Source organism: Acetobacter senegalensis (assembly GCF_001580995.1).
Taxonomy (GTDB): domain Bacteria; phylum Pseudomonadota; class Alphaproteobacteria; order Acetobacterales; family Acetobacteraceae; genus Acetobacter; species Acetobacter senegalensis.
In genome coordinates this window covers 1-54,652 of the sequence record NZ_LHZU01000125.1, presented here as the reverse complement: position 1 = coordinate 54,652, position 54,652 = coordinate 1, and the positions used below count along the sequence as shown (strand labels likewise).

Below are 54,652 nucleotides of genomic sequence, written 5' to 3'. Positions count from 1 at the left end.
GGCACACTCAACGTACGCGCATTGGCTCCCCTTTTGTGGTGGCGGAAATGATGAAAGCTGCTGCCGCAGGGATAGTTCCTGCTGTTGGCTATGAAGCAAATGGTGGCTTCCTGCTCGGAACTGATGTGACATTTGAAGAGCGCACTCTTTCGGCATTACCCACACGTGATTCCGTTCTTCCAATGATATGTGCACTGGTTGCCGCTCGGCGGGAAGAGCACGGTCTTGCTGGATTGGTTAAAAATCTACCGCCGCGCTTTACACAAAGTGACCGTCTGGCCGATATGCCGACAGAAAGAAGTCTTTCGTATCTTACGCTGCTACTGGAAAATCCTGATGAAAGTCTGGAAAACCTTGGCTTTTCCAAGATATGTGGACCACTGGCACATATTGATAAGACAGATGGCATACGAATGACTTTTCGTAATAGCGATATTGTACATCTGCGCCCATCAGGAAATGCACCGGAACTCCGTATATACGTTGAGGCCAGAAGCCCGGAGCGAACTGAAGAACTTCTTCGAATTGGTATGAAGATCCTAGAAAAATGGAGAAACCCAAGCGCTGAAAAACAGTTCCTGACCTCATAATAAATAATGCTCATTAAATCGAAAAATTACAGATAAGCCTGATACACCCAGTGTATTTTATTTCTAGAGCATTTTTGTCAAAAGGCGTGGTTTTTCTTCCATGTCCGCAAGATGCTCTTGAAATTCTACAATAGAGTTCTGAACAACTGTTTCACGAGACTGCAAATCAACGCGAGCAATGGCCGCAATTAGCATGCCAATCAATAAGTAGAAATTCAGAAGCCCCAATGTTGGACTTGAAATGCAGGCCGCGACAATGCCTCCGGCCAAAGCAGAAAGCATTCCATCTATTACCAGGCGTTCTGGCCCTGGAGGAACAGTGCGTCGGGCGTGCATGGCTGCTCTCAAAAGCAGTCCATCAAAAATGAGAAGCCCGATCCCGCCTATTATCCCTATTGTCGATAACAGGCTTGGAATAAGGCTGGAGGCCCTGTTGCTTCCCCACCCTACCCCTAAGCCATAGGTCTCTCCAACCAAAGCCATTGAATCACTGTCTGCTTGTGAACGGTCCTGGTACGATTGGCTCTGCTGTTTTTCTGTAGTGGATTGATAGACATTTTGGGCGGCTGGCACAACTTGCGGAACGGCTGTTACCAACACAAGAATACCACAGCCCACGACAGCGGCCCCGCCGACAACCAACCGTAGAATGTTACCCATTAATCGTGTTGCTCCTGTCAGCATGATGGCGACAGGCAGGAGACAAAGACCAACCGCCACTGTCGCAAACCCTGTGGTTGATGTTGTACAGGCCAGTGCAAAAGCAGATGCTGGAATCAGCCACTTTGCTCCCGCTATGGAATAGCCTTGCAGGACAATCCAGACACAGGAGAACAAAATCTGGCACAGAAACATTGCGCAGGCAGCTGGTTCCGAAAAGGACGCATTGATACGCGGAACCGGACCTGCCATCTGGGTATTGAGAACAGCCCAACCCGGATTGGAATAGAAAAAGATGTCGGGATAAGGCACACCTGCAAGACGATGGGCTAATTGCCACATGCAAATTATGACAACTCCCCAGCCTGACAGAAGAAACGTGCGATAAAGTTTCTCGATAGAGACATCATTCCGCGTTAAAAATCGTGCAGAAATCACCATTAAAGATGTGTTGATAATCAGATAAATATCCTGAGAAATATTCCCAAAATTTGGAGAAAGTAAAACACGCCCCCCGACAGTATCGCCTTTCTGAGGCCAGACCATAACCTGATTCATGAACAACCGAGGCATGATCAATGATCCCACGACGGTCCACATGACGACAAGAATAAAAGGAAAACACAAAGTCATGACTGTTCTGTCACCGGGGTAGCGCACTCCCATGATCCACTGCAGCAGAACAAAACTTATAAAAGCCAAGGCCGGAACCATGGCGGGTTGTACCCCCAACCCGCCAACAATAAGAGCGGCCGCAGCTGGAAGAACGCCAGCAAACAACAAAATATGCAACATAGTTGTAGGACGGGCCCACAACAGCAAACACAAGGGAAAAAGGATCATCCCCACCATTGGCACGGTCATTTTCCCACCTTTTTATTTTTATATATCGCGGACAATCTTGTTTAGAGGCGTCCTATGGTTCATTCTGTAGTGCCATAGCACTTTCCACAACATGAAACATATTCTTGCGAAAAGCCTCTTCCGAAAACCGTTGGGCATTGGTGTGGCAAAGTTGTGCATCAATGGGCGGCACTGTCGCTTCAAATTGTTCAACAGCGGCAACAATTGCCTCTGCACTCTGTTCACTGAAAAATATACCTGTGGGGCCAGCTATATCATTGTCTTGCCGAACAATGTCGCGTGCGCCGCCGCGGTTGAAAACAATCAGCGGAGTACCACATGCCTGCGCTTCCACCATTGTGATGCCAAAATCCTCTTCGGCCGCAAACACAAAAGCTTTCGCGTGACACATGTAATTCTCGACATCTGCATCACTTAAACGGCCATGCAGGATAATATTAGGAGCATGAGTTGCCAGATGCGCTATTTTTTCACGCTCTGGTCCATCTCCTACAACATGCAGAACCCTATCTGGCATACGGGCAAAAGCCTCAACAACCAGATCAATACGTTTATAAGGCACCATTCTGGAGACGACGACGTAATCCTGCCTTACAGAGGGCAGATTTTTCAATGGCCGCACTTCTACCGGTGGATAAACTACTTGAGCCTGCCGACGATAAACTTTTCTAATCCGGCGGGCAATGTAATTGGAGTTGGCTACAAATACATCCACACCAGCTGCCGAGCGTACATCCCAGTTTCTCATATGATGCAGGAGCCAACGTGCATATAGGCTACGCACTCCACGCTCCATATTGCTTTGGCGCAGGTAGGCAGCCTGCATGTCCCACGCATACCGCATGGGTGAATGGACGTAACAAATATGAATCTGATCTGGTCCGGTGATCACGCCCTTGGCAACTGCATGGTTGCTGGAAATAATCAGGTCAAAGCCCGAAAGATCCAACTGTTCCACAGCAATTGGCATGAGGCCAAGATAATAACGGAAAAAACGCCGTGCGAAAGGAAGCCGTTGAATAAATGTAGTCTGAACGGGTTTCCCCTTCAGCATCACACGCTCGGCCTGCGGCATGAAATCGACAATCGCAAACATCTCTGCTTGTGGATACATAATCAGTAATTGTTCCACCACACGCTCTGAGCCAGCATAATGCTCTAGCCATTCATGCACGATAGCAACACGCAGATCAGAATATGCTGACTGTTTCAGAGTAGTATCCCCCATAGTTGGATCCTCCGTTCCGTTGCGCGCCAACGGCCGATCATAGACTCAGTCATGCTTTACAGATGAAAAGACGTAATGTTATCCTCAGCAAAGCTATCGGGATGCAAAGTATTTTTGTTATAGGATACGTAACTTGACGCTAAAAACACGTAAAGAAGCGCCTAAGGCGTCATCCAACGAACAAAAACGGTCTTTTCCTTCCCACCGTTTACGGCCAGCCCGTGGGTTCGTTATTGGTATTACAATAGGATTACTTTTCTGGAGCATTCTTATTATCGGATTTTTTCTTATCCGATAATTATTTCTCTCCTAGAAATGCCGCTCATAAATTTTAATAACATCACCTGGTTTTACGTAATCATAAGGTTTGAGAAAACCTACCGTTGTGTGATGCCCTTCCTGGCGCGCCACATACGCGCGGCTCTCCAAAGCCCGGTAGGTAAATCCTCCCCCGGCCGCAACGGCTGTCAGCAAAGTCATACCAGGCTGGTAGGGATACTGGCCCGGCTTTGCAACTTCACCCAGTACAGACACCAGCCTGTAAGCTGATACCTCGACCGCCACTTTAGGATCACGCAACATCTGCGCTGACTGTAAGGCTTTTCTTACTTCGTCCGAAAACTCTTCCGTTGTCAGCCCTTCCGCACGCAAACTTCCGGCAACAGGAAACGCAACCTTTCCCTGGCTATCAACGCGAAAGCTGGACGTAAACTGATCCTGCCCATACGTCATGACACGAATTTCGTCATCAACACCTAGCCGGTAATCACTGGGATCATAAGCCGTGACAGGCTTCAGGTTCCACCCAGGGGTGCATCCAGCCAGGAGGCTTCCAATCACTCCCCAACATACCGACCGCCCAATGGCAACACGGTAAAACTCTGAACAGGTCGTCGCCATACGTCATTTCCTCCAGTCAGTATGTTTTTCAGGAGTGTGGAATAATCCGCACCAAACAAGATCTTTCTTAAAGAGAGAACTGAACCTTGATCAGAAAGCGATGAACGGGAAAACGCCCACTTCCTATGGTACTCTGGCTACTGAAATCATAATTGGCTGCCAGACGAATATGTCTGTTGATCAGCCATTCTGCTCCCAGACCGCCCCCATAGAGAGACTGCTTGTTCCGACCTTGATAAAGCACTGTGTTTTCCAAGAAAGCCGGAGCCGCCGGATAGTTCGCTCTTTGAAGCTGTCCATAGGCAGAAAAAACTATATTTCTCTTGAAATTATGAGTAACCCCGATGCGGGCCCCAGTGAAAGTATAACCAACAATATTTTCAAATGCGCTATCATCAATACCATGGTGAACCGTCGCAGTAACTGTTGTCAGGCGCGTTGGTAACCACTTTAATTCTGCTTCAGCTATCGGGGAGTTAATGACCCCAAACGCCGTGGCCCGATAATGCCGCGTCTGATACCCGACAACACCTCGAAAGCGAATGGGGCCATGCAAGCCGAAATCATACCCCGCCATAATAGAAAATCCGTTGGAATCACGAGAAGGAGCATTTTCCAACTGATTCTGATAACGGATTTCCGTACCCTGCACCACCAAGAGGGCATGACTGTCTTGACGCAGTTCATACTGTGCTGTCACGCCTTGCGTAATGATGACACGATCTCGATAGGTTTGCGTCGGCTGAAATTCGGATGGCGTAAAAAAACCAAAATGATATCGTTGAATTCCGCCTTGCGGAATAAAACTGACTCTTCCATGCGTGGTCGCTGTGTAGCTTAGTCTTATGTCATCCACCTGATACGGTACAGGCCGACTTAAAACCAAAGCCCCCATGTCCGTTGGCATCTGCACAAGAGAAAGATGAGTATAGGAGGCCCCGATTGTGTCATGACCAAAATCATGAACACCGCCTATATTGGCAGTCCAGTTCGTTCTATTCTGAATGCTGCGTGACGGGTAACGAACATCATCCACACCAATATTTCCGTGCAGAACATCGCGCTTTCCCCACCGAGCCACCGCACTGAGATTAGCCTGCGTGTTGATGACTGCGCTGGCCTTTCCCCCGAGAATCTTATCAACATTGGTATCGTACCCGATCGCCTCGCCACCATCCGCATTGATTTGGAAAGGACCAAACCGCTTGCCAAGAGGAGCATATTCTCCCAGCGCGCGGATCTGTGCTGGCTCTTCAGCCAGATCTCCAGCCCCACTGCCTGCCGGAGGGAAGTATGTATCAATAACCTGAGCAAATGCGCTTCCTCCGCTCCACAAAGGAACAGAAGCTGTCAAACTCAGCCCAATGACCACTATTTTACGCACCAGACACTCTACCAATCATTCTTAACGAAATGGACGACGATATTTTTACTGATAACGATTTTTAGATACGCCGAGTCTGTACCGATCGAGAGAATTACACTTTAAACCTGAATACGGAAAACTTTCTTTTTATAAGCATGTTTTCCTTTTTTCCTTCTTGCCTGAGTTCTCGCAGAAAAAGACATCACATTCACGTTATCTTCTGTGGAATATTTTTTCTTCTCCATGCAACCAACAGGCCAATAGCCGCGTATAAAGCTTGTTGTGGTCAGGTAGGTTAGCGCATGTGCGGCTTCCTGCTGGGCCGTCATCCAATAAATCTCACACTATCAAAAAATTTTGGCTCGACATGTTCGAAATGATGCGGAGTGTGTCATGGATGTTTACGGTTCTAATGCAGCAGTCGCCCCATCCGTCATTTTAACGGACCATGAGGATTTTTTCTTCAAAGATGATAGGAATCCTCCGTCATCTTTACGAAAAAGCACGCAGGCACAGATCATATGTGGTCTTTCATTAATGATAACAGACTGCGTTTCTTTTGCTCTGTCTGTGGCCACGCCAAGCCTATTTTATGAACAAAATACATTTTATACAGAACAAGAATTTTCCTTCTATATTTTCTTGTTTTTTATTATGTCCACATACTTCATATACAAGAAACATTACACGGACAGGCAACCATTCTGGAATGAAACAGCCCAAATCATAGGGGCTTCTTTTATGGCAGCGGCAGCATTCATTGCACTCGCCTGGCCTACCGTCCCCCCCTTATACGCTTTTTTTCCCTTTCTGTTATTTCCTTTTATTGATATCTCGTCACGGCAATTAACCAAAAGGCTTCTCCATCGGGCAGGCCTGTGGCGTCTCCCGGTTCTGTTGATTGGGGAGCCTGAAACCTGCGCTCATGCTGTGGCAGTGTTTTCCAGCGAGCGTTTTCCGAGCCTGTACTCAGTAGGATGTGTCTCTGCATCTCGTCTGCTGGATATTTCCGTAGAAGAGCTGAGGCATAGATTACTTGAAAGCCACGGTGCAGCAAAACTCATGCTGGTTCTGAATAGTCATGATCCCTTTGGGCACGCCGTAATTGAACATATTACCCGCACGCGGTTGCCATTTTGCCTTATGTCTCCCGTGTCAGGGTTACCGCTAGATTACGCCTATCATTCCTATTTCAGCCATGACGGAATGCTGATGACATTCCGGAGCAATCTGGAAAAACCCATCCACTATTTCGCTAAAATTGCGTTTGATCTGTTCGTGGCATCTTTGATTTTGATAACCATTTTACCCGTTCTGACCATCATATACGTGTTGGTCCGACTGGATGGCGGGCCGGCTATTTTTGGGCACACCCGCATTGGGCGAGACGGTCGTCCGTTCCGGTGCCTCAAATTTCGCACCATGGTCATTAATGCAGATGCGGTGCTGGCTGATCTTCTGGCACACAATCCGGAAGCGGCGGCAGAATGGGCAGCTACCTACAAACTTACGTCCGATCCACGGATTACCCGCATCGGCCGTATACTCCGCAAGACCAGTCTGGATGAACTTCCGCAGATCCTGAATGTCCTGAAAATGGATATGAGCCTTGTCGGCCCACGTCCTATCATTACGGCAGAACAGGTCTATTACGGAAAAGACATCAGTTATTATACGGCCACCCGTCCAGGTATCACCGGGCTGTGGCAGATCAGTGGACGTAGCGATACTTCATATGTGCGCCGTGTCCAGCTAGATAACTGGTATGTCCGCAACTGGAGCTTGTGGCGCGATATTATCATCCTGATAAAGACCATCCCGGCTGTCCTGACACAAAAAGGGGCTCGCTAGAATAATGCTGGATAATACCGGCATATTTTCTAAACCCACATCAATCTTATCATTCACCGTGAGAGGACAAAAGCGATGAATACTCTGCAAATCCCCTCATCTTACAGCAAGCAATCCACATTGCCTGGGGCACCACAACAGGTCTCTCCCTTGCATGCCTTCAGTATTATGAACCGGCACCGGATTACGATTGCCGTTGTCACTCTGGCAATTGCGATCCCCTCTGCTGTCGCCATTTTTTCCATGAAACCTTATTATGATGCCTCTTCAATTCTGATTGTCGGGACAAGACAGGCTCCCTTCCGTGATCTTCAGGCCACGGTTTCCTCGCCCGAAGTCGATACCGTCGCCGTAAACAGTGAGGTCAGTATTCTGCGCAGCCCCACCATTTCTCGGGCTGTGGTTCAAAAGCTTGATCTGACCCACGACCCGGATGTGCTGGAAAGCCTCAGTTACGTGCCTTTAAGCAAACGTATCACCAATACCGTAACACGGTTTTTCGTAAGTCCTCCTGCGGTCCGTCCCCTAACGGAAAACGAACGTATTCAGGCGGTGAGTGAGCTTTTGAACAAGTGGGTGACCGTTCTGAATGATGGCCGCTCTTACATCATCACCATTACCGCCAGCACGGCTGATCCACAGACGAGTGCGCGGATTGCCAATGCTTATGCGGACGTCTATCTCGATTTCAAAAGACGTATGAAAGTGACAGCCACATGGCAGGCTAATGCGCTTCTGGATGAGCAGATTGTGCCGCTGCGTGACCGGTTACGCAAAGCCGAGCAGGCTGTACAGGCTTTCCGCGAAAAAAATGGTCTGATTGCTGCTGAACTGGAAAGAGCACCCGTCGCGGGAACTGACAATAATACAAACGGCGGCGCGACCGTTACAGATCAGCAATTGAGCCAAATGAATCGCGAACTTATTGTAGCGCGCGGTGATTTGGAAGCACACCGTGCACGATATGCAGAAATCAGCAGCGCAATCAAAAATGGTAGTCTGGATAGTATTCCGGAGGCTGTTTCCTCCCCCTTGATCCAGCAATTGCAGGCGCAGGAGGCGCAAGTCAGCAGTCAGGCGGCCAGCTTGAGCCAAGTTGTCATGGACGCTAATCCAGAACTTCAGTCCACGCGTGCCGCCGCATCACATATCCGCAGCCGTATAGGGGCCGAAGTCCACCGTATTGCCAACAGTGCCGCCAAAGAACTTGCCAGTGCTCAGGCACGCGTTGCCGCGCTCTCTAACGAGGTCAACAAACTTCAGAAGCAGGTTACGGCTGAGAACGAGGCTGATGTGACCCTGCGGCAACTTCAGAGTGAAGCAACTGCAGCACGCACCGTGTATCAGGACTATCTGGGCCGTTTTGCGCAGACCTCAACGCAAGCAGAACTTCAGGTTGCTGAAGCCGATCTGATTTCCCGTGCGGAACCACCTCTGGAACCTCAGGGCCCACCGCGCAAGCAATATATGGCGATTGCCTTTCTGTTTGCGTTGTTAGCGGGAGCCGGTTCAGCGCTCGTTATTGACCGTGTGCATAAAGGCATACGCAGCCTTGAGGAGCTTGACGCCATTCCGGGGCTTTTTGCTCTGGGTCTGGTGCCCGCCTTTACCGGCTCTCTGGTTCGGCAATACAGCTCCCCCCAACGTTCTGCTTATATCGAAACGGTCGATTCCATCAGAAGCGTTCTATCCTTTGGTCATAGCCGCTTTCGCGCCAAGGTCGTGCTGATTACCTCGGCAGAACAGGGCGAAGGCAAAACAACTTTTGCTCTTTCCCTTGCCGCCAATACGGGACGCTGCGGGCAACGTGCGCTTGTGATTGATTGCGATATCCGTAACCCTTCCACTATGCGCGTGCTCGGCGCTCTCAGGGTTGCACAGAATAACCACATGCCAGTTGATCCGCTTCTGGCTGGTCTTGAGCGGGATGTTTTGCCGGGTGTCGATATTCTGACACCGGATGCAATTCGTCATCATGGCAATGGGGCCATGCTTCTGCCGGAAGAACTGGGACAAATACTGGCGCATGTTGGGTCTCAATATGACATGATCCTGTTGGACACGCCTCCCGCGCTCGCATTTCCCGATGCCGCAATTCTTTCTCGCCAGACAGATGGCGTGGTGCTGGTGGTAAAGTGGGGCCACACATCAGCCTCCACCCTTACGCAGACATTGCGTACCCTGCACACATATGATGCGCGCACATTGGGCGCTGTTCTCACACAGGCTCCGCCTAACAGTTTGGGAAAAGCCGAGAAAAGTCCTTTCCACGTCTACAAACGGTACGGCCTTCTGCCCGCGAGTTGAGATGAGACCCTCTGACAAGGAGAGTGCGTTGGTAAGACCAGATATCTACATCAATGGACGCTTCATGACGCAGCCTTTAAGTGGAGTGCAACGTTTTGCGCTAGAAATCAGCGCAGCATTTGCCCGCGTCAGTATGGCGGATGGGTATCCGGCACCCGTCATGCTAACCCCAAATGCCGCGCTTCTAGAAGAAAGCGCATCTGAACGCCCGCTTCGCGCGGTAGGGCGTAGGCGCGGCCAGTTATGGGAACAACTGGATCTTCCCAAAGCTATCAGAAACGGTGTTCTGATAAGTCTTGGTAACACAGCGCCTCTTTTTGGAAAAAATCGTATCGTCATTATCCATGACGCTGGAGTCTTCAGTCAGCCCAACTCTTATTCATGGAAGTTCCGTACCTGGTACAGGTTTCTGTTGACCATGCTGCGTTACAGTGGCGCCCGTCTTGTAACGGTCTCCCGGTTTTCGCGTAATGAGCTATCCAGATACCTACATATCCCAGCCGAGCAGATCTCCATTATCAGCGAGGGTTCAGAGCATATAAAAAATCTTCCTGCTGACACCGGTATTCTGACAAAGCACTCTTTGCGCACCCAAGGGTTTGTGCTTGCAGTCGGCAATCTGGCTCCCCACAAGAACCTCGCACAATTGGGACCACTCGCCGAGGCTCTCGCTCTACGGGGTACCCCACTTGTCATCAGTGGGAGCGTCAATAAGGCTGTGTTCAACGCTCAGGGGCAACAAACACTGCCAGAAGCGGCAATCTATGTTGGACGCGTGAGTGATCAGGAATTGCGCGCTCTTTACGAGGCCGCAGCCTGTTTTATCTTTCCGTCTCTTTATGAAGGCTTCGGCCTGCCACCACTGGAAGCCATGTACTGTGGATGCCCTGTTGTAGCGGCGGATATCCCAGTTTTGCACGAAATTTGTGGAGACGCCGCCACCTACGTCAACCCCCATAACGCAGACGCCATTACGCGAGGGGTCATGCACATTCTTGATACACCGGCTAAAGCGCAGGAAATGCGTCAGGCAGGATTAGCCCGTGCGGCCACTTTTACATGGGAAAAAGCTGCGCGCTCCCTTTTGCAGATTACGGAGGCCGTCTGTCCATGAAGAGTGCTTTCTTGTTTTCCAAAAAGATATTTTTACTCACTATTCCTGTGTTGACTTATAGTCCTTTGCACCATTTTGCGTACGCAAATACCAGAACGCAATCCATTTGGTGCAGTATCTCGGATCCGGCAAGTGAACGTATTTTTGTAAGCAATCCGATCCGGCGGCCCATACCATCGCGCATGGCGATCATGGATTACGGAAGCAGATTTGCCCGGACCGTTAACTCGCGCTTTGGTTTGCATGTTGTTCTGGAAGGAAACCATTGCCATGCATTTCCTTCCAGTTATCGCGCAGCCACAACATATGCGGCTCTGGTTTCTCGGATGGCAGATCAGAATTTCAAAATTATCTCAGTGAGTATTTTTTAATAAATTTCTCTTTCAGGATTATATCTCATGTCCGCTCCAGTTTCTGCGCCGCTTCGTGTTTTTGTCCAGCTTAGCTATGGATATGGAGCAAGTGATTGGAACACACGGTGGAAAAAGGGAGAAATACCAGGCATCAACGAACCCTATGCCTATGGGTATTACCGCGCCGCCGGACCAGACGCCGTTATTGTCCATTCAGAAGATAATCCGGAAAATTTATTCTCCCGCCTTATTCGTTATGCTGCCCGTCTTATCATCGGTTTTGACTTTGTTCACGCATGGTATAACCGAAAAGGTATTCTATCCGCCGATGTTGTCTGGACGCACACGGAAGGGCAGGCAATGGCCGTACTGCTGCTCTACCGGCTCAACCCTCGTAAGCACCATCCTCCTCTGATTGCACAAAGCATCTGGTTGATGGACAGATGGCCCAACCAGCCGGTCTGGCGCAGGATAATATCACGCTCCCTGCTTTCACGCGCAGATCTTCTTACCTTTCACTCCCCCGAAAACATGAAAAAAGCTGAAGCGATTTTTCCGAATAGCAGACTGGAATGCGTAAAATTTGGCATTCGTGCCGATGAAATAAAACTTTATAATCCCCTCCCCTATAATCCCGGGGACGCTATTCGTATTCTGTCTTTAGGCAATGATCAGGACCGGGACTGGAAAACCCTGATCAAAGCAACCAGTCAGTTCCCTCAGGACATGCCCTGTCATGTTACTATTGCCACAACCAACCGCCTCAAGCGTGCTGATCATGTTACTCAGGTTAAGGCCTCCAATAATGATCAGTTACTCTCGCTGTATGATCAGGCCCATATCGTGGTTGTGCCCTTGACCTCCAATCTCCATGCGTCTGGCATTACTGTTATTCTGGAAGCGACGCTCCGTGGTCTTCCTGTTATTGCAACAGATACCGGTGGTCTAAGGCATTATTTTGATAGTCAATGCGTCTGCTATGTCCCGACTAAAGATACAGCGGCATTGAGAGAGGCTATTCTAGCCCTCATGCGCAACCCAGAGAAACGCGAAGAGATGGTAAAAAAGGCTCAAGCGCGTATCCTGAGCGATGTAAACTCACAACATTATGCGGACAGACATCTCAGCCTGTCTCAGGAAATCACATCGGAGCAATGTTCGATCCCTGCAACTCTCTTCAACAAAAATAAAAAGCCCCCGCAAGACCAGAAAATTGTCGTCGGTATAGCCACGAGTGGGCGCCCAGCCCTTTTAGAGGAAACCGTGCTGGAGCTGTTCAAGCAAAGCCATTTACCCCATCGGGTTATTGTTTGTGCGCCTACAGCCGCCGACAGTGAAAGTTTGGTACCGGATTCAAGATTACACATTTTGCATGGTCCCCGTGGTGCGTCTCATCAACGCAACGCCATACTTGATTCTGTGAAGGATGCTGACATCATCCTTTTCTTTGATGATGATTTTCTGCCAGATAGAAACTATTTGCGTGAATGCGCAATTGTCTTCGCAAACCATTCTGACATTGCCATAGCGACGGGACGGGTACTCGCAGATGGTGCCAAAGGACCTGGGCTTTCGCTTGAAGAGGCGCGTGCCATTATTGCCGATGCTCCCACTTCCTCCCCCCAGAAGCTCCCACCAATAGAACCGGCGTGGAATGGGTACGGATGCAATATGGCATGCCGCTTCTCCATTATTCGAGAAACGGGACTACGCTTTGATGAACGCTTGCCCCTTTACGCGTGGTATGAAGATATTGATTTTTCACGACGCGCAGGCCGGCTAGGACGTATTGTACGTATAAACACCGCCGTTGGCGTTCATCTGGGAAGTAAAACCGGCCGAACCCCCGGAAAGAAATTGGGCTATTCACAAGTCGCTAATCCGCTTTACCTTGCTCATAAAGGAACGTACCCTCTTGATCACGCCCTACGGAGTATTGCACGGAATATGACTATGAACATTATTCGAAGCATTCGACCGGAGCCTTATATCGATAGGCGCGGCCGAGTGATTGGTAATTGGCTTGCCCTGCGGGATGTTCTGGGAGGAAAAATTTCTCCTGAAAAAATACTAACCTTGTAAGAATGATCTCAATATAAGCCTTTATTTTATCGTGTTAATTTTCTGTTTATGCCTTTTTTCTTCCTATCATGAACTGTATCGTTTCCGTATGAGAAAGCGTGCCAGACGATCGGGGACCAAAAGAGTGAGAACAGACCAGGCCATGATAAGAAAACGATCCGTTATTTTCTGAAATCCTGAACGGAACGGGAGCATGATGCTATCCACAAACGCACGCATCCTGCTATCTCCGGGCAGAGGATGTAGTTCAGGCGTCAACCGCAGGGACGCAACCCGAAACTGTAGAAAATTACTTCCCCGAAAGAGAATATTTATATCTGGTGGCTGTAAATTTTTGAGAAAACAGGCCCGTTGCGCCGCTTCCAAACGTTTTAATCCACGAGCAACTTCCCTGCTATAGTTGGTTTCTTTTGCTGTCATCTGGCTATCATTGGCACCATGCATTCGATATAAAACCAGAGGTTTTGCGATCGTGATAATATCTCCCATATAGGGAGCCATGGCGATGCGGGTTGAATCCGTAAAAGCATCATATGTCTCATCAAGCGGAAAAAAAGCTTCCAGAAATGTGCGGGACCATGCGTTTCCTGAAGCTGGCGGACTTGGATATTCAAACGAGGTTTGGACCCATGATCGTATCTGTGCAGGTGTTGGAGAGAAATCATATTTTGGAATAGTGCGGCCAATCGGTGATTTGTCTGCATCAACCCGTTGCATGATAACCTGCACTTTGCTGAGCCCTTCTCGCCAGACCGCAGCAACCTCTTTCAACATTCCAGGCAACAAGATGTCATCAGAATCCAAGAATATGATAATGTCTCCGGAGCTTCTTGAAAAACCTGTGTTGTTCGCTTCTCTCTGTCCCCTATTCTCGGTAAAGACAGAAATAATCCTGTCACCGAAGGATTCTATGACCTGGCGGGAACCATCTGTAGACCCATCATCAACAACAATAACTTCCTTATTCGGCCAATCCTGTTCAAGCGCGCTTTCAATCGCTTCCTTTACATAAAGCTCATAATTGTAGTTTGGTATGATAATCGAGAATGATATATTTTTTTCCATCACAGTCGATCTTTTCAAAAACGCTTCAAAGAGACTAGAACCTGTTTTTTCGTAATTTTCAATAAATATAAAAAACCTTTTTTAGATTTTCCTTCTCACGCAACTTCGGATCGCGCTCATCGTTTAGGTGAGATAAAAACTATTGTAAGAGTGAGGAGTGAAATATGCCAAGTGACCACAGAAACATCATGTATTTTTCCTACTCTCTTTAAAATGTAGAGTTATTTATAAAAATTTAAGAATAACATCTTTTGAGAAAATCTTCTTCTCCTTGAAAAATTCCTCTGAGCAAACAGGACCAAAGCGTGATGACAGTTACGGACCGTGCAAATCTGACACGCATGCGCACTGTTCTGTTCAATTCAGGATGGAATATGCTGGGCCGTATTGGCCCCGTTGCCGTTGCTGTTCTGGTGACACCTTATCTGGTGAGCAAACTGGGCCTTTCACGTTGGGGTGTGCTGACAATTGCCCTTAGCCTGATTGGCACATTTGGTATTTTCGATTTTGGGCTTGGCAGGGCACTAACACGGGCGATAGCGGAATATGTTGCAGAAGGAAGAGATAAGGAAAGCGCAACACTAACGCTTACAGGGATTCTTACACTCGGTTTTTTTGGGCTTATCGGCGGTCTATGTGCGGCCTTTTTTGTGCGCATATGGGTTTATAATGGCCTGAAAATTCCTGCTGAGCTGCAACAGGAAACTGTGGTGGCTATGTGGATTTTGTGCGCGACGGCCCCCCTTGTTATGATGAATGCCGCGATGTGGGGCGTTATGTCCGCTTACCAGGCTTTCCGTAATGCCAACCTTTTGAATATCCCCATTTCTGTTCTTTACTACGTTGCGCCTCTTTTGATTCTACAGGTGTGGGACAGCCTGATAGGCGTTATGTTGATGCTGGCTCTTTGCAGGCTGGCAATGACAATTGGATATTCCTTTATCTGCATCCGTCTTATGCCAAGCCTTTTAACGGCGCGCCCCTCCTTCAATTTGCTGCGGCCGCTATTTCGGATTGGAGGATGGATGACCATCTCCAATCTGATGTTTCCCGTGTTGTCCTATATGGATCGCTTCATGATTGCGACTGTGCTTTCAGCCGCAACAACAGCTTATTACACAACACCTTTTGATGTTGTGGCGCGCCTGTCCATGATCACGTTGGCCGTCAGCAGTACCGCCTATCCGGCAATGGCTGCCTCCTGGCGCAAGGATGCACTCACAACCATTACGCTCTATCGCAACAGTATCCTGACGGTTGTGTGCCTGTTGTTCCCTTTTTGCTTTATCGGCGCTCTCTACAGTCACGATATTCTTGCTTTGTGGGTGGGTGACAATTTTGCGCAACATAGCACTGTCATCATGAAATATCTTAGTATTGGAGTCTTTTTTTTCGGGATAGATGCTGTTGCCGCAGGCTTTCTAGATGGTATTGGACGAGCAGAAGTGAATGCCATTCTGTCCATTGTGGAGGCGTTACTCTACGCTCCACTCCTTTTGCTCTTCCTGCATTGGTTTGGTGTGAATGGTGCCGCTTTTGTCTGGGCCGGACGTAGCATTTTTGATAGTGTCGCTAGAATTACAATAGGTATTCGTCTTTATCCGACACTCTCTTCTGTCGTGAAACATCTGGCCCCAATGGCTCTGACTGGACTGGGAATTATGATTTTATCTCTTCCCCCCACACAGCACATGACCCGTGTTGTTATCTGTTTGATTGGGCTGATACTTTTTTATGGCATAATCTGGATGCAGGCGATCACGCCTGAAGAAAGAACCTCCTTCTTTCATATGCTCCTGCATCTGAAAACAATCGGGCGCAAAACTCTCTCCCGCGGTCGTGCGGATTAGTCATCTTCAAAGAAGCCTCTTGAATTGGCGTCTGATTAAAGTGCGCTTCTTTCTCTTATCACCTTACATTTTATCGGTTATTTTCCTGTAATCCTGCCCGTCCCATGTTACAATTTTTCCTGGACCACACACAGCCCCCTTTGTGCCGCCAAAGCCAAAAAGAGTGGCCGGGATCTTGATATTATTGTATGGAAGACTGGTTTCAACATAACATGGTTGCTTGGGATTTTTTGCGTCCCATCCATCCACTGTTATCGTTGACCCTGGGCTCATATAGAGTGAGCCAGCAGGCACACCAACAAGAGCGGACAAGACTATTTCCGGTTTTTCTGTTTCAGAATTTTCAATATGCCCTGTAAAAGATGTAGGGCCCCGGAGAATCATTTGCTGGGTATTGAAATCGAAGCTGGTACCTTCAAAATCAAATTCCCAACACGATTCCTCATCAATTCCGGCAATGGCGTTGTTATAAATTGTTCCGCCCACAAACATTGAACGCTCGCCGGCATTATAGGCGCCCGGTTGGGTGTAAATACCAATATTTCCGTTTCCAATAACAACGTTGAACATATCAACGCCCCATACATTATCACCAAAGGATAGTCCATGGTTGAACCCCTGAATGGAAACACTGGATAACGTAATTTCAGCGTTGATATTATGATTCTTGTTATCAGTATAATTCATTGTTATGCCATCAATGGATTTGTTTCCATGTAGCGTTATATTTTCCAGTTTGTTTATGCTTTCCTTCTGCGCACGGGGAAACCCTTCCTGTGACACATAAAAACAGGTGCCGCTTTTCATGGCACATTCAAATGTGCCGTTTTTGATCGTCACCAGATCGGGATTGATTTTTAAGGGGCGGGTTAAGGTTTTTGTTTTCCCCTGAAGGTCAAAAAGGCAGCTTCGCTTGCCTGCGTAACAGCTATTAAGCTCGTCTTGCAGGTCTGCACCATCATCAGCCAGAGCAGCCGCAAGAGGTATAAAGAGACCAAGCGTTGTCAGACACACAAAGAGTTTCATCGCAAACCCACCTCACAATGAGAAGCGTCTGTGCATCCGAAAAACTCCGCCCCAGTAAGAGGCGAGAATAGTCTTTCTTGCGTTTTTGGCTGGGTGCATGACACTTGATTTATCTGAAAGCCGGTCTGCCGCCCTAAGTTCCCACGCGGCAGCAAGAAACAGGCTTTCAAGGCACAAGCCTGCACAAAAACCTCTTTCTACTGGTGGAGAGATTTTTCTGGAAAAGAGCATCCCGCCTGTAAAACGGACAGAAGCGAAATCTGTCTTGAGAGGATAATGCTCAAAATAGGCCCACGTGCCATGCCCGGCCGTCAAGTGTGGCCCTGCCGCAGACCACCTCATCATTGTGACCTTTTTTCTACATAATGTGACCCTATAGTCGCATAAATTTCGGTATGGGCTTGGCCGATGGGTGGTTCTGGACGGGATAAGAGAGCTTTATGAACATCTTATTTATTGTGCTTGCGTTGCTGACTGTTACCGGCCTGACTGCTTTATTGGCAAAAATCTGCCGCATTCCGCTCCCCCTGCCTCTGATACAGATTGCCATAGGCAGCCTGACCGCACTTGGCGGCTTACAGGTTGGTTTTGATCCTGATATTTTTCTTCTCCTGTTTATTCCTCCTTTGCTGTTTGCTGATGCCTACCGCATGCCGATGCGCGAGTTTGGGGAATTGCGGAATGTGATTATCTTCCTGGCCCTCGGGCTGGTTGTTTTCACCACCATCGGGTGTGGTTATTTTATCCATTGGCTTATCCCGCCCATTATTCTGCCTGCCGCTTTTGCTTTGGCTGCCGTCCTTTCCCCCACAGATGCCGTTTCTGTTGGCAGCATGATTGAAGGGGGAAAAGCCCCTGCCCGCGTTGTGCACATTCTGCATGGTGAAGCCCTGCTGAACGATGCCTCTGGTCTGGTGTGCTTCAAGTTTGCAGTGGTTGCCGCCATGACAGGAATTTTCTCTTTCCAGCATGCGCTGGAGGTGTTTTTCATCATGTCTGTTGGCGGCGTACTGATTGGGTGCGCTCTGGCTTGGGCGGCCTGCCGGGCGGAACATCTGCTGCTGGTGCGCGGGTATGATGATGCCCCCACCCACATTACGCTTGCCATGATTCTGCCCTTTGCAATTTACCTTATTGCGGACAGCCTGCATTGTTCAGGCATCCTCGCAGCCGTTGCTGGCGGTATGACCGTAAAATTCACGGGGGTGATGAACGAAGCCACCACAGAAACGCGCCTGCGTGCCGCTACAGTGTGGGACATGGTGAACTTCACCTTCAATGCGGCCATCTTTCTGCTGCTGGGTTTGCAATTGCCGCAACTGGTGCGCAACGGCTTTCAGCTTGCGCGTGAAGGGGGCGTTTCTCCGTGGAAATTGCTTGTCGCCATTCTCCTGATCCAGCTTATCATGAGCGTCACCCGTTTTTTCTGGATCTGGCTTTCCACAACCGCGCGCCGCATCATTGCGCGGATACGGCACCGCAATACGGTTATTCCTTCCCTCCGCACCATGGCGGTCATGACTGTTGCAGGAACGCGGGGTGCCCTGACACTAGCGGCCATCCTTTCCCTTCCTGTTGCGACAGCGGCTTCAACCGGCTTTCCGGGCCGGGACCTTCTGGTAACACTGGCGGCAGGGGTGATCATCTGTTCGCTACTTCTGGCAAGCATGACCATGCCGCCGCTTCTGGCGGGACTGGCCCCGGACGACAATGACCCGACCCAGCGGGAACTCAGCGCCATGCGGATCGAACTGGCGCAGGTGGCGCTGCATTTTCTTCACAAACAACAAAGTGAACTGTCTGAACGTGATGAGGATGAGAACGAGTCGCATGATTTGAAGCAGGAGGCCATCTCACGACTGCTTCATGAATATCAGGACATGCAGAAGCGTCTGGACGATACGGAAGCGGCGGAAGATGAAATTCGACTGACAGCCATTCGTGAAAAAAGGACTGAATTGTCATTACGGTTTCATATTATTCGTACAATGCGGGAACTGCTGCATAAACGTGTTGTTGAAAAACGCATTAATGATGAAACAGAATGGACAATTCGTCAGGAACTCGATTTCATGGAGCGTGAACTTCAGATTGAAGCAAAAGCACTTCCTTCCACACATGATGCCTGACACTCGGCTTTTATTACGTCTGAAGCACTCACGTCCCTTTTTTCACGTCTCCGAGACTGTTTTCCACACAAGGTGGTGGCGCACCGCTCGTCCCACAGGGAAAGGAGTCTCCGTGTGAAGCCTCCCCACTGCATACGGGGCAAAAGTGTGTCAGACCGTCTGAAGTGTCTCATCCGTGAAACAGTTCCGGTTTTTTGCTACAAACATCGGTGACCAACCCTCTTTCAGTAGTGACAATTTCAAGGCACTTCCTGTTCATCAGACACGCTGGTCGCTGACAGACGTGGAACTGATTGCTTCACAGGCTGCTCTGGCCGATTGAACACACTCTGAGAGAAACACATCATGCAAGAGAGTAATAAGGGGTTAATTTCCATAATAACCTCAGCCTTACTGACTCTTATTGGGCTGTTCCTGTTTCTGGGAGGGGCTGAACTGCTCTTCCTTGGCGGGTCCTGGTTCTATATTCTGGCGGGCGGTGTACTGCTTGCCATTGTCTTCAGTAGCTTCAAAAACCCAAAACTGGCCGCCCGCCTGTATGCAGCCCTGCTGCTGGTGGCCACCATCTGGTCCCTCTTTGAAGTTGGCTTCAATATCTGGGGGCTGGAAGTTCGTCTTCTTACCCTGATTGGCCTTGGTGTCTGGTTGCTGCTCCCCTGGGTGTGGCGCACGGGCGCAAGCTGGCTTACAGACAAACGCGAAGTGCTGGGTGCGGTTGCCGTCTCCACCTTTGTTGTTTTCGCCAGTTGCTTCTCTTCCTACTCCATCAATGGCAGCGTGCCGGCTGACCGCATGAACGCGCAGGGCCAGAGCGACATGGCCTCTGATGGCGTGCCGGATGGAGACTGGTCTGCCTATGGCCGGACAGTGGGCGGAGACCGTTATTCTCCTCTGGGCCAGATCACCACTGCCAATGTCAGCCACCTGAAACGGGCTTGGACGACGCGCACGGGTGACGTGCAGCAGGAAGGTGAAGGAACGGTTGCTGGCCCGGATCAGGGCCATGAGTTCAACCTGGAACTGACCCCCATCAAGGTTGGGGACACACTTTATATGTGTACCCCCCATAGCTGGGTGATGGCTGTGGATGCAGCTACTGGCAAGATCAAATGGAAGTTCGATCCCAAGCCCAACACGGCTGATCTGGACAAGAACGTCTATCTGGCCTGCCGTGGCGTGTCCTACTACCACATTCCGGATGAAATCCAGACAAGCTGCCGCAACCGTATCTACTCTCCTGTAGCAGACGTGCGGATGGTGGCGGTCAACGCGGAAACCGGCAAACCGTGTGATGATTTTGGCGATCACGGGTTCATCTCCCTGCGCCAGTATCTGGGCCACGTGCCGCTGGGCTTCCACTTTGTCACCTCTCCGCCCATGGTGGCGAAGAACCGGGTTATTACCGGCGGCTGGATTTTTGATAACCAGGCGAACTTTGAACCCTCTGGCGCCATCCGTGCGTTCAATGCCACCACGGGTGAAATTGAATGGGCATGGGATGCGGGACATACCCCGGAAACCTGGAAACCCGGCCCGGATGATGTGCTGACGCGCGATACCCCCAACGCCTGGGGTGTTTACACGGCAGACCTCAATCTCGGTCTGGTTTACATTCCCACCGGTAACTCTCCGCCGGACAACTGGGGTGGATCACGCCGTCCGTTTGACGATGCCACCTCCTCCGCCACCATTGCACTTGATATTGAAACCGGTGAACGCCGCTGGACGTATCAGACCGTGCATCATGACCTGTGGGATATGGACCTTCCGTCCGGACCTTCCATGGTTGATCTGCCCGGCCCGAACGGGGAGAACGTTCCTGCTCTGGTGCAAAGCACCAAACGCGGGGAATTCTTTGTGCTTGACCGTCGCACCGGCCAGCCTGTGCCCGGTTATCCGGTGGAAGAAAAGCCGGTCCCGACCGCAGGTATTGCTCCGGATGACCGCGTATCTCCCACGCAGCCCTATCCGACAGCCATGCCTTCCCTTACACCGCCTGACCTGAAAGAAACGGACATGTGGGGTGCAACCCTGCTGGATCAGATGATCTGCCGTATCGAGTATCGTCAGTCTGCCTATGAAGGGCAGTTCACACCACCGCATGTTGGCAAGACAACCATTGTCTATCCGGCATTCTATGGCGTAGTGGACTGGCAGGGCATCACCATTGACCCGCAGCGCAAGATCCTACTGGCCAATGCAAGCTATCTGCCGTTCCGTATCAAGCTGGACAAGCGCTCCACGCTGGAAGAAACCGGCAAGCTACCTAAATGGACAGGTCAGGGTGAAGAACCTGCCGCAAAGGGTGACGCTCTTTCTGTCTCCCCGGATTACGGCACACCTTACATTGCCTACACCAACCCCTGGCTGAACCCACTGCAGATTCCCTGCAAAGGGCCGGTATGGGGCACGCTGACTGCAATTGACCTCGTTACGAAGAAGATTGTCTGGCAGCACCCTGTTGGCACAACGCGGGATACGGGGCCTTTCCGGACCCACAACAACCTGCCGCTACCTACCGGGATGTATAATATTGGTGGCAATATTGTAACCAAAGGTGGCGTGGTATTCATGGGTGCCACAGCGGATGACTATCTCCGCGCCTTTGACCTTTCCACCGGCAAGGTGATCTGGCGTGATCGTCTGCCCGCTGGTGGACAGGCAACACCCATGTCTTACGAAGTCGGTGGCAAGCAGTATGTGCTGATTGCTGCTGGTGGCCATGGCGGCCTGGGCACACGCAGTGGTGATTACATCATTGCCTATACGCTCGATGGCGCTCAGGGCTCCAACGCCCAATAAGTGGACATATTGCGGGGCTCCCGGTTCTGACCGGAGCCCCGTTTCTTTTTACGGAAATTCTTCTCATGCGTCTGACAGAAAAGCCGGAGCGGCTGCGCTCTCTGCTTCGTTTGGTCATACCCAGTATGGCACTGGTTTATGCCTCTTCAGCCCGTGCGGCAGACATTACACTCGGGATTATCGGTCCCCACGAATATGATCTGCCGGTTGATTTCAAGCCCTTCAACGTTCTGGTGCAGTACGGGGACGGTAACGCCGCCGGTAACTCTTACAACAGCGTGGGGCAACGGGAAGCGCGTGGCGGCAGCCACACCTGGTCAGGCATGACCAAATACGTGCATTTCCGTAGCTTTGACGCCATTCCGCATGTTGGTTTTGCCTTTGAACTTATTCAAAGCGAAAGCTTCACGCTTGCAGATGGCTCAAATTATGGTGGGTTCGGACCGACCATTGTAGGGCCTGCAGCATGGTTCAAGCCCAATGCGCACAGCACCTTCGGGTTTCAGACCTTCATGCAGACCCCCGTTGGCACACGGGATGCAACATCCCCCAATTACTGGTCCAACATTTCCAGTTTTATCTTTGATTACGAGTGGAAACATTTCAGCTTTGATGGCGATGCAGGAACTGTAACGGGTTCTACAAAACACATCAAAGGGCAACACAGCTATTCCCCTGGTGTTGTATTTTACACAAACCTGCGTTTCAGCTGGAAAGCCACCCAGAAGATCGAACCATTTCTAGCCTTTGACTGGCAGAATGTAACTGGCACGTACGATAATACATCTGGCCACTATCTGGATAATTCAAACAGCCGGGAAATTGCGATGGGCCCGGGTATCATGTTCAATATCTCGAAGCATGTTTCCTTCACCGCCCGCTACTCTCACTCTCTGGAAGGACGCAATACCCCGGAAACAAACGCTTACTACATGAAGTTCGTGTATCTCTGGTAAAGGCACGCCCGCTGCCCCCCTACTTCCCTCACAGAATTTTCTTTAACATATATCGTGAGGTATAGTATCAGGTAGGCCAAAGCTCAAAAAACGGTCTCCTTGCTTCAATAAGGAGGATAAAAAACGAGTTGGCTGGTAACTGCATGAATGGTAAGCAAAAATCTATATCAGAGACGGAAAGTGATAGCCTTTCCCGCCGCCTAACCTACCCTGTTGCGCCCCTGAATGCGCCGCATGTCCAGCAATCGTGGCAGCGCTGTATGTCTGCTTACAATCTGGACCCTGCTCAGGGATGGACAGCAGATGTGCTCTCATCCGCCGAGTTCCTGCATATCAGTAGTCGTTCCGCCATTCTGCTGAAATCCGCCATGGGCGAGATGCGCAGGCTGTTCAAGCTTGTGCAAGGTATGGGCCTGATGGTGTTGCTGGCTGATCCGGACGCCACCATTCTGGCACGCTGTGCGGATGAAACGCATCTTTCCGTCTGCCGCCGCCTGTATCTGCGAAAAGGCGCCATCTGGAACGAAGCCGTAGCTGGAACAAATGGCGTTGGCACCTGCATAAAAGAGCAATGCCCCATTTTTCTGGGACAAGGCGACCATTGGCGTTTCTGTTTTTCCCTTCTGGCCAGTTACGCCGTACCTCTATTTGATGCGCAAGGCCAACTTGCAGGTGCGCTTAACCTTGCTGCGTTAAGCGGAAATACCACCCGCCCTTATGCCGCGCTGGTGACAGAAACACTGATGCTGTCAGGACGCCGGATTGAAGAACAGCTTTTCCGCACACGCTATGAGGGAGACAGAATTCTCACTCTTGGCCCTGCTGAAGACTGCTCCTCCCCTCTGGTTGCAATCAACACCGATGGGGAAGTGACAGGTGCAACCCATGCCGCCCGCACCCTGATGGGCTGGACGGATGATATGATTCAGGACCATCCCCACCTGTTGGGCGAGCTGAACTCAGAAGGCACCGTGAGTTTTGAAAAAGCGGAAGAAAGTGTGATCCGTTCCGCCTTGGCTGGCTGTCAGGGTAACGTAAGCGCCACGGCTCAAAGTCTGGGTGTAAGCCGTGCCACGCTTTACCGTAAAATGAAGGCGCTCAATATTTCTGACTAACGTTGTTACGCGCCAGATAATCTGCATATAGCGCCCCCACAGCAACAGAAGCCAGCCGCGCCTGAACACTATCTGCCCTGCTGGTTAACAGAATGGGAACTTTTGCCCCCAGAACAATACCAGCAGACTCTGCATGGGACATAAAAATCATGTTCTTTGCGAGCATGTTTCCTGATTCAAGATCAGGAGAAACAAGGATTTGGGCGCGGCCCGCCACTGGGGATTCAATACCCTTGATGCGCGCGGCCTCTATGTTAACCGCGTTATCCATGGCAAGCGGACCGTCCAGTATTCCTCCCTGAATCTGCTTCCTTTCCGCCATCTTGCATAAACAGGCGGCATCGACCGTGCCGGGAATTTTGGGGTTCACAACTTCTACCGCAGATAAAAGAGCAACTCTGGGCTCTCCCAGTCCCAACCCGATATGCAGATCAATCGCGTTTTGAACAATATCGCGCTTTGCTTCCAGATCAGGAAAAATGTTGATGGCAGCATCTGTTACAAAAACAAGATCACTATAATCCGGAATAGCCAATAAAAAGACGTGGCTAACACGCCGATTTGTTCTCAACCCCTGATCTGGGGCAACAATGGCATGCATCAGAATATCTGTATGCAGGCTTCCCTTCATCAAGGTGCGCAGCCGCCCTTCCCGGACCAGAGACACGCCCTGTGTTGCGGCTGCTTCCGGCGTAGGAACATCAATAATTTCTGCTTTACCCAGATCATAATTGCATGCTTCCGCCAACTGGGTGATGGTCCGTTTATCGCCAATCAGAACCGGCTGCATGAGGCCATGCTCCGCTGCATCCAGCGCGCCTTCAAGAGCGTGCTGCTCGCAGGGCCAGATAACACCGGTTGACATGGGAGATGATAATCTGGCCGCCCGCGCAATGAGACTTTCAAAAAGCTGATGACTTTTTTGATTTGCAGGCACCGTCATCTCTGCGGCATCCTGAACATACCCGCAGGACACGCTCTCTTTTGAAAAGACCTCAGTCATAATTGACCTTTCAGAAGACATTTATATTTTTTGAGAAGATGCAGTCATCAGAATGCTTCGGTATTCTTCCCGCAGGAACTGCGCCTGATGAGCTGGTGTGCCACGTGCCGCCAAACGGCCACGGACAGAAGCAATGCTCTCTATCCCTTTCTGCTCCATCCAGCAGCGCACCTCTTCCAGCATTGTCTGAATATGCCATGGACCATACTGTAACAGAGCGGATGTGACCATGGTGACATTAGCCCCGGCCAACATGCAACGGATCACATCCGCTCCAGAATTAACCCCTGTTGAAACCGCAAAATCCGTAGAAAAATGGCCAGACAGCAATCCCGTCCACATCAGCGGGAGGCGGAGGTCATAGGAAGAACTGAACCGGAAATCTTCCTCAATACTCATGGAAACAGGGTTAAATCCGGGTTCGTAGAAACGATTGAACAATACCAGACCATCTGCCCCCGCTTCAGCAAGGCGCTTGGCCATATTGCCGGGAGCACTCAGAAAAGGGGACAGTTTTACACTGACCGGAATGGCCACACGGGCTTTTACGGCGCGCAAAATAGTAAGGTAAAGCGCCTCAACCTCTTGCCCGCTCTCATTAAAATCTGTCGGGACACGCCAGAAATTTAATTCGATTGCGGCAGCCCCTGCCTGTTCCATCTTGCTGGCAAAATCTACCCAGCCTGCCAGCGTACACCCATTCAGGCTGGCAATAATGGGCACACCTGCCCGTTCAGCCGCACGCTGTAACACAGTCAACCGTGCATCCAGCGGCGTGCCATAGGAGAGAGCCGGAAAATAGCCAGCAGCCTCAGGCTGGGTCTCCTCTCCCATTTCAAACAGAGCCGCTTCTGCCATTTCCTCCCGCACAATGTCCTCTTCATAGACAGAGGCCATGACAATGGCGGCTGCACCTGCATCCACCACGCGCAGAATACCGTCCAGATCTTTTGTCAGTGGCGATGCGGATGCAACAATGGGATGTTTGAGATCAAGCCCAAGATACCGGGTGGTCAGATCCATTGTGTCTGTCTCCGTTCCCCCGCTCACTTTACATCCTCCCAATGGGGCAGAAAGCGGCTTCCATCACGCGCGGCCATATCTTCATAAACCCGATAGCGTTCATTGGCGGCTGCCTGTGCCTGATCCAACAAGTGCCCGGCTGCTTCCGGATGGGTGCGAGAGAGAATCTTGTAGCGCAGTTCCCGATACGCATAATCCTTCAAAGGAATACGGGGGCGCGTTGAATCCAACCGGAAAGGATTCAGCCCGTTTTTGCGCATCGTCGGATCAAAGCGGAACAGAGGCCAGTACCCTGATGCAACAGCCCGCGCCTGCTGTTTCATGCCTGTGCTCATATCAATACCGTGTGCAATACACTGGGAATAAGCAAGCACCAGCGATGGGCCATCATAGGCTTCCGCCTCTCGCATGGCGATAACAGCCTGCTCCGGGTTAGCGCCCAAGGCAATCTGCGCAACATACACGTTACCATAGGAAATTGCCTGCAACGCCAGATCTTTTCTGGGCACACGCTTTCCGGCTGCGGCAAATTTGGCGGAAGCCCCCAGAGGCGTAGCCTTGGAAGATTGACCACCCGTATTGGAATAAACCTCCGTATCCAGCACCAGAACATTTATGTTCCGCCCTTGTGCAAGCACATGGTCCAGGCCGCCATAATCAATATCATACGCCCAGCCATCACCGCCGATAATCCAGATGGACCGATGCACAAGAAAATCGGCTACCGAAAGAAGCATGATTGCATCGGGCGTTTTAATACCTTTCAGCTTTTCTTTTAGTAACGCAACCCTACGCCGCTGCTCCCCAAGTTCAGCTTCCGTGTGCTGGGTCGAGGCAAGAAGGGCGTTTACCAGTTCCTCTCCAACAACAGCGGACAGCTTCTGCAAAAGCTGGCGGGCAAGAGAGGCCTGTTTGTCCGCCGCTACCCGAAACCCCAATCCAAATTCTGCATTATCTTCAAACAGTGAATTAGACCATGCAACGCCTCGCCCTTCTGCATTGGCTTTCCATGCGTGGGCCGGTGTATTCCCTGCAAAGATGGCGGAACAGCCGGTGGCATTGGCAATCTGAAGTCTGTCTCCAAATAATTGGGACACAAGTTTCAGATAAGGTGCTTCGCCACACCCGGCACACGCACCACTGAATTCAAACAGGGGTTCCAGAAACTGAATACCGCGCACATTGGCCTCATTGATTGAGGCACGATCCATGTCCGGAAGTTTTTCAAAAAATGCAATATTCTGCCGTTCCTGATTCAGGATAGGCAATTTTTCTCCCATATTGATCGCCCGTTTTGAGCCATCTTCCGTTATGGCCGGACAATTTTCCACACAGACACTGCACCCAGTACAATCTTCCACATAGAACTGAAGTGTAAAGCGGGAGGATGGATACCCACGGGCATTGACTGGCGCAGATTTGAAAGAGTCCGGTGCGTCCGCCAGTTCGTCTTCATCATACATTTTGGCGCGTATGACACTATGGGGGCAAACAATGCTGCACTGCCCACACTGAAGGCAGCTATCCGGGTCCCACACAGGTACTTCAACAGCAATATTACGCTTTTCATACTGCGTGGTGCCACCGGGAAATGTTCCATCAACCGGCATATGGCTGACAGGAATCAAGTCTCCCCGCCCCGCCATGATTTCACCCGTTACCTGCTGCACAAACAAGGGGGCATCCGCGGGAATAATCAGCGGCATAGGCACATTACCCGTAGCCTGATCTGGAACAGTTACCTCATGCAATGCCGCTATTGCTGCATCAACGGCTGCATAATTCAGCCTGACAACAGCATCACCTTTTGCACCATATGTTTTCTGAATGGCCTTCTTGATTTCTGCGATTGCTTCTTCTGGGGGCAGAACATTGGAAAGATGGAAAAAGCAGGTCTGCAATATGGTGTTGACCCGTGGCCCCAACCCAAGCTTGAGAGCAACATCAGACGCATTGATCACAAAAAAGCGGAGTTTCTTGCTGACAATCTGATCCTGCACCTTGCGTGGAAGCTGGTCCCATACATCTTCAACGGAGTACGGACTATTGAGGAGAAATGTAGCGCCAGAGTTGGCCGCTCCCAGAACATCCCGCCGGAACAAAAAATCAAACTTGTGGCAGGCAACAAAATCAGCATGACGGATCAGGTAAGGAGCCGTGATGGGCTGCTTGCCAAAACGCACGTGTGAGACTGTCTGGCCGCCAGATTTATGGGAGTCATAATCAAAATAGGCCTGAGCATACCAGCCGGGCTTCTCGCTTAGAATTTTGACGCTATTCTTGTTTGCACCAACGGTACCATCGGCACCAAGGCCATAAAACAGACAGCGCACAGTACCAGCAGGTTCAATATCAAATGTCTCATCATAGTCCAGATGGGTATGACCAACATCGTCAATAATACCGACTGTAAATCGGTTTTTTGGGACAGGTTTTGAGAGTTCATCAAAGACCGCACGGGCCATGCCGGGATTGAAATCACGGGAAGAGAGACCATAGCGTCCGCCTATCACCTTAGGCATGTGCGGGAATGCGCCATCGGCCACGGCTTCCGCCAGAACACTCACCACATCTGCATGCAGGGGTTCCATCGGCGCGCCTGGCTCCTTGGTACGGTCCAGAACCGCGATGGACGTCACACTTTTCGGCAACGCCGCAATAAAATGTTTTGCTGAAAAAGGCCGATATAACCTGACCTGCAGGCACCCGACCTTTTCACCCTGCTGACACAGCCATTTTGCCGTCTCCCGCACCACCTCAGCGCCGGACCCCATGCAGATCACCACACGATCCGGATCTGGTGCGCCATCATACTGGAAAAGATCGTAAGACCGGCCGGTGAGTGTGGCAAAGCGCTGCATGGCGGCCTGCACATGATCAGGCACACGCTCATAAAACGGGTTAACCGACTCCCTTGTCTGAAAATATGTATCCGGGTTCTGCCATGTTCCCCGAATAAACGGGTGTTCCGGACTCAACGCACGCTGCCGGTGTGCCAGAACATGCGTTTCATCAATCATGGCGCGGATGACATCATCAGGCACCAGCGTGACGCCGTTATATTCATGAGATGTCCGGAAACCATCTGCAAAATGAATAAATGGAACCCGCGCCGCCAACGTTGCCGCCTGAGCGATAAGGGCGAGATCATGGGCTTCCTGCACGGAACTGGCACCCAGAAGCGCAAAGCCCGTTGTGCGGGCCACCATGATATCCTGATGATCACCAAAAATGGAGGATGCGCCAGCAGCAAGTGCCCGTGCGGCAACATGGAAGACTGTTGATGTCAGTTCACCTGCAATCTTGAACATGTTGGGCAGCATGAGCATCAGCCCCTGCGAGGAGGTAAAAGTGGTGGTCAACGCACCAGATTGCAGGGAACCATGCACACACCCCGCGGCACCCCCTTCCGCCTGCATTTCCTGCACAAGAGGGATTTCTCCCCAGATGTTCTGCACGCCCTGATCTGACCAGGTATCCGCCAATTCCGCCATGGGGGAAGAGGGGGTGATAGGATAAATGGCGCAAACCTCATTGACCCGATAGGCAATGTGGGCAACTGCGGTGTTTCCATCTGTTGTGATTGTCTGTTCGGTCATCACCCGTTCCCTCCTTATGCCCGCACTTTGAACTGCGTTGGCGTAATGGGCTCTCCAAGGCTGCCAACAGGTGCTGCTGCATCTGTTGGTTCAGGCATCATTTCTATGGCATGGCAGGGGCATTGTTCCGCACACACGGCACAGCCGGAACACAGATCGAGAGAGACAGAGTATCCGTTTCCGTGCCCCAACCGGGTTATGGCTTGCTCCGGGCAGGCGGCGTAACAATTATCGCACTCATAGCAATTACCGCAGGAAAGGCAGCGGCCGGCTTCATAACGGGCCGCCTTTTCCGTAAGCCCTCCGGTTATTTCCGAAAAATCTTTTCGATCTTCAGTATCTTTGACAGGCTGCTTTTGGCGTGTAGTCTCCCTGTAATCAGGCAGATGCAGCATATCTGCTGTCACCAACGGATGCGTATCAGGGTGCTGGTATCGCCTGCCAGCCAGATAGGCATCTATTGCGCGAGCAGCGCGTTTTCCGTGGCCGGTTGCGGCGGTCATGGTTCGTGCGCCACCAATGCAGTCTCCGCCAGCAAAAATACCGGAGTGGCCCGTCATCAGAACTGCCGGATCAACATCAATCGTATCATGTGTGTTGACCGTAACTCCGGGCGCTTTTTTCACAAGGGAGAGATCACTATGTTGGCCAACCGCCATCACCACGGCATCGGCGGGTAGATGTGTGGTTTCCCCTGTTGGGGTAACGCTGCCGTCCGGGTTCAGCGTCACTTTTTCTATGGTCACGCCATCCGTGCCAAAATGGTCAACAACACTGAGCCATTTGATTTTCACCCCCTCGGCAAATGCCTCGGCGGCTTCCGCCGGAAGGGCCTCCATATGCGCTGCATCGTAACGGAAAACCAGAACTGTATCCTGCGCACCGAGCCGCTCAGCTGTTCGGGCCGCATCCATGGCGACATTGCCGCCGCCGACAACCGCTACCGAACGCCCGAGGAACGGTCTGCCGCCCTTGCTCACATCCGCCAGCATATCCACCGCATCGATCATGCGTTTACCATCAGATGCCGGGATGTTCAGATGATTGGCAAGTTGCGCACCCACACCCACAAAAACAGCATCAAAACCGCCGTCCTTCTGGGCTTTCAAAACATCATCCACGGCTTCACCACACCGCAAGCTAACGCCCGGCATGGCAGTGATGCGGGCAATTTCCGCCTGAAGCGGCGCACGCGGGAGACGATAGGCGGGAATACCGTGCATCATCATGCCGCCCGGTTCAGCCGCGGCATCCCGAATTTCCACCTGATGCCCTAACCGTGCCAGATGATAGGCGCAGGACAACCCAGCCGGACCGGCCCCAACAACCAGGACTTTCTTGCCTGTTGGCGGAGCAGCCTGAAAACTCCAGCCATTCTGAAGCGCCAGATCACCCAGAAAACGTTCCACGGCATGAATGGCCACTGGCGCATCCAGATCGCCCCGGTTGCAGCTATTTTCACAAGGGTGATAACAGGCGCGCCCATGAACAGACGGCATAGGATTATTGGCTACCAGAGCCTGCCATGCCTTTTGGTAATCACCGGCCTGAGCATGTGAAAGCCAGCCCTGAATATCCTCACCAGCAGGGCAGGCATGGTTACAGGGCGGAAGAAAATCCCGGTAAACTGGCTTCTGCCAGCGTTTGCTCCCGACACCACGCCGGGTTGTTTCCTGCATGGTTTGGGTCATGTCATGACATTTCATCGGCACGTCGCGCTCTCCCCGATTTTTTGTCGCAAGGAAACGCAGAGCGTGCTGCGCGCTCCAGCAGAAAGCTGCCCCATATGGCGCAGCACCCCGACAGGCTTTCTTCCCTACGCCCAAATCGCTATCCCGTGAGCACCATACAATTTGCGACTTTGACGTCAACTTTTTTGGTGGGATTTCATTTTTATTTATTATTAAATTTTGAACCTAATTCCAAAAATAGACACGCATATTTAAGTATATAACCTTGTTTTTAATACAATTCCAAAATCAGAACCTATTTTGTCCTCTATTTTCTATTAAAACGCATAGATTTATAATTTTGACACATTAGTCATAATTATAAGACATCGCCTATGAGGCCGGAGCCATGCTCCTGCGGCTATACTTGTTTGACGTTTTGTGGAAATCTTTAACGTATTGAGGGATTAGCAAGGAGTGTGAACACCGTTGGCACGGCAACAACAGGATAAACTTTCTGAGGACAGTGCAGCAGGCGCCAAAAAGCGTGGGGCTTATCGTGCGTCTCAAAAGCGCGAAATGACGAAAGCCTTCAAGCAGGACGCTCTGGAAAGCGCCGCATGGAAAGTTTTTTCCACTCTTGGTTTTGATGCCGCCACCATACGGGACATTGTTTCCGTCAGCACGGTCTCACCTGGCAGCTTCTATAATTACTACAAAACCAAAGATGTCATTTTTGATCTGCTTCTGATCAAAATTATCCAACGGGTTCGGAGTGCCATTCTACAGTCCCGGTGTGAGACGGATAAGCTGGAGGAGATGCTTGTCAGAAGCCATAATGCCGTGTTGCGCGAGCTACTGAGTATTAGCGGCGCACCCCGTTTTTTTGAACTGAACCAGCACCATGTCCGAGCGCGCCTGTTCAGCATGCCAGAAACAAGCGAGATGCTGGATGATCTGAAAAAAAAGCTGATCCAGACTGTCAGCATGCAGCATATTTCCCCGGATCGCATGAACTTTATTGCGTCCACGGTCCTGACAACCGGGCTGGAAGCATTGCTCTATATCTCCCATAACCCGCTTATGGATATTCAGGATGTTGCCGATCTGAGCGCAAAAATGTCAGCCGCGAGTATTCGTGCTGCCAGCGCCAGAGGAGCCTGAAAAACCGGCTCAAGCGTCTGGAACAACCACTCTCTCACCGGGGAGCTTTTGCCAGATCCCACGGAACCCATCCCTGCTCAATCCGGCGGGTGGTGACGCCATAAACGGACTGAAGAATGTCTTCCGTCAGGCCTGATGGCGGCAGGCTTTTTACGGTTTCTCCGTCCTTCATCAGTACCAGTTGATCGCAGAACCGCGTTGCCAAAAGCAAATCGTGAATAACCAGCACAATGCAGCGGCCCTCCGCCGCAAGCGCCCGCAGAAGATGCATGACCGAGAGCGCGTGGGCCGGATCAAGCGCGGCCACAGCCTCATCCGCCAGCAGCACGGGCGTCTCTGTGCTCAAAGCCCGCGCCAGCATCAAGCGGGCTCTTTCTCCCCCTGAAAGCTGATCTGCAGCACGTCCTGCCAAAGCCTGCAAACCGGTCAGCGCCAGAGCACGACCAACAGCGGGATGATGCTCGGCCTGACTGGCTCCTTCGCCATATGGCAGACGCCCCAGAGATGCGATTTCACGCACAGGCATGGGCGGAAACGGCGGAATATCCTGCGGCATATAAGCCAGCAACCGGGCACGCTCCATTGGCGTGAGCGCAGCAAGGGTATGGCCCTGCACCAAAACAGTCCCTGTGGTGGGCACGGTCAGACCCGCCATGATACGCAAAAGGGTGCTTTTGCCCGCACCATTAGGGCCGATAAGCCCCGTCACACATCCTGCGGGAAAAGTAGCAGACGCGGAACGGAGCAACGTATTCTGGCCAATCTGGCAGGAGAGAGCGGTAACGGTCAGCATCAGAACCCTCCGCGCTTTCTGAACTGGATCACCCTGTGGAAAAACACCGGAGCCCCAATCAGGGCCGTCACAACGCCAATCTGTAATTCCTTGTGCGTGGCGGCCAAACGCACCACCACATCCGCACCCAAAAGCAGTGTTGCGCCACCAAGGAAGGCGGGCAGCAACAGGCGTGATGGCCGATGGCCCGCAAGCCCGCGCAGCAGATGCGGAACAACAAGCCCCACAAACCCGATTGCACCAGAGACGGCAACACAGGACCCAACGGCAAGAGACGTACCCATAACAATACGCATCTGCACGCCTGTGATGCCTTTCAACTGGAAACCGAGCGTTGTGGCGACATCTTCCCCCATAGTCAGAGCATCAAGCGCCCGAGCGGAAGACGCCATAAGAAGAGTACCCAGGACAACACCGGGCAACACCAGCAGGACATCCAACATGGTACGATCAGTCAGAGACCCCATAAGCCAGCGCATGATTTCAAAAGACGCATAAGGGCTTGGTACCAGATTGAGCACCATGGCTGTCAGTGCTGCTGTAAAACTACTGAGTGCCGCACCGGCAAGCAGCAAGACCAAGGCCCCACCCCGCCCCACCAGCATGACCAGCAGGGCGGCTGCCACAAGTGCCCCGGCAAGCCCACCCAGCGGCAGAATAGCAAGCCCCAGTTGCGCGAGCCCCGTATAAAACACGCACACCGCGCCCAGCGCTGCCCCGCCTGACACCCCGAGCAACCCGGGGTCTGCCAGCGGATTACGCAGATAGCCCTGCAACACAGCACCAGAAAGCCCCAGACTTCCCCCCACCATGATAGCCAGCAGCATACGCGGCAGGCGCAGTTCCCCTAAGATAACAGCCTCTGCCGTATGCTGCCCAGCCAGCCATTCCCGCAATGCTTGCGTGAACGAAAACGCATGTTCCCCCCACAACAGGGACACGGCGGAGAGCGCTATAATGCAGGCCACCAGCCCACCATTCAGTATCCAGCCGCGGGTTTTCATTGTGTCCCCTCCGTCTGTATCAGGCCCTCACGCGCCTGACGCAGGAGGTCAACGGCATCCAGTGTCTGAGGCAGGCCGCACAACCACAGGGAGGCGGGAATATCCACCACATGTTTTTTTGAAAAAAACTGTTTCAACACCGGATTATCCAGCATGGCCTGCGCAATGGAATAACCCTGACCAGATCTGTCACGCACCAGAAGATCTGGCTGCTGCGCCAGCAAGGTTTCAAGAGGCACCCTTCCCGCAGCAGTAATACCTGCCACGGTTGAGAGATTACGCAAACCGGCATGTGCCAGCACATCATCTGGCAGGGAATTTGAACCGCCCACAAAGCCGTTGGCTTCATACACCACAGCCACGGGATCATCCGAATGACGCGTCAGACTAAGTTCAGCAAGACGCTTCTGGAAGGCTTCAACCATCTGCCTGCCCCGTTCAGGATGCCCTACCGCCTGCGCCACCTGCATGATCTGGACAGGAATATCCGCGAGAGAAGAAGCCGGAGGGAGTGTGAGGACATGCGCCCCGATCTCCCGCGCGGCTTTTACCGCCACCCGAGCGGTAAACTGCCCTGCCAGCACAACATCAGGGTGGGCACCAATCACGTTTTCCGCCGTAGGAGCAAGAACTGGCATAGCCTGCGCTTTTTGGCAGAGCACCGAACCAGAACAATCCCGCGCCAACGGGCTGAGTCCTGCAATCTCGGCCCGATCCGCCAGCATCAAGCTCAACTGATCCGTACAGAGGTTCAGAGACACAATCCGCGCGGCCGCTTTTACTGGGGCAGGAAGCACCATGCACAGCAGGCCATACAGCCCCAGCCGAAGCAGCCACTGGTACATCAGTAGCTCAGTGTCACGCCACCATATCCCCCTCGGCCGGGCTGAAGATAGCCGATTGGCTCTTCATACTGCCGGTTCAGCAGGTTATCGGCGCGCGCAAAAATGCTGACATAACGGTTAATCTTGTAATTTGCGGCTATATCTACGGTGAAGTAACCATGCCCCTTGCCGCAGGTGCTGCAATAGGATGTTCCTATAACAGGAAGATCGCGCCAGCCACTGACATAAAGAATATTTCCTGAGAACGTCAGATCCTGAATGGGGGTCCAGGTGGTGTTGAAGTTGAATTTGTGCTGCGGTCGGCGCTGCAAAGGCAGATTGCTGCTCAGATCGCGTGCATGGGTCCAGGTATAATTCAGGTTGAAATCAAGCGTTTTAAGCGCCTGCCAGTCCAGAAAGGCTTCCACGCCATACATGCGCGCACGCGCCACGTTGCCATAGGAATACTGATAATAGGGATACCCCCCTACCATCTGAACATTTTCCGTGGACTGGATCAGGTTTTTGACGCGGTTGTCATACCATGTTGCGCCAAAATGCAGTTTGTCGCCCAATAGCTTCTGTTCCACCCCGGCATCATATCCGATCAGTCTTTCAGCCCGTAGGTTCGAGTTACCTGTCTGGGAATAACTGGACCCCACCTGATTGGAAAAAAGCTGATACAGTGTAGGGCCATGAAAACCTGACCCGGCACTGGCTTTGATGATGGTGCCGGTGTGGGGAATATGGATGGAGGGAGCTACCCGCCATGTCACGTAATTTCCGTAACGGGAATTGGAATCATACCGGATATTGGCTGCCCCATACAGAATATGGTTCCAGTTCCCCTGATACTGACCATATCCTGCCGTAGTATCCATGCTGGCCTGTGTATGGTAGCCGGTATCATAGGCAGAAGCAGCCGTATGGCTGGAATCAAACGTATCATGAAAATGTTCGGCGCCAATAAGCAGTGTGCCGTATTTCCTGAAATCAAACGTGCCATGCCAGTCAATCTTGAGGCGGCTTGAGCGATAATAGTCCGGCCCGGTGGCATAAAGGCCCGTTTCGTTCCACCGGTTGCGGTTGGTCATGTACCCAAGACCGATGACCTGATCAAAAAAACCATTGAAAGACACCAGATGCGCCGTACCCCGCACCACGGCCTGATTCATATTGTTCTGTTCCCGCACATTTCCACCGCCATAGGCCTCGCTTTGCAGATCGTACAGGGAATATGTGTGGTAGTTGCTTTGGATCAGACGTGCAGTCAGGCCCAGATCAAAGTTCCGGGTCACATCATAACCAAGCCGGATATTGGCAGACCGGTTATCATTACGGTTGCCTTTGTGCCGCTGCTCCTGCGTGGCACCATAATAGCGCTCAATATATCGCGGGATAGAATGGAAGCCTTCCATGCGGTAGTGGGACAATTCCACATTATAATGGAAGCGCCCTTTGCTGCCGCGCGCGCCTATCACCTGATTGAAGGTGCCATATGATCCGCCTTCTATCCGGACAAACGGTTTGAAACGCCCTTGCCCCTGCGCCGTGGTCATATCAATCACCCCTGCCATGGCATCAGCGCCGTAAAGACCACTTTGTGGGCCACGCAGAATTTCTATCCGACCGAGACCATCCGTTACAAACTGCCCGGCATCAAACATGCCGCTGGCGGAGCTGCCATCGTTCACGTCCATGCCGTCCAGCCGCACCTTTACCTCATTGGCATTGTTGCCGCGCATGAAAATGGCCGTTGTCGCCCCAAACCCGCCAGAGCGCACTACGTTCAGCCCCGGCTGACGTGCCAGAATATCTGGCAACGTGCGGCGCTGCTGGGTCAGCATCTGTTCTTCCGTGATGATGGTAAGAGCCGTGCCAATATCATCTGTTCGGGTAGGAGTACGGGCTGCACTGACTGTTATCAGTTCCGATACCGCCTGACTGGAGAGTGGCTGAGAGGCGGAGGACGCCGATACAGCCACAATCTGTTTTTTGGCAGGCAGACCTTTCTGTGGCTTTGAAACAGGTGCATCAGCCGCCAGTGCGATGCCTCCCCACAGAGTGAAGACGCTGGAACCGACCAGAAGTGTTTTGCGGAACATCAGAGAAAAAGGCCTCGCGGTAAAAAGACGTCGCCACGAGAGAAAGCCTGACGCTGGCTGCTCCCGTCTCTCAGGAACACCCATGGTCCAGTCTGCCTGCTGACACCCCCCGATCAGCATTTCCCGTCTGCGACCCCAGCTGATGGCAGGTTTCCTGGCTTGCGGTAGTCCACTCTGCCCAAGCCTTCCCAGGAGAACCTCCCAGTGGCCTGACTTACCAGCCAGTAGGCGCAGAGCATGCCGCTTACAGTTGCGGGGACAGCCCGGGCCTTGATGGCCACGCAACGCGGCACCGCACCCGGTTCCCTTTTACATCGCTCCCCAACGGAGAGAGAACCATCAAGCCGGGTTGATGCCGCCAAAACGCGCAGAGTGTCAAGAAAACAGCGCTTCCTTCCCCATGCAGCACCAACATTGCAGACGATTGAACGATCAGGATGCGTTATGTTATACTATAACATATAAAGCAGACCACGCCTCTTTCAGCTTCAGGGAGCCCCCTCCATGCCCGCATTGCTGCCCGTTACCGTTCTTTCCGGCTTTCTTGGAGCCGGAAAGACAACAGTGCTGAACCACATTCTCAATAACCGGGAAGGCCGCAAGGTGGCCGTTATTGTGAATGACATGAGCGAAGTGAATATTGACGCTGATCTTGTGCGAGAAGGCGGAGGCGGTCTTTCCCGCACCGATGAAAAACTGGTGGAAATGACCAATGGCTGCATTTGCTGCACCCTGCGGGATGATCTTTTGCAGGAGGTTCATCGGCTGGCATCGGAGGGGAAATTTGATTATCTGCTGATTGAATCCACTGGCATTGCAGAACCCCTGCCCGTTGCTGCAACATTTGAATTTCGGGATGAAGATGGCAACAGCCTGAGCGACAGCGCAAGGCTTGATACTATGGTAACAGTGGTGGACGCCGTAAACCTGCTCAAGGATTATGCCTCCACCGATTTCCTGAAAGACAGAGGAGAAACAGCGGGCGAGGAAGATGATCGCGCGCTGGTGGATCTGCTGGTTGAACAGATTGAATTTGCCGATGTTGTGGTGATCAACAAGGTCTCCACCGCCACACCGGAACAGGTAGAGGCAGCACGCCAGATTGTACTGGCCCTGAACCCTGATGCCGATGTGATTGAGACGGACATGGGCAAGGTTCCCCTTGAGCGTGTTCTGAACACAGGCCGATTTGATTATGAGAAAGCACACCAGCATCCGCTCTGGTTCAAGGAACTCTACGGCTTTCAGGACCATACCCCAGAGACCGAGGAATACGGCATCCGCAGTTTTGTCTACCGTGCGCGCAGACCATTCGAACCCGCAAAATTCAAGCATTTTCTGGATGCCAACTGGCCAGGTGTGGTGCGGGCCAAAGGGCATTTCTGGCTGGCCACGCGCCCTGACTGGGTAGGAGAACTGGGGCAGGCTGGGGCATTGGTGCGTAATCAGGCCATCGGGTTATGGTGGGCGGCCATCCCCAAAAGTCAGTGGCCCGATACAGACCAGTGGCGCGACTTCGTGCTGAGCAAATGGGACCCTGTGTTTGGAGACCGGCGACAGGAAATTGTGTTCATTGGCACGCAGGACATGGACGAAAGCGCGCTACGCGCTGCTTTGGACGACTGCTTGATACCTGAAGACGGTGCTCCCCGCTTTGAGCCCGAACGCTATGCGCACCTGCCAGACCCTTTTCCCATCTGGAAGCGTGAAGCGGCATGATGGGCAAAGGCATGTCCGCTTATCAGCCTTGGTTGTCCACACCCAGCCAGCGCCCTCATCAGCAGCCCCCTCCATCAAACGAGCGGACGGTGCGTCATGAAATCTGGCAACGTCATGAGGGAGACGAGTGGTCTGCTTTTGAACAACTGCCACCGTCCATTCGCCAGAGGCTAAGGGAACATGCGTATGATGCGTGGTCCGTCAATGCGCTGATTCTGTGGCGGCATTATAAACGGGTGCATGGCCCCACGCGCAGAGCCGAAAGAGCACTGATCCGGTATCTGGACTATTGCGAACGGTTGGAGCGGGAAGCCTTTGCCACGCGTTATCATAGCTCTTATGGCACCCCTCTGCCGCATGATGCCGCTGTTGCCAGTATTCTCCGCTATACCCCGGCCAATCAGCCTTCTCTCTGCGTAAACAAGCCCCGGAGGACAAGCTCAGGGCAACACGGTCCCGCATGAATTTGAAAGACGGTCTGACTTCTGTATAAATCCGATATTGGAGTGGAATGATTTCTGTTACCCAGCAATGATAAACCACGTCTTTCCCGGATGGTGTTCCTGTATGTTTGTTCGTGCTCTGCTTCTGGCCTCTGCCATTCTGACAACACCGTTTTCCCTTTGTCAGGCAGCCACACCAGACGAGCAGAAAACGGCGCATATTTTCAGCACCCTGCAATCAGACCCCGTGCGGCTACCTGTGTTCATGCGCCAGTTCCCCAAAGGGGCTGACCTGCATAACCATCTGGTTGGAGCCATTTATGCGGAAAGTTATCTGAAGTGGGCCGCACAGGATGGGCTCTGCATTTCGGTGGAGCAGGGAACCATCCTGCCCCGAGCCTGCGCCGCCACCCCGGCTAAAGGAGAATGGCCTGCCACGGCGCTTCTGGCGAATGAAGCTGCCGAAAACCGTATGATTGATGCCCTCTCCATGCGGGATTTTGTGCCCACGGCCAATGATCGCTCCGGCCATGACCATTTCTTTGCCACCTTCGCCGGCTTTGGGCCTGCTGCTGACAAACACGCAGGAGACAGTCTGGCCGAGGCGCTTGATCGAGCCGCGCAGGATCATATCACCTACGTAGAACTAATGATCTCACCCGGACTGGGCAGTATGATTGCCAGCGGAAACGCCCACCCCTTGCATGATGAGAATTATGCTGACGCCATGCAGGCGCTTAAGGCAGACCTGCCCGCGCTGGTTGCCACGGCACGCCATGAAACTGACGACATGGAACAGCAGGCCCAGCATGTGTTGCAATGTGGCACGCCACAAGCGCACCCAGGCTGCAAGGTGGCCGTGCATTATCTTTACCAGACCCTCCGCATCGTGGCGCCTTCGGCTGTGTTTGCGCAACTTTATGCTGGATACGAAATTGCCCATACTGACCCACGGTTTGTCGGCGTCAATTTTGTTTGCCCGGAAGATGATCCTGTTTCCATGCGCGATTATGACCAGCATATGCGCATGTTTCAGGCCCTCAATAGCGTGTATCCTGATGTCAAACTAAGCCTGCATGCTGGTGAGCTGACGCCGGGCCTTGTACCGCCGGAGGGCCTGACCCACCATATCCGCTCCGCTGTAGAGATAGCAGGAGCACGCCGTATCGGGCACGGGGTGGACATCATGTGGGAAAATGATGCTACCGGCCTGCTGAAAGAAATGGCTCAGAAAAAAATCATGGTGGAAATCAACCTGACCAGCAACGATGTTATTCTAAACATCAAAGGCAAGGCGCATCCTTTTGCATTGTATCGGCGGGCCGGTGTTCCTGTCGCTCTTTCCACCGATGATGAAGGGGTATCACGGGGAGACCTGACCCAGGAATATCTGCGGGCCGCTACAACTTGGCCGTTGAGCTATCAGGATATGAAGCAACTTTCCCGCAATGGGTTGGAGTATGCGTTCATTCCGGGCGCAAGCTTGTGGCATGATGGGAAAATCCTTCCTGCCTGCCAGACGCCTGACACATCAGAATGCCGCGCTTTCCTTGGCAAAAATGAAAAAGCCCGTCTGCAAATGGCGCTGGAGAACAATTTCAAACAGTTTGAGGCTGAAACCGCCCATAATCCGCTTCTTGCTGATTAAAAAAATAGGCCGCACCAGAATACCCAGTGCGACCTGAAATAATGAGGACAGATGAGTTCTTCAACTCTCTGTCCGGACTTTCAGTTACTGCAGAATAGGAGCCCCCAAAGCCGGATCGGTCCGGCTGGGTTTTCCGGTTTCAACGTGGCCAGCAAACCGGCTTTCCGTTTTGGGTTCCGACGCGACACGCACGCTAATATCATACCAGTGGTCACTATGGGCAAGCGCAAGTGCTTTATGCGCCACCCCATTCGCTGGCACCGTTACGCTCTGCTGCGGTTGGCCATAAGCCTTATCATGCAGATGCAGTATGTGCTGATGGGCCGTCCGATTGGCAAATGTCATCAACAGCTCACCAGTCTGCGGATTGTCCTGAGCCGTTACAAGCACTGATGTCCGGCTTGGGCGATGGAAATACCGTGCGAAACCGTTAGGCCCAATAACGGTAAGATGCAGTTCATACCCTTCGGCCTGACGCCACTCATCCTGAAGGGATGCCCCAGCCCCCACCGTGTAACGACGCGGCTTTTCACTGGTTTTTTCTTGATAAACGTAGAAACACGCACCTACTGTTCCATGGTTTTCAAACTGAAGCGTCACGCTTCCCTGCGGACCATTCACCTCATTAACCGCCAGAACATAGGGGAGCGGCCGAGCGGGCCGAGCACCTGCTTCCTGTTCCCCAATATCAGACAGATTACTTTGCATCGGCACGGCCGGGTCAGGCAGTTTGCACGACTGGTCAACCTGTTGCTTGTAATCTGCCGTATCAGGCAGGCCGTTCTTAAGGCCCTGCTTTCGTGAAAAATCAAATGCGCTGGTCAGATCACCGCAAATGGAGCGCCGCCATGGTGTGATATTCTCTTCACGCACACCGAAACGGGCTTCAATAAACCGCAGGACAGACGTGTGATCAAACACTTCTGAACACACAAAGCCACCTGCGCTCCAGGGTGACAGCGCCAGCATGGGAACGCGCGGCCCCAAACCGTACGGCAGCATATCCGCCGTATAACGCTTGGGTTCATAGGGTGTAATCCGGTCATGGATTTCACCGCGCGTATCCACGGTGCTTTTACCGGGCAACACGGGTGTTGGCGGCTGCGGCGGAGGCACGTGATCAAAATACCCGTCATTTTCATCATACATGACAAGCAGAACAGTCTTGGCCCACACTTGCGGGTTTGCTGTCAAAGCATTCAGCACCCGGGCAATATATGTTGCACCATATCCCGGCGTCCAGCGTGGGTGCTCGGAATAAGCCGCAGGGGGCAACAGCCAGGAAACCTGGGGCAGACGATCCGCCATTACATCCTGCCGTAGATCATCCAGCGTTCGCTTTGTCATGGCACGCTGATGCAGAGGAGACCCTTCCGGTGCTTCCACATAATTACGGAAATTCATCAGCACATTGGTGCCAAAATTTCCGTTTTCCACATCAGAAGGAGAAAGGCCCTGTTGGTAGACCTGCCAACTGACACCGGCAGCTTCAAGGCGTTCGGGATAGGTTGTCCAGTTGAACGGGCCGGGCACCTCCGGATAAAAGGCGCGATCTACCCAGTCCACATTATCCAGAACCGGGCCACCGCCCACGCCCTCGGCATCGACCGTTCCTGTCATGAGGTAAAAACGGTTCGGGTGCGTTTGGGTCGGGGTTGAGCAGAAATAATGGTCACAAACGGTAAAGGCATCGGCCAGCGCGTAATGATATGGAATATCATCCCGCGTGTAATACCCCATTGTCATGTCGGTTTTATGCCGGGGCCACTGATCATTCCATCCGGCATTGATGGCCGCGTGGGTTGGTGTCCAGTTATGATCAAGATCAAGCACGCACTGCGCACTTGTTACATGGGTGCGTAACTGGAAGGGCATGATCCGCCCTTCCCCCGCCTGTTTGCGCCATTGAGACCACACAGGCGTCCCGTCCGGGGAACGGACGGGATGACGGTCCCCCACGCCACGCACACCATTCAGATGGCCGAAATAATGGTCAAAGGAGCGGTTTTCCTGCATGAGCACCACAATGTGCTCCACATCTTCAAGCGTGCCACTCCGACGCTCCGCCGGAATGGCCAACGCCCGATTGATGGACGCCAGAAGGCCTGCCGTTATTAACCCACCGCCACTTTTCAACAGCCCTCTACGTCCGATAACCGGCATGGTTTTCCTCTCAGTCAATACAAGGCCGTTACAATAGCCCGTTTGAGAGACCCAGACCAGTTCTCCTTAGAAATCACTACTTATGGTTGCAATCGCGGCAAAAGGTGACGCAATTTTATAAGTGGCCGATTTTCCACCAATCGTATTCCCGAAGATACCCGTTGCAGTTTTTGCATTGACCTGAGTGGCATTAATCCAGCCCAGATAACGCTCGTTAGAGATATTCTGCAGGTTCAGGCGAATGGTCGGGCTTTTGAAAATACCCATCTTTGGCAGACGGTAGCCCACATTGACGTTCATCCGCACATATCCCGGAATGTGCTCATCATTCATGAATGTAGAATACTGCTTGGCCACATATTTCAGGTTGAACCCTACAAACCGGTGTCCATCATCATAATCCAGACCAAACCCAACCTGATATGCCGGAGCCTGGGGCGCTACTTTACCTTTGGTATGCATATAATCTGTTACCGCGCCAGAAGAGACCGGCAGGTTACTATCACTCACAGCATGCAGATATTCAAAGGAGACATAAGGACGAATATGATAGATGGGCCGCGTGCCGATTTCCGCATCAACACCATCTGAATGTTCGCCACCGCCGTTGATATTGGTTGTCCAATACTGGCCGTTATCGTTGGTAATGGTTTGCGTAAACAGGCGGTTTGTAAAGTTATAATGGAAATAGGTAATGGAACTGGAGATCAGGTCGCCCTGGTAACGCCAACCAGCCTCTTCCGAAATGGAGATTTCAGGCCGCTGATCAGGGTTGGCTTTTGTTGAATAACCCGACCCAGCTACATAAGAACCTGAATCATACAATGCATAGTTCTGTGGCATACGATAATTTGTTGCGACAGACACAAAAACCTGATTGTGGGTATCGATCTTGTAACGGACCGCAGCCGTTGGCAGAGCCTGGTAGTAGTTTGTATTGACGTATTTCTGACCAACATCAGGCAGATAGTTCGTGCCCCGCCGCTTCACGATGGAATATTTCAGGCCCGCGTCAAGTGTCAGCTTTCCATGCAGGAGAGAAAGGCTATCCCCAATAAAGGGCGTATGCACTTCCGTCTGGGTCAGCGTATTACGATACTGAGCTTTCTCGCCATTACTGAGAATAACGTTATTGCTGTCGCCCCACATGCTCAAGGGCGTGCCATCACTGCTCACTTCGCTATAAGGTGCAGTCTGGCGCTGCTTGGAATACTCGAACCAGTACCCCACCATCAAACGGTTGATGCCCGCTGTCCATGTCAGCTTGGTGGTCGCACCCGGACGATAGGTTTCCGTCAGGGACGGATTATACAACATAACCTTTCCCGTAGGTGTTTCCCCGTTTATGGAACCAGGCAGTGTCTGGCTGCCATAAGACATTTTGGTCATGTCTGTTGAATAACCACCACCACCGTTTCCGTAACCATACCAGAAATAGGGGGTTTCGGTCAGCACCAGATGGTCGGTCAGCTTGAACGTGGATGGCATGGACGCATAGATGTTTGTGAACGGATTGGGGCGCAGCTTGTAATAATTGCTGTCCCCTTTCACATAATGGCGTTCATAAACGGTGTTTGCCGGATCTCCTGATTTCAGACCGCTGCTGCCTACCGGGTTATCAAAACCGATACCCCACCGATCCCAGCTTGCCTTTGTCACGCTCGGGTAAGCATTGTTTTTCAGAGAGTTACCTACAACAGCGAGAGAAATACGGTTTCCATCCCCCCAGTCGTTCACAATCTTCATTTCGCCGTGTTTTTTGTTTTCCCAACCGGGACCGCGCCAGTGGTCCTGACGCCCCTGCGAGTAGGAAAAATAAGCGCGTAGATTGGTATTTCCAATGTAACCCGTATCAAACCGGGCAAACCCGCGGGTGGCGTTGTAGGACCCGTAGGTCATGTCCACATGCCCACCCATGACCTTCTTGGGGTCAATCATATACATATCAACCACGCCACCAGACGCGCTGATGTGTGGGCTATCAAGATCAGCCGATCCCTGTGCCAGCCGAACAGTTTTCAGGTTTTCTGCGTCAACAATTTCCTGCGGATAGACAGCAAAATTCCCGATATCATTGATTGGAAACCCTTCCAGCGTAAAGCCCATCTGGGAATCCGTCAGGCCACGGACAGACATGTTGCCGCCTGTCATACCCAAAGGATCACTGTCAGAAACGTTGGCGCCCGGCAGAAGCTGAACCAACTGCATGGGGTTCAGGGCCGGGTTCTGTTTTGCAATGTAATCACGGGTAACAGCAGAAACAGATTTGGGAGAATCCGTTGGTGTCATCAGCCCCCCACCAAACGCCCTGCCTGTATCACCATCCCCCAGATCACGCGTATGGCCGCGCACTTCCACATTTTCATCGGTAGGAGACGTTTGCCCCAGCATGGTTGGAAGAGGCTGGGCCTGCTCATCCGACTTGGCCGCCTGAGCCGGGCGCTGTTTGTGTGTAACACCCGCTGCCTTCTTTTCAGACACCGTGTCAGCCATTGCAACGAGAGGTGACGACAGAACAGTCGAACAGATCAGGCAAGCGAAAACTGAAAAGTGCCGCTGGGGAAACATCAAATCCTACTTTCATCAAGGAAATATGGGGGAACCTGCGGCACAGTTTATTCAGTTATTTTTCTAATAGAAGACATTCATAATAATTTCATATTCTTTCTGATACATATTGCCCCAGTTTTTTCACAAAATGTTATTCCGTTTTTAAGTCAAAACGGTTTGGGGATTTTCTTATGGCTGTCCTCCTCAAAAGCCACTACATTTTGGGCGACATAAAACAATTACAGAAAAGTAACATTTCATGACAATACGGATTGGTTCGCTCTCGTTGGCCGCAAGCGTAATGCTTGGGCTGGCCACCACCAGCACACAGGCTCTTGCCTGGGGCCGGGAAGGCCATCAGGTTGTCGCCGCACTTGCCTGGGACTACCTGACGCCTGAGGCCCGCAACACCATCAACCTTATCCTCCGTCAGGACAAAGACACCCTGACCTCGCCGGATTTTATGTCCCGCTCTACATGGGCCGATGCCTGGCGTGCAGCAGGACACAAGGAAACCGGAGAATGGCATTTTGTTGATATTGAGCTAGACCACCCAGATCTGGCCCAGGCGTGTTATAACTTTCCGACACAGGATGGACCTGCCAGCAAGGGACCAGCCAAGGACTGCATTGTAAACAAGATTCCTCAATTTGAGAAAGAATTGGCAGATCCTAAAACGCCACCTGCAGAACGCATTCTAGCGCTAAAATATGTTGTGCATTTTGTGGGCGATCTGCACCAGCCTTTGCATGCGTCTGATAACCATGACAAAGGCGGAAACTGTGTCCGCGTTGCCCTTGGCGGCCCCCGCACCACAAACCTCCATTCTTACTGGGACACCGCTTTGGTGTCTGAACTTGATCCCGATCCGAACAGTCTGGCGAACAAGCTCTTCACGCAGATTACATATGATGACAAGCAGAAGTGGCAGCAGGGCACGCCCGCAGACTGGGCACAGGAAAGTTTCTCGTTCGCCCAGAAATATGCATACCAACTGGATAGCCAACCCGGCTGTTCACAGGATAGCGCTCCGATCACGCTGCCCCCGGGATATGATGCAGCCGCCCAAACCGTGGTACGGGAACAGCTTATGAAGGCGGGTGTTCGTCTCGCTTATGTCCTGAACACAGCTCTCACTCCCTCTTCAGCCAAACCCTGAGGATAGACAAGGCGCACCATCTCTCCCCGTATCAACGCATGAGAACGGGGAGACTGTTCTGTGCCGCGTATTGAGGCCCGTATAAGCGGCGTCTGCCCCACTCAGACATAAAAGCTTTTCCAGTATGCCCCCCATGGGTATAATCGTCACAATGTTCGTGGTGACTGCATAAGGAAAGGAGCGCTGGATGGTCAGAATATATGGCCGGACCATTATCGGTCTGCTTGCGTGCCTACTCATGCAGATTGGATTGATTACCGGCGCGTCTCCCGTTCAGGCACAAAGCCACGAAGCGCGGACAATGATGGTTTCCTGTCATGACAAAGCGAAAATGCAGTGTCATGGCGCGCATCACGCCCTGCATGCCGTGGCAGTCCACCACCATGAAAAATGTTGTGATGTGCATGCGGCATCGTCAGACATTCCTCCTCCGGCCGCACCTGTCATGGTTGCATATGCCCCTGTGATCAGCAGCCAGCCTTTTCTTGTCTCCAGATCTAACGGATTTGTAGGAGCAGATCGGCTTCCCCTCCTTCCACCACCCAAAATCAGCACATTCTGACTGCCCGATATGTGAAACGTGTCCTGATGTCCTGACGGACAGAAAGGGCGTTCTCTATTTTCAGTTCGGATTTTGCTAATGTCCATTTCGTTTCCTCAACGGAGTGGGTTGACACGTCGTCGGTTTATCAATGGGTTGGGGGCAGGATGTGTGGCGGCAGCGTTGCCACATCCGGCTTCTGCCATGGCAAGCGCGTCTGGCATTGTGCCTGCGCAGGCCTCCTCCCTATGGAACCTGACGGTCGATCACACCCGTATAAGCCTTGATAACAAGAGCCTGAACGCCCCCTGTATTGGTGGGAGTGTTCCCGGTCCCATTCTGCGCTGGCAACAGGGAGATACTGTTTCCATCTCTGTTGAGAATAGACTCAGGCATGAAGATACCTCCATTCATTGGCACGGCGTCCGTGTGCCGTCTGATATGGATGGTGTGCCGGGGTTAAGCTTTGCCGGCATCAAGCCGGGAGACACATTTACCTATCGGTTCCGTGTGCATCAGAGTGGGACCTACTGGTATCACAGTCATTCCGGCATGCAGGAAGCGCAGGGGTTATACGGGGCGATTGTTATTGATCCTGTTCACCCTGACCCGAACCAGTGTGACCGAGATTACGTGATTGTGCTGTCTGAATGGACGGATGTGTCCCCTATGGACATGATCAGTAATCTCAAGATGCAGGATGACTATTACACGTTCAGGCAACGCACAGCGGCCTCTTTCCCCAAGGAAGCTCGGGAAGCAGGGAATGCATGGACGGCTCTTAAGGATCGCCTTGCCTGGTCCCGCATGCGGATGGCCGTAACTGATATCTCGGATGTAAGCGGCGTTATTTATACCTATCTCCTGAACGGCCATGCACCGGACATGAACTGGAATGGTCTCTTTCGCCCGGGTGAAAGGGTCCGGCTTCGCTTCATCAATGCGTCTTCCATGACCTTGTTTGATGTGCGTATTCCTGGTCTGGAAATGCTGATCGTGCAGGCGGACGGGAACGACGTGGAGCCTGTGCCGGTTGATGAATTCCGCATTGGTGTGGCGGAAACCTATGATGTAATTATACGCCCGCAGGACGAGCGGCCCTATACCATTTTTGCTCAGAGTGAAGACCGCACGGGCTATGCACGCGGCACTCTCGCGCCGCGCCAAGGCATGATCGGCACCATTCCCCCCATGGACCCACGACCTGTTCGCACCATGATCGACATGGGCATGGGGACCATGAAACCCGGTGAGACTATGGATGATATGTCCATGCCCGGGCACGATATGCCCACAATGGATATGCCAGAAATGAGCGCTGACCATACGGAGCATATGCACCATATGGGCCCCATGGCCATGCCACCGATGGAAGTGGATGATCCCGGTCTGCCCCCGTTGAATGTGGAAAACCAGAATGTGGCCGTCATGCCGGTTGACCGGTTAGGCAGCCCCGGGGATGGGCTGGAAGATAACGGTCGGCGTGTTCTGAATTACAAACAGTTGCGGGCAACCCGGCCCGGTGCTGATCCACGCCCACCAACGCGTGAAATTATCCTGCATCTCACCGGCAACATGGAGCGCTACATCTGGGGCTTCAATGGTCGCAAATATTCAGAATCCGGCCCTATTCGTTTGAAAAAAGGAGAACGTGTCCGCTTCACGCTGATTAACGACACGATGATGGAGCATCCCATTCATCTCCATGGATTGTGGAGTGAGCTGGAAAATGGACAAGGAGAATTTCGTCCCTACAAGCACACCATTATTGCACAACCCGGTTCCCGCCTGAGCTATCTGGTCACGGCGGACGTTGCCGGAACGTGGGCGTACCACTGCCACCTTATGCTGCATATGGATCTGGGCATGTTTCGCACGGTGATTGTGGAATGAAACAGATTTTACCACTTGCGGCCCTTTTGGTCATCCCCTTGGCAAACGCCACACCCGCATGGGCCGTGCAAACAACCGACCATGCTGCCGATGCACCGTCTGACACACCCGTGGTGTCTGTTGGCCATATTTCTCCCGTCATGGATCAAGGCCGTTATTTCCACGGTATTCTCGATGAATTTGAAGGCCGTTATGCTGCGTCTGGAACGGATTTCCGTTGGGACGGAGAGGCCTGGTATGGCTCAGATTACAATAAGCTCTGGCTGAAGACAGAAGGTACTCTGGAACGCGGTCGCCTGCATGATGGAGACCATGAACTTCTGTATAGCCGTGCCATTTCCCCCTATTTTGATATTCAGGGCGGCGTGCGGGCAGACATAGATGATGGACCAACACGCACATGGGGCGCATTAGGCATTCAGGGGCTTGCCCTTTATCAATTTGAAGTTCAGGCAACAGCATATGTCAGTGATCGCGGACGTTTTGCCGCCCGCTTTGAGGGATCTTACGATTTTCTATTAACCAATCGCCTGATTTTGCAGCCTCAGGCAGAACTGAATCTTTACACCAAATCCGATACCGGAAGACAGGTTGGAGCAGGTCTATCAGATGTTGATACCGGCTTACGGCTTCGATACGAACTCTGGCGTAAATTTGCCCCTTACATCGCCTTTACATACGCGGGTTATCTTACACAGGCCCGCAGAATTGCCCACGACCACGGAGAAGAAACCGGGTCCTTAAGACTAACTGTTGGCATAAGAAGCTGGTTCTAATCCCTTACTTTCATCAGGAATATCTTGCCATGTCTCCTCTTTATGTTGGTTTTCTTGCTTTCTTTTTCATAAATGTTGCGCATGCAGAACCGCGGAACAAAGTAGGCATCAGCACTCCGCTATCACAAGCGAACACGCCCGATATCTATAAAAAACCACAACAACAAGGAAAAATGATACACCTTACGATGGATCAACAAATGGCGTTGTGCGCCAAGATTGAGACTTTGCAAAAGCAGGGAAAATCTCTACCACCCGAAATGCAGCAGGAAGAAGCAGCCTGCCAGAAAATGGACATGGGGCAGCCTTCGTCTGCCTTACCCCAGCCATTAGAGACTTTGGAGCGGTAGGGATATCTGAAACCGTTTGGTAGAGAATATTCCAATATTATCGTATCATTTTTCGAATAACACCCAGAAGTTCTTCTATTGCTTCGGCTCCGTCATCTTCTTTTACAGCCTTCCTGACACAGCCATTGGCATGGGCGGATAAAATCTGAATTGCAACACCATCAAGAGCCGACTTGACCGCAGAGATCTGCATCAGAATATCTACGCAGTAACGGTCATCTTCCACCATACTCAGAACGCCACCAATCTGGCCTTCTATTCTACGCAAACGGTTAACAAGAGCCTTTTTACCCGGCTGTTGCACGCGCTTGTCCGGCAGGCTCTCCGAAGAAGAACATGCTTCGCACTCTACTGAAGAAGCTGATGTCTGAGGGGCTCTTCCCATGGATTTTCCATTCTGTTGCCGCATATTTGTAACAGATTGCGTCTGCTAATCTATCAGAATATCCACGCCTTTAATAATATAGACTACCTAAAGGATCACCATACAGATCTGACGCCCAGAACTGACTGGTCAATGTGGTCGGAACTTCATAACAATCACCTTGAGAATATGCCCTTACGGGAGGGCCGAAAAGCCCTCTTTCCCTAACCGAATGACGACCATAACTCCCTGATATTTCAATAAGCGTAAAATCTGGAGGGTGGTTTCGAACCCTCCACTTCACCGCACAGACACCCCGTTCCAAGAGAGAGAATGAAAAAGCGTTCCTCTGTTTTCTCTGTGTCAAAAGGAAAAGGAAGTTAGTCGCGGTGCGGACTCTCCTCTAGCCAGAAGTGAGAACTAGAGATAAACTCAAAAATACGGGTGAGGGGTATATTTCCACCAAGGCGTTCTTAAGGAGCGATGATCGTGTCAGACGCTATCAATTTTTCCGTTGGAGGCATGACATGCGCAGCCTGCTCTGCCCGTATTGAAAAAATTCTGAACCGTTTTGAAGGGGTAAAAGCCACCGTCAACCTGGCTTCTGAGAGAGTGCAGATCCTGCTTGATGGATCAGCCCCACCCGTCGATACGATTATCGATGCGGTCCGCAAAGCAGGCTTCACGGTAGACGAAAACAGCCTGATCCTTTCCCTTTCCGGCATGACCTGCGCCGTCTGCGCCACCCGCATTGAAAAAATTCTCAACAGACTCCCAGCAACACGTGCAACTGTTAACTTTGCGACAGAGCAAGCTCATATTGAATTTGTTCCCGGTGTTATCGAACCAGAAAATTTTGTGGCGGCCATTGAAAAAGCAGGCTATGGCGCACATCCTTTACAAGAAGAAAAGCCCGAAAGCCTGCGCACAAAGCGCGAAGAATTATGGCGCAAAGAGCGCAATCACTTTCTGTTAACGGCTTTTTTCGCCATTCCATTCCTCGTTCAGATGGTCAGCATGTTTTTCAGCCATGCTGGCATGATGCCCGGATGGATACAGCTTTTGCTGGCCACCCCGGTGCAATTTTTCTGTGGCGGACGGTTTTACAAACAAGCCTGGAACGCACTCCGTGGCGGAGCCGCCAACATGGATGTGCTGATTGTTTTAGGCACAAGCATCGCTTATTTCTTCAGTGCTGTTGTGGTGTTATTCCAACTGAATCAGCCGCTTTATTTTGAAGCCAGTGTTTCCATTATTACACTGATTTCTCTTGGAAAATTAATGGAAATGCGTGCCAGACGTCAAACTGGTGCAGGACTAGAAAGTCTGTTGCAGCTTCAACCACAAATAGCACATGTGGAAAGCAATGGTGCGATCTCTGACCGTCCTGTGGCCGATGTCTCTGTTGGTGATATCTTTCTGGTTCGTCCCGGTGAAACTGTCCCTGTTGACGGAACAGTTCTTGACGGCACATCAGAAGTAGATGAAGCCATGCTCACAGGGGAGAGTGTGCCTGTCTTAAAGCAGAAAGCTGACCAGGTTTTTGGCGGCACCATGAATACTAATGGTCTACTGCGGGTAAAAGCTACAGGAGTTGGCGCGAATACGGCTCTGGCGCATATTGTCAAAATGGTTGAGCAGGCACAGGGCTCCAAGGCAAGCGTCCAGAGGCTGGCAGACAAGGTTTCCGGAATTTTTGTACCTGCAATTGTTCTCGTTGCAGCCACAACATTTCTGGTTGGTTGGGCTATAACAGGCAGTGCGACATGGAGCCTGGTTTCTGCAGTATCGGTGCTTGTTATTGCATGCCCCTGCTCTTTGGGGCTGGCAACGCCTACAGCCATTATGGTCGGTACAGGACTAGGAGCACGGGCCGGCATTTTGTTTCGGAATGCAGATGCGCTTGAACAGGCACAGAAGTTGACCACTTTGATTGTTGATAAAACAGGCACTTTAACAAAGGGAAAACCAACAGTCTCTGATGTGATACCCGCAGTCGGCATTAAGCAAGATGCTCTGCTTTCAGTGGCATCTACATTGGAAGCAGGATCTGAACACCCTCTTGCACGTGCGATTGTAGACTACGCAGTTGCAAAAGGGATGAAAACTCAATCTGTAAATAGCTTCAAAGCCATTCCAGGCAAAGGTGTTACAGGTCAGATTGATGGCGTTTCCGCTTTTCTTGGGTCGCCAATTTTCCTGAAAGATAACGGTTTTTTAGAAACGGATAGTATCAGTTCTGATCTGGAACAGAATGGGAAAACCGTTGTTGGCGTAGGAAAAGGAGAACAGTTTCTCGGCTTTATCGCCTTGTCTGACACTCTTCGTCCAGATGCCGTTTCAACCATTCAGGCTCTAAAAAAAGCTGGTATTAGCGTTATTATGCTAACAGGCGATAACGAACGTACCGCCAGGGTAGTCGCGCAGCAGGTTGGGATAAATGATTACATTGCGGGTGTATTGCCAGCCAACAAGGCAGACACCGTAAAAAAATATCGCGCCACAGGAGAGTGTGTCGGCATGGTCGGAGATGGCATTAACGATGCTCCAGCACTCGCGGCCGCGGATGTTAGCTTCGCTATTGGCGCAGGAGCAGATATTGCGCGAGATACGGCAGATATCATTTTGATGAAGAGCGATCTGACCAGCGTGCTTGATGCAATTTCACTTTCACATGCAACACTTTCCAAGATCAGACAAAATCTTTTCTTTGCGTTTATTTATAATATTTTGGGCGTACCTCTCGCGGCCTTTGGTCTACTCAGCCCCATTGTCGCAGGCGCAGCCATGGCCATGAGTTCCGTGTCAGTCGTAAGCAATGCCCTGCTTCTCAACTCATGGAAACCGCACCCTCGCCCTTAAATATCTTTTCCTCTCAGCCAGATTACCACATAGACCTTATTGTAAGGACACGGTGGTATTGGAGTGTTTTACCTTCGGTACACGCCCTATCATAACCCCATCGACTGCAGAAACTGCGCTTTGTAGAGACTATTTGACAAAGCGTTTCCATAAAAACCGTCCCTTACCGGCCAGAGACAATAAACAGCTAATGAAATGTCGTTGCCTTTCTAAAGCTCCCCATTTTTCACGGATTGAGGTCTCCCAAGCCATATCTTCAGCCGCCCGTTCACTACGCGAGATTTTGTTGCCCACGTGCCCCCTGCGCGTGCATCTGGAACGCAGAAAGCCGCCCATGGGGCGGCGGCTGAGTATTTGTTTTTAAATGGATTTCGTATGGTTGCGGGGGTATGCAAGCACCGACTTCCACATTCACTTCAGGCAGCAATATAAGTCAGAGATATCAGTCTCTTGGACTCCCGTCGACTCTTCCAGCATCGCGCCGACGTCGCCCGCCACTATGCCGACCTTGCCGTCGCGGCGAGCAACATGGGCAACGGTTTTCCGACGCCCGACGGTTATATCGCAGCCATCGCCGCCGCCCACGACTTTGCAGTCGCCTTGCGCGACACCAGCGCTTTCAAAGGTGGCAGGGGTTCCGCTCATCGACCCATGGATGGCCGGACGCTGAAGATCCGAACTTCGCCAATAACGCGTTTTCGGAATTAGGTTTCAATCTTTAGGCTCAGGACCCATTGATTT

General features: G+C 51.7%; 39 protein-coding genes, 1 pseudogene and 1 riboswitch. Of the genes and pseudogenes, 21 read left to right on the top strand and 19 right to left on the bottom strand.

Going from position 1 to position 54,652, the window contains the following annotated elements:
• Positions 1-590: pseudogene (locus tag AD948_RS07810) on the top strand (phosphomannomutase); the annotation flags it as partial.
• A gap of 63 nt (positions 591-653) precedes the next feature.
• Here the strand turns inward: AD948_RS07810 and AD948_RS07805 are convergent.
• The 5 genes from AD948_RS07805 to AD948_RS07785 form a co-directional block, all read right to left on the bottom strand.
• Entirely contained in the window at positions 654-2,114 is a 1,461-nt protein-coding gene (locus AD948_RS07805) for a hypothetical protein (protein WP_061471401.1), read from the bottom strand.
• 52 nt (positions 2,115-2,166) lie between these two features.
• Positions 2,167-3,342 (bottom strand): glycosyltransferase, encoded by a 1,176-nt coding sequence (locus AD948_RS07800; protein WP_061471400.1) that lies wholly within the window; start codon positions 3,340-3,342, stop codon positions 2,167-2,169.
• A 309-nt stretch (positions 3,343-3,651) separates the two neighbouring features.
• Positions 3,652-4,242 (bottom strand): polysaccharide biosynthesis/export family protein, encoded by a 591-nt coding sequence (locus AD948_RS07795; RefSeq protein WP_039904726.1) that lies wholly within the window; start codon positions 4,240-4,242, stop codon positions 3,652-3,654.
• A gap of 67 nt (positions 4,243-4,309) precedes the next feature.
• The gene (locus tag AD948_RS07790) at positions 4,310-5,626 is read right to left on the bottom strand and encodes an outer membrane beta-barrel protein (protein WP_061471399.1); all 1,317 of its coding nucleotides are present in this window, start codon (positions 5,624-5,626) and stop codon (positions 4,310-4,312) included.
• A gap of 101 nt (positions 5,627-5,727) precedes the next feature.
• Positions 5,728-5,937: a hypothetical protein gene (locus AD948_RS07785; RefSeq protein ID WP_061471398.1), complete on the bottom strand. Its 210-nt coding sequence runs from the start codon at positions 5,935-5,937 to the stop codon at positions 5,728-5,730.
• Between the two features lie 64 nt (positions 5,938-6,001).
• Here AD948_RS07785 and wbaP point away from each other — a divergent pair, with 64 nt between their 5' ends.
• The 4 genes from wbaP to AD948_RS17710 all read left to right on the top strand — a co-directional run bounded on the left by wbaP (position 6,002) and on the right by AD948_RS17710 (position 13,315).
• The gene (gene wbaP, locus AD948_RS07780) at positions 6,002-7,459 is read left to right on the top strand and encodes an undecaprenyl-phosphate galactose phosphotransferase WbaP (RefSeq protein ID WP_061471397.1); all 1,458 of its coding nucleotides are present in this window, start codon (positions 6,002-6,004) and stop codon (positions 7,457-7,459) included.
• 75 nt (positions 7,460-7,534) lie between these two features.
• A complete protein-coding gene (locus AD948_RS07775; protein ID WP_061471396.1) occupies positions 7,535-9,766 on the top strand; it encodes a GumC family protein in 2,232 nt (743 codons plus the stop codon).
• Between the two features lie 64 nt (positions 9,767-9,830).
• Complete coding sequence (locus AD948_RS07770) at positions 9,831-10,880, top strand: glycosyltransferase family 4 protein (protein WP_248845961.1); 1,050 nt, start codon at positions 9,831-9,833, stop codon at positions 10,878-10,880.
• A gap of 398 nt (positions 10,881-11,278) precedes the next feature.
• Complete coding sequence (locus AD948_RS17710) at positions 11,279-13,315, top strand: glycosyltransferase (protein ID WP_082782362.1); 2,037 nt, start codon at positions 11,279-11,281, stop codon at positions 13,313-13,315.
• Between the two features lie 66 nt (positions 13,316-13,381).
• Here the strand turns inward: AD948_RS17710 and AD948_RS07750 are convergent, their stop codons facing one another.
• Complete coding sequence (locus AD948_RS07750; RefSeq protein WP_061471393.1) at positions 13,382-14,380, bottom strand: glycosyltransferase family 2 protein; 999 nt, start codon at positions 14,378-14,380, stop codon at positions 13,382-13,384.
• 308 nt (positions 14,381-14,688) lie between these two features.
• Between AD948_RS07750 and AD948_RS07745 the strand changes: the two genes are divergently transcribed.
• On the top strand, positions 14,689-16,230 hold the full coding sequence (locus AD948_RS07745; protein ID WP_061471392.1) for a flippase: 1,542 nt from the start codon (positions 14,689-14,691) through the stop codon (positions 16,228-16,230).
• A gap of 63 nt (positions 16,231-16,293) precedes the next feature.
• Here the strand turns inward: AD948_RS07745 and AD948_RS07740 are convergent, their stop codons facing one another.
• Positions 16,294-17,256, bottom strand: coding sequence for a hypothetical protein (locus AD948_RS07740; protein ID WP_061471391.1), 963 nt, complete (start codon positions 17,254-17,256; stop codon positions 16,294-16,296).
• Positions 17,257-17,696: 440 nt separating this feature from the next.
• Here AD948_RS07740 and AD948_RS07730 point away from each other — a divergent pair, with 440 nt between their 5' ends.
• The 5 genes from AD948_RS07730 to AD948_RS07715 all read left to right on the top strand — a co-directional run bounded on the left by AD948_RS07730 (position 17,697) and on the right by AD948_RS07715 (position 24,258).
• Positions 17,697-19,385 carry a Na+/H+ antiporter gene (locus AD948_RS07730; RefSeq protein ID WP_061471389.1) on the top strand — a complete coding sequence of 563 codons (1,689 nt, stop codon included), beginning with the start codon at positions 17,697-17,699 and terminating at the stop codon, positions 19,383-19,385.
• Positions 19,386-19,560: 175 nt separating this feature from the next.
• The gene (locus tag AD948_RS18160) at positions 19,561-19,707 is read left to right on the top strand and encodes a hypothetical protein (RefSeq protein WP_006557998.1); all 147 of its coding nucleotides are present in this window, start codon (positions 19,561-19,563) and stop codon (positions 19,705-19,707) included.
• Positions 19,708-19,730: 23 nt separating this feature from the next.
• Positions 19,731-22,187: a membrane-bound PQQ-dependent dehydrogenase, glucose/quinate/shikimate family gene (locus AD948_RS07725; RefSeq protein WP_006557997.1), complete on the top strand. Its 2,457-nt coding sequence runs from the start codon at positions 19,731-19,733 to the stop codon at positions 22,185-22,187.
• Between the two features lie 65 nt (positions 22,188-22,252).
• Entirely contained in the window at positions 22,253-23,143 is an 891-nt protein-coding gene (locus AD948_RS07720) for a transporter (RefSeq protein ID WP_006557996.1), read from the top strand.
• Positions 23,144-23,286: 143 nt separating this feature from the next.
• Positions 23,287-24,258, top strand: a complete 972-nt coding sequence (locus AD948_RS07715; protein ID WP_061471388.1) for a helix-turn-helix domain-containing protein — start codon at positions 23,287-23,289, stop codon at positions 24,256-24,258.
• On the opposite strand, the gene AD948_RS07710 is transcribed toward AD948_RS07715, so the two are convergent.
• From AD948_RS07710 to AD948_RS07695, 4 genes are read right to left on the bottom strand one after another with little or no spacing between them, the layout of a single operon-like run.
• Positions 24,242-25,261, bottom strand: a complete 1,020-nt coding sequence (locus tag AD948_RS07710) for a bifunctional enoyl-CoA hydratase/phosphate acetyltransferase (RefSeq protein WP_061471407.1) — start codon at positions 25,259-25,261, stop codon at positions 24,242-24,244. The genes AD948_RS07715 and AD948_RS07710 overlap by 17 nt on opposite strands.
• 21 nt (positions 25,262-25,282) lie before the next feature.
• On the bottom strand, positions 25,283-26,284 hold the full coding sequence (locus tag AD948_RS07705; RefSeq protein WP_061471387.1) for a dihydroorotate dehydrogenase-like protein: 1,002 nt from the start codon (positions 26,282-26,284) through the stop codon (positions 25,283-25,285).
• 23 nt (positions 26,285-26,307) lie between these two features.
• Positions 26,308-29,883: a pyruvate:ferredoxin (flavodoxin) oxidoreductase gene (nifJ, locus tag AD948_RS07700; protein WP_061471386.1), complete on the bottom strand. Its 3,576-nt coding sequence runs from the start codon at positions 29,881-29,883 to the stop codon at positions 26,308-26,310.
• 14 nt (positions 29,884-29,897) lie between these two features.
• Positions 29,898-31,589 carry an NAD(P)-binding protein gene (locus AD948_RS07695; RefSeq protein WP_248845963.1) on the bottom strand — a complete coding sequence of 564 codons (1,692 nt, stop codon included), beginning with the start codon at positions 31,587-31,589 and terminating at the stop codon, positions 29,898-29,900.
• Positions 31,590-32,042: 453 nt separating this feature from the next.
• Here AD948_RS07695 and AD948_RS07690 point away from each other — a divergent pair, with 453 nt between their 5' ends.
• Entirely contained in the window at positions 32,043-32,717 is a 675-nt protein-coding gene (locus tag AD948_RS07690; protein WP_006557990.1) for a TetR/AcrR family transcriptional regulator, read from the top strand.
• A 34-nt stretch (positions 32,718-32,751) separates the two neighbouring features.
• On the opposite strand, the gene AD948_RS07685 is transcribed toward AD948_RS07690, so the two are convergent.
• The 4 genes from AD948_RS07685 to AD948_RS07670 are packed head-to-tail and all read right to left on the bottom strand — an operon-like array spanning position 32,752 to position 37,446.
• On the bottom strand, positions 32,752-33,510 hold the full coding sequence (locus tag AD948_RS07685; RefSeq protein WP_061471385.1) for an ABC transporter ATP-binding protein: 759 nt from the start codon (positions 33,508-33,510) through the stop codon (positions 32,752-32,754).
• Positions 33,510-34,514, bottom strand: coding sequence for a FecCD family ABC transporter permease (locus AD948_RS07680; RefSeq protein WP_061471384.1), 1,005 nt, complete (start codon positions 34,512-34,514; stop codon positions 33,510-33,512). Before AD948_RS07680 ends, AD948_RS07685 begins: the two co-directional genes overlap by 1 nt.
• The gene (locus AD948_RS07675; RefSeq protein ID WP_061471383.1) at positions 34,511-35,359 is read right to left on the bottom strand and encodes an ABC transporter substrate-binding protein; all 849 of its coding nucleotides are present in this window, start codon (positions 35,357-35,359) and stop codon (positions 34,511-34,513) included. Before AD948_RS07675 ends, AD948_RS07680 begins: the two co-directional genes overlap by 4 nt.
• Positions 35,359-37,446, bottom strand: a complete 2,088-nt coding sequence (locus AD948_RS07670) for a TonB-dependent receptor plug domain-containing protein (protein ID WP_408736058.1) — start codon at positions 37,444-37,446, stop codon at positions 35,359-35,361. The genes AD948_RS07675 and AD948_RS07670 overlap by 1 nt, the downstream gene beginning before the upstream one ends.
• A 124-nt stretch (positions 37,447-37,570) precedes the next feature.
• A riboswitch (cobalamin riboswitch) is annotated at positions 37,571-37,799 on the bottom strand.
• A 148-nt stretch (positions 37,800-37,947) separates the two neighbouring features.
• Here AD948_RS07670 and zigA point away from each other — a divergent pair.
• From zigA to AD948_RS07655, 3 genes are all read left to right on the top strand, one after another.
• Entirely contained in the window at positions 37,948-39,162 is a 1,215-nt protein-coding gene (gene zigA / locus AD948_RS07665; RefSeq protein WP_061471382.1) for a zinc metallochaperone GTPase ZigA, read from the top strand.
• Positions 39,163-39,173: 11 nt separating this feature from the next.
• A complete protein-coding gene (locus AD948_RS07660; RefSeq protein ID WP_061471404.1) occupies positions 39,174-39,626 on the top strand; it encodes a DUF6525 family protein in 453 nt (150 codons plus the stop codon).
• A 103-nt stretch (positions 39,627-39,729) separates the two neighbouring features.
• Positions 39,730-41,253, top strand: a complete 1,524-nt coding sequence (locus AD948_RS07655) for an adenosine deaminase family protein (protein WP_061471381.1) — start codon at positions 39,730-39,732, stop codon at positions 41,251-41,253.
• Positions 41,254-41,337: 84 nt separating this feature from the next.
• On the opposite strand, the gene AD948_RS07650 is transcribed toward AD948_RS07655, so the two are convergent.
• On the bottom strand, positions 41,338-43,416 hold the full coding sequence (locus AD948_RS07650) for a phosphocholine-specific phospholipase C (RefSeq protein ID WP_061471380.1): 2,079 nt from the start codon (positions 43,414-43,416) through the stop codon (positions 41,338-41,340).
• A gap of 66 nt (positions 43,417-43,482) precedes the next feature.
• On the bottom strand, positions 43,483-45,909 hold the full coding sequence (locus tag AD948_RS07645; RefSeq protein WP_082782363.1) for a TonB-dependent receptor: 2,427 nt from the start codon (positions 45,907-45,909) through the stop codon (positions 43,483-43,485).
• A gap of 316 nt (positions 45,910-46,225) precedes the next feature.
• On the opposite strand from AD948_RS07645, the gene AD948_RS07640 reads away from it, so the two are divergent.
• The 5 genes from AD948_RS07640 to AD948_RS07620 all read left to right on the top strand — a co-directional run bounded on the left by AD948_RS07640 (position 46,226) and on the right by AD948_RS07620 (position 50,685).
• Positions 46,226-47,125 carry a S1/P1 nuclease gene (locus tag AD948_RS07640; RefSeq protein ID WP_061471379.1) on the top strand — a complete coding sequence of 300 codons (900 nt, stop codon included), beginning with the start codon at positions 46,226-46,228 and terminating at the stop codon, positions 47,123-47,125.
• A gap of 187 nt (positions 47,126-47,312) precedes the next feature.
• Positions 47,313-47,687 carry a hypothetical protein gene (locus tag AD948_RS07635; RefSeq protein ID WP_061471378.1) on the top strand — a complete coding sequence of 125 codons (375 nt, stop codon included), beginning with the start codon at positions 47,313-47,315 and terminating at the stop codon, positions 47,685-47,687.
• 78 nt (positions 47,688-47,765) lie between these two features.
• Positions 47,766-49,559 carry a copper resistance system multicopper oxidase gene (locus AD948_RS07630; RefSeq protein WP_061471377.1) on the top strand — a complete coding sequence of 598 codons (1,794 nt, stop codon included), beginning with the start codon at positions 47,766-47,768 and terminating at the stop codon, positions 49,557-49,559.
• Positions 49,556-50,335 carry a copper resistance protein B gene (locus AD948_RS07625; RefSeq protein ID WP_061471376.1) on the top strand — a complete coding sequence of 260 codons (780 nt, stop codon included), beginning with the start codon at positions 49,556-49,558 and terminating at the stop codon, positions 50,333-50,335. Before AD948_RS07630 ends, AD948_RS07625 begins: the two co-directional genes overlap by 4 nt.
• A 29-nt stretch (positions 50,336-50,364) precedes the next feature.
• The gene (locus AD948_RS07620; RefSeq protein WP_061471375.1) at positions 50,365-50,685 is read left to right on the top strand and encodes a hypothetical protein; all 321 of its coding nucleotides are present in this window, start codon (positions 50,365-50,367) and stop codon (positions 50,683-50,685) included.
• A 37-nt stretch (positions 50,686-50,722) separates the two neighbouring features.
• Here AD948_RS07620 and AD948_RS07615 read toward each other — a convergent pair whose 3' ends face one another.
• Complete coding sequence (locus AD948_RS07615) at positions 50,723-51,070, bottom strand: metal-sensitive transcriptional regulator (protein WP_156478982.1); 348 nt, start codon at positions 51,068-51,070, stop codon at positions 50,723-50,725.
• Positions 51,071-51,532: 462 nt separating this feature from the next.
• Between AD948_RS07615 and AD948_RS07610 the strand changes: the two genes are divergently transcribed.
• Positions 51,533-53,911 carry a heavy metal translocating P-type ATPase gene (locus AD948_RS07610; protein WP_061471374.1) on the top strand — a complete coding sequence of 793 codons (2,379 nt, stop codon included), beginning with the start codon at positions 51,533-51,535 and terminating at the stop codon, positions 53,909-53,911.
• Positions 53,912-54,322: 411 nt separating this feature from the next.
• Here AD948_RS07610 and AD948_RS18155 read toward each other — a convergent pair whose 3' ends face one another.
• Entirely contained in the window at positions 54,323-54,556 is a 234-nt protein-coding gene (locus AD948_RS18155) for a hypothetical protein (RefSeq protein WP_061471373.1), read from the bottom strand.
• Positions 54,557-54,652 lie beyond the last annotated feature (96 nt).

Coding starts and splice junctions, on each gene's coding strand:
- AD948_RS07805 (WP_061471401.1), bottom strand. CDS start 2,114: ATGACCGTGCCAATGGTGGGGATGATCCTTTTTCCCTTGTGTTTGCTG.
- AD948_RS07800 (WP_061471400.1), bottom strand. CDS start 3,342: ATGGGGGATACTACTCTGAAACAGTCAGCATATTCTGATCTGCGTGTT.
- AD948_RS07795 (WP_039904726.1), bottom strand. CDS start 4,242: ATGGCGACGACCTGTTCAGAGTTTTACCGTGTTGCCATTGGGCGGTCG.
- AD948_RS07785 (WP_061471398.1), bottom strand. CDS start 5,937: ATGACGGCCCAGCAGGAAGCCGCACATGCGCTAACCTACCTGACCACA.
- wbaP (WP_061471397.1), top strand. CDS start 6,002: ATGGATGTTTACGGTTCTAATGCAGCAGTCGCCCCATCCGTCATTTTA.
- AD948_RS07775 (WP_061471396.1), top strand. CDS start 7,535: ATGAATACTCTGCAAATCCCCTCATCTTACAGCAAGCAATCCACATTG.
- AD948_RS07770 (WP_248845961.1), top strand. CDS start 9,831: ATGACGCAGCCTTTAAGTGGAGTGCAACGTTTTGCGCTAGAAATCAGC.
- AD948_RS17710 (WP_082782362.1), top strand. CDS start 11,279: ATGTCCGCTCCAGTTTCTGCGCCGCTTCGTGTTTTTGTCCAGCTTAGC.
- AD948_RS07750 (WP_061471393.1), bottom strand. CDS start 14,380: ATGGAAAAAAATATATCATTCTCGATTATCATACCAAACTACAATTAT.
- AD948_RS07745 (WP_061471392.1), top strand. CDS start 14,689: ATGACAGTTACGGACCGTGCAAATCTGACACGCATGCGCACTGTTCTG.
- AD948_RS07740 (WP_061471391.1), bottom strand. CDS start 17,256: ATGAAACTCTTTGTGTGTCTGACAACGCTTGGTCTCTTTATACCTCTT.
- AD948_RS07730 (WP_061471389.1), top strand. CDS start 17,697: ATGAACATCTTATTTATTGTGCTTGCGTTGCTGACTGTTACCGGCCTG.
- AD948_RS07725 (WP_006557997.1), top strand. CDS start 19,731: ATGCAAGAGAGTAATAAGGGGTTAATTTCCATAATAACCTCAGCCTTA.
- AD948_RS07720 (WP_006557996.1), top strand. CDS start 22,253: ATGCGTCTGACAGAAAAGCCGGAGCGGCTGCGCTCTCTGCTTCGTTTG.
- AD948_RS07715 (WP_061471388.1), top strand. CDS start 23,287: ATGAATGGTAAGCAAAAATCTATATCAGAGACGGAAAGTGATAGCCTT.
- AD948_RS07710 (WP_061471407.1), bottom strand. CDS start 25,261: ATGACTGAGGTCTTTTCAAAAGAGAGCGTGTCCTGCGGGTATGTTCAG.
- AD948_RS07705 (WP_061471387.1), bottom strand. CDS start 26,284: ATGGATCTGACCACCCGGTATCTTGGGCTTGATCTCAAACATCCCATT.
- nifJ (WP_061471386.1), bottom strand. CDS start 29,883: ATGACCGAACAGACAATCACAACAGATGGAAACACCGCAGTTGCCCAC.
- AD948_RS07695 (WP_248845963.1), bottom strand. CDS start 31,589: ATGAAATGTCATGACATGACCCAAACCATGCAGGAAACAACCCGGCGT.
- AD948_RS07685 (WP_061471385.1), bottom strand. CDS start 33,510: ATGCTGACCGTTACCGCTCTCTCCTGCCAGATTGGCCAGAATACGTTG.
- AD948_RS07680 (WP_061471384.1), bottom strand. CDS start 34,514: ATGAAAACCCGCGGCTGGATACTGAATGGTGGGCTGGTGGCCTGCATT.
- AD948_RS07675 (WP_061471383.1), bottom strand. CDS start 35,359: ATGTACCAGTGGCTGCTTCGGCTGGGGCTGTATGGCCTGCTGTGCATG.
- zigA (WP_061471382.1), top strand. CDS start 37,948: ATGCCCGCATTGCTGCCCGTTACCGTTCTTTCCGGCTTTCTTGGAGCC.
- AD948_RS07660 (WP_061471404.1), top strand. CDS start 39,174: ATGTCCGCTTATCAGCCTTGGTTGTCCACACCCAGCCAGCGCCCTCAT.
- AD948_RS07655 (WP_061471381.1), top strand. CDS start 39,730: ATGTTTGTTCGTGCTCTGCTTCTGGCCTCTGCCATTCTGACAACACCG.
- AD948_RS07650 (WP_061471380.1), bottom strand. CDS start 43,416: ATGCCGGTTATCGGACGTAGAGGGCTGTTGAAAAGTGGCGGTGGGTTA.
- AD948_RS07645 (WP_082782363.1), bottom strand. CDS start 45,909: ATGGCTGACACGGTGTCTGAAAAGAAGGCAGCGGGTGTTACACACAAA.
- AD948_RS07640 (WP_061471379.1), top strand. CDS start 46,226: ATGACAATACGGATTGGTTCGCTCTCGTTGGCCGCAAGCGTAATGCTT.
- AD948_RS07635 (WP_061471378.1), top strand. CDS start 47,313: ATGGTCAGAATATATGGCCGGACCATTATCGGTCTGCTTGCGTGCCTA.
- AD948_RS07630 (WP_061471377.1), top strand. CDS start 47,766: ATGTCCATTTCGTTTCCTCAACGGAGTGGGTTGACACGTCGTCGGTTT.
- AD948_RS07625 (WP_061471376.1), top strand. CDS start 49,556: ATGAAACAGATTTTACCACTTGCGGCCCTTTTGGTCATCCCCTTGGCA.
- AD948_RS07620 (WP_061471375.1), top strand. CDS start 50,365: ATGTCTCCTCTTTATGTTGGTTTTCTTGCTTTCTTTTTCATAAATGTT.
- AD948_RS07615 (WP_156478982.1), bottom strand. CDS start 51,070: ATGGGAAGAGCCCCTCAGACATCAGCTTCTTCAGTAGAGTGCGAAGCA.
- AD948_RS07610 (WP_061471374.1), top strand. CDS start 51,533: ATGATCGTGTCAGACGCTATCAATTTTTCCGTTGGAGGCATGACATGC.
- AD948_RS18155 (WP_061471373.1), bottom strand. CDS start 54,556: ATGAGCGGAACCCCTGCCACCTTTGAAAGCGCTGGTGTCGCGCAAGGC.